This window comes from Methylobacter sp. BBA5.1, from assembly GCF_000746145.1.
Taxonomy (GTDB): Bacteria; Pseudomonadota; Gammaproteobacteria; order Methylococcales; family Methylomonadaceae; genus Methylobacter; species Methylobacter marinus.
This window is the reverse complement of the sequence record NZ_JQKS01000004.1, coordinates 57,672-115,342: the sequence shown is the minus strand read 5'-3', so window position 1 is coordinate 115,342 and position 57,671 is coordinate 57,672. Positions and strand designations below refer to the sequence as shown.

The 57,671-nt window shown below is 53.4% G+C and carries 49 protein-coding genes (2 of these 49 cut by a window edge); 17 read left to right on the top strand and 32 right to left on the bottom strand.

Going from position 1 to position 57,671, the window contains the following annotated elements; genetic code table 11:
* The 7 genes in view from EK22_RS03665 to rluB are tightly spaced (at most 57 nt apart) and all read left to right on the top strand, a layout consistent with a single transcriptional unit that may run on beyond the window.
* Positions 1–1,655, top strand: partial view of an ATP-dependent DNA helicase gene (locus EK22_RS03665; RefSeq protein WP_036248338.1) — the 3' portion only. 265 nt of this gene lie to the left of the window's left edge; only the last 1,655 of its 1,920 coding nucleotides appear in the window; the start codon falls outside the window, past its left edge; it ends in the stop codon at positions 1,653–1,655.
* Positions 1,652–2,335: a tRNA (adenosine(37)-N6)-threonylcarbamoyltransferase complex dimerization subunit type 1 TsaB gene (gene tsaB, locus EK22_RS03660; RefSeq protein ID WP_020157628.1), complete on the top strand. Its 684-nt coding sequence runs from the start codon at positions 1,652–1,654 to the stop codon at positions 2,333–2,335. Before EK22_RS03665 ends, tsaB begins: the two co-directional genes overlap by 4 nt.
* A 44-nt stretch (positions 2,336–2,379) precedes the next feature.
* On the top strand, positions 2,380–3,000 hold the full coding sequence (locus EK22_RS03655) for an L-threonylcarbamoyladenylate synthase (protein ID WP_020157627.1): 621 nt from the start codon (positions 2,380–2,382) through the stop codon (positions 2,998–3,000).
* Positions 3,001–3,016: 16 nt separating this feature from the next.
* Complete coding sequence (locus tag EK22_RS03650) at positions 3,017–3,670, top strand: site-2 protease family protein (protein WP_036248167.1); 654 nt, start codon at positions 3,017–3,019, stop codon at positions 3,668–3,670.
* Between the two features lie 57 nt (positions 3,671–3,727).
* The gene (locus EK22_RS03645) at positions 3,728–4,540 is read left to right on the top strand and encodes a segregation and condensation protein A (RefSeq protein WP_051961650.1); all 813 of its coding nucleotides are present in this window, start codon (positions 3,728–3,730) and stop codon (positions 4,538–4,540) included.
* Positions 4,500–5,360: an SMC-Scp complex subunit ScpB gene (gene scpB / locus EK22_RS03640; protein ID WP_235209209.1), complete on the top strand. Its 861-nt coding sequence runs from the start codon at positions 4,500–4,502 to the stop codon at positions 5,358–5,360. Before EK22_RS03645 ends, scpB begins: the two co-directional genes overlap by 41 nt.
* On the top strand, positions 5,311–6,306 hold the full coding sequence (rluB, locus tag EK22_RS03635; protein ID WP_081917750.1) for a 23S rRNA pseudouridine(2605) synthase RluB: 996 nt from the start codon (positions 5,311–5,313) through the stop codon (positions 6,304–6,306). Before scpB ends, rluB begins: the two co-directional genes overlap by 50 nt.
* Positions 6,307–6,371: 65 nt before the next feature.
* On the opposite strand, the gene EK22_RS03630 is transcribed toward rluB, so the two are convergent.
* The 9 genes from EK22_RS03630 to EK22_RS03590 form a co-directional block, all read right to left on the bottom strand.
* A complete protein-coding gene (locus tag EK22_RS03630; protein ID WP_081917758.1) occupies positions 6,372–7,256 on the bottom strand; it encodes a GGDEF domain-containing protein in 885 nt (294 codons plus the stop codon).
* 206 nt (positions 7,257–7,462) lie between these two features.
* Positions 7,463–7,915 (bottom strand): nucleoside deaminase, encoded by a 453-nt coding sequence (locus tag EK22_RS03625; protein WP_020157621.1) that lies wholly within the window; start codon positions 7,913–7,915, stop codon positions 7,463–7,465.
* Positions 7,916–7,918: 3 nt separating this feature from the next.
* Positions 7,919–10,198 (bottom strand): diguanylate cyclase, encoded by a 2,280-nt coding sequence (locus tag EK22_RS03620; RefSeq protein ID WP_036248165.1) that lies wholly within the window; start codon positions 10,196–10,198, stop codon positions 7,919–7,921.
* 233 nt (positions 10,199–10,431) lie between these two features.
* Positions 10,432–12,192 carry a bacteriohemerythrin gene (locus EK22_RS03615; RefSeq protein ID WP_036248162.1) on the bottom strand — a complete coding sequence of 587 codons (1,761 nt, stop codon included), beginning with the start codon at positions 12,190–12,192 and terminating at the stop codon, positions 10,432–10,434.
* Positions 12,193–12,580: 388 nt separating this feature from the next.
* Positions 12,581–13,129, bottom strand: a complete 549-nt coding sequence (sufT, locus tag EK22_RS03610; protein WP_036248160.1) for a putative Fe-S cluster assembly protein SufT — start codon at positions 13,127–13,129, stop codon at positions 12,581–12,583.
* Between the two features lie 10 nt (positions 13,130–13,139).
* Positions 13,140–13,868 (bottom strand): SDR family NAD(P)-dependent oxidoreductase, encoded by a 729-nt coding sequence (locus EK22_RS03605; RefSeq protein WP_036248158.1) that lies wholly within the window; start codon positions 13,866–13,868, stop codon positions 13,140–13,142.
* Positions 13,859–14,539 carry an HAD family hydrolase gene (locus tag EK22_RS03600; protein WP_036248155.1) on the bottom strand — a complete coding sequence of 227 codons (681 nt, stop codon included), beginning with the start codon at positions 14,537–14,539 and terminating at the stop codon, positions 13,859–13,861. The genes EK22_RS03605 and EK22_RS03600 overlap by 10 nt, the downstream gene beginning before the upstream one ends.
* A 7-nt stretch (positions 14,540–14,546) precedes the next feature.
* A complete protein-coding gene (ubiG, locus tag EK22_RS03595; protein WP_036248152.1) occupies positions 14,547–15,254 on the bottom strand; it encodes a bifunctional 2-polyprenyl-6-hydroxyphenol methylase/3-demethylubiquinol 3-O-methyltransferase UbiG in 708 nt (235 codons plus the stop codon).
* Positions 15,255–15,310: 56 nt separating this feature from the next.
* Positions 15,311–16,678: a TRZ/ATZ family hydrolase gene (locus EK22_RS03590; RefSeq protein WP_036248149.1), complete on the bottom strand. Its 1,368-nt coding sequence runs from the start codon at positions 16,676–16,678 to the stop codon at positions 15,311–15,313.
* A gap of 60 nt (positions 16,679–16,738) precedes the next feature.
* On the opposite strand from EK22_RS03590, the gene mtnA reads away from it, so the two are divergent.
* The 3 genes from mtnA to EK22_RS03575 are packed head-to-tail and all read left to right on the top strand — an operon-like array spanning position 16,739 to position 19,119.
* Positions 16,739–17,785 (top strand): S-methyl-5-thioribose-1-phosphate isomerase, encoded by a 1,047-nt coding sequence (gene mtnA / locus EK22_RS03585; RefSeq protein WP_036248146.1) that lies wholly within the window; start codon positions 16,739–16,741, stop codon positions 17,783–17,785.
* Positions 17,772–18,491 (top strand): sulfate transporter CysZ, encoded by a 720-nt coding sequence (gene cysZ / locus EK22_RS03580; protein WP_036248145.1) that lies wholly within the window; start codon positions 17,772–17,774, stop codon positions 18,489–18,491. The genes mtnA and cysZ overlap by 14 nt, the downstream gene beginning before the upstream one ends.
* A 16-nt stretch (positions 18,492–18,507) precedes the next feature.
* Positions 18,508–19,119 (top strand): inorganic pyrophosphatase, encoded by a 612-nt coding sequence (locus EK22_RS03575; protein ID WP_027147000.1) that lies wholly within the window; start codon positions 18,508–18,510, stop codon positions 19,117–19,119.
* A 132-nt stretch (positions 19,120–19,251) separates the two neighbouring features.
* Here the strand turns inward: EK22_RS03575 and pckA are convergent, their stop codons facing one another.
* The 6 genes from pckA to EK22_RS03545 all read right to left on the bottom strand — a co-directional run bounded on the left by pckA (position 19,252) and on the right by EK22_RS03545 (position 26,869).
* The gene (gene pckA, locus EK22_RS03570) at positions 19,252–20,832 is read right to left on the bottom strand and encodes a phosphoenolpyruvate carboxykinase (ATP) (protein ID WP_036248143.1); all 1,581 of its coding nucleotides are present in this window, start codon (positions 20,830–20,832) and stop codon (positions 19,252–19,254) included.
* Between the two features lie 294 nt (positions 20,833–21,126).
* A complete protein-coding gene (gene mtaB, locus EK22_RS03565) occupies positions 21,127–22,413 on the bottom strand; it encodes a tRNA (N(6)-L-threonylcarbamoyladenosine(37)-C(2))-methylthiotransferase MtaB (RefSeq protein ID WP_036248141.1) in 1,287 nt (428 codons plus the stop codon).
* 4 nt (positions 22,414–22,417) lie between these two features.
* Positions 22,418–23,647 (bottom strand): nucleoside recognition domain-containing protein, encoded by a 1,230-nt coding sequence (locus tag EK22_RS03560; RefSeq protein ID WP_020157607.1) that lies wholly within the window; start codon positions 23,645–23,647, stop codon positions 22,418–22,420.
* Positions 23,648–23,867: 220 nt separating this feature from the next.
* A complete protein-coding gene (gene purB / locus EK22_RS03555) occupies positions 23,868–25,232 on the bottom strand; it encodes an adenylosuccinate lyase (protein WP_020157606.1) in 1,365 nt (454 codons plus the stop codon).
* 91 nt (positions 25,233–25,323) lie between these two features.
* On the bottom strand, positions 25,324–26,415 hold the full coding sequence (gene mnmA, locus EK22_RS03550; protein ID WP_020157605.1) for a tRNA 2-thiouridine(34) synthase MnmA: 1,092 nt from the start codon (positions 26,413–26,415) through the stop codon (positions 25,324–25,326).
* Positions 26,408–26,869 (bottom strand): NUDIX hydrolase, encoded by a 462-nt coding sequence (locus tag EK22_RS03545; RefSeq protein WP_020157604.1) that lies wholly within the window; start codon positions 26,867–26,869, stop codon positions 26,408–26,410. The genes mnmA and EK22_RS03545 overlap by 8 nt, the downstream gene beginning before the upstream one ends.
* Positions 26,870–27,134: 265 nt before the next feature.
* Between EK22_RS03545 and clpS the strand changes: the two genes are divergently transcribed.
* Positions 27,135–27,458, top strand: a complete 324-nt coding sequence (gene clpS, locus EK22_RS03540) for an ATP-dependent Clp protease adapter ClpS (RefSeq protein WP_020157603.1) — start codon at positions 27,135–27,137, stop codon at positions 27,456–27,458.
* A 16-nt stretch (positions 27,459–27,474) separates the two neighbouring features.
* Positions 27,475–29,745: an ATP-dependent Clp protease ATP-binding subunit ClpA gene (clpA, locus tag EK22_RS03535; protein WP_020157602.1), complete on the top strand. Its 2,271-nt coding sequence runs from the start codon at positions 27,475–27,477 to the stop codon at positions 29,743–29,745.
* A gap of 43 nt (positions 29,746–29,788) precedes the next feature.
* Here the strand turns inward: clpA and infA are convergent, their stop codons facing one another.
* From infA to trxB, 4 genes are all read right to left on the bottom strand, one after another.
* Positions 29,789–30,007: a translation initiation factor IF-1 gene (gene infA, locus EK22_RS03530; protein ID WP_020157601.1), complete on the bottom strand. Its 219-nt coding sequence runs from the start codon at positions 30,005–30,007 to the stop codon at positions 29,789–29,791.
* Between the two features lie 90 nt (positions 30,008–30,097).
* Complete coding sequence (locus tag EK22_RS03525) at positions 30,098–30,799, bottom strand: arginyltransferase (protein ID WP_036248325.1); 702 nt, start codon at positions 30,797–30,799, stop codon at positions 30,098–30,100.
* A gap of 2 nt (positions 30,800–30,801) precedes the next feature.
* Complete coding sequence (gene aat / locus EK22_RS03520) at positions 30,802–31,497, bottom strand: leucyl/phenylalanyl-tRNA--protein transferase (protein ID WP_020157599.1); 696 nt, start codon at positions 31,495–31,497, stop codon at positions 30,802–30,804.
* Between the two features lie 72 nt (positions 31,498–31,569).
* The gene (trxB, locus tag EK22_RS03515; RefSeq protein WP_036248135.1) at positions 31,570–32,523 is read right to left on the bottom strand and encodes a thioredoxin-disulfide reductase; all 954 of its coding nucleotides are present in this window, start codon (positions 32,521–32,523) and stop codon (positions 31,570–31,572) included.
* Positions 32,524–32,728: 205 nt separating this feature from the next.
* Between trxB and EK22_RS03510 the strand changes: the two genes are divergently transcribed.
* Positions 32,729–35,038: a DNA translocase FtsK gene (locus EK22_RS03510; RefSeq protein ID WP_081917757.1), complete on the top strand. Its 2,310-nt coding sequence runs from the start codon at positions 32,729–32,731 to the stop codon at positions 35,036–35,038.
* A 2-nt stretch (positions 35,039–35,040) separates the two neighbouring features.
* Positions 35,041–35,241, top strand: a complete 201-nt coding sequence (locus tag EK22_RS03505) for a hypothetical protein (RefSeq protein ID WP_036248128.1) — start codon at positions 35,041–35,043, stop codon at positions 35,239–35,241.
* Positions 35,242–35,395: 154 nt separating this feature from the next.
* Here EK22_RS03505 and ppdK read toward each other — a convergent pair whose 3' ends face one another.
* A complete protein-coding gene (ppdK, locus tag EK22_RS03500; RefSeq protein WP_036248125.1) occupies positions 35,396–38,146 on the bottom strand; it encodes a pyruvate, phosphate dikinase in 2,751 nt (916 codons plus the stop codon).
* A gap of 30 nt (positions 38,147–38,176) precedes the next feature.
* Positions 38,177–39,121: a histone deacetylase family protein gene (locus tag EK22_RS03495; RefSeq protein WP_036248123.1), complete on the bottom strand. Its 945-nt coding sequence runs from the start codon at positions 39,119–39,121 to the stop codon at positions 38,177–38,179.
* A gap of 74 nt (positions 39,122–39,195) precedes the next feature.
* On the opposite strand from EK22_RS03495, the gene acnB reads away from it, so the two are divergent.
* The gene (acnB, locus tag EK22_RS03490; protein WP_036248121.1) at positions 39,196–41,766 is read left to right on the top strand and encodes a bifunctional aconitate hydratase 2/2-methylisocitrate dehydratase; all 2,571 of its coding nucleotides are present in this window, start codon (positions 39,196–39,198) and stop codon (positions 41,764–41,766) included.
* A gap of 155 nt (positions 41,767–41,921) precedes the next feature.
* Here acnB and EK22_RS03485 read toward each other — a convergent pair whose 3' ends face one another.
* From EK22_RS03485 to EK22_RS03465, 5 genes are all read right to left on the bottom strand, one after another.
* Positions 41,922–42,788: a M28 family peptidase gene (locus EK22_RS03485; protein ID WP_036248119.1), complete on the bottom strand. Its 867-nt coding sequence runs from the start codon at positions 42,786–42,788 to the stop codon at positions 41,922–41,924.
* Between the two features lie 60 nt (positions 42,789–42,848).
* On the bottom strand, positions 42,849–43,232 hold the full coding sequence (locus tag EK22_RS03480; RefSeq protein ID WP_020157591.1) for a GFA family protein: 384 nt from the start codon (positions 43,230–43,232) through the stop codon (positions 42,849–42,851).
* A 133-nt stretch (positions 43,233–43,365) separates the two neighbouring features.
* Entirely contained in the window at positions 43,366–46,653 is a 3,288-nt protein-coding gene (locus EK22_RS03475) for an efflux RND transporter permease subunit (protein WP_036248116.1), read from the bottom strand.
* A complete protein-coding gene (locus EK22_RS03470; RefSeq protein ID WP_036248113.1) occupies positions 46,650–47,744 on the bottom strand; it encodes an efflux RND transporter periplasmic adaptor subunit in 1,095 nt (364 codons plus the stop codon). Before EK22_RS03470 ends, EK22_RS03475 begins: the two co-directional genes overlap by 4 nt.
* Positions 47,745–47,754: 10 nt before the next feature.
* The gene (locus EK22_RS03465; protein WP_020157588.1) at positions 47,755–49,104 is read right to left on the bottom strand and encodes a TolC family protein; all 1,350 of its coding nucleotides are present in this window, start codon (positions 49,102–49,104) and stop codon (positions 47,755–47,757) included.
* Positions 49,105–49,242: 138 nt separating this feature from the next.
* Here EK22_RS03465 and EK22_RS03460 point away from each other — a divergent pair, with 138 nt between their 5' ends.
* Positions 49,243–49,800 (top strand): TlpA family protein disulfide reductase, encoded by a 558-nt coding sequence (locus EK22_RS03460; protein ID WP_036248110.1) that lies wholly within the window; start codon positions 49,243–49,245, stop codon positions 49,798–49,800.
* Positions 49,801–49,817: 17 nt separating this feature from the next.
* Here the strand turns inward: EK22_RS03460 and EK22_RS03455 are convergent, their stop codons facing one another.
* The 6 genes from EK22_RS03455 to EK22_RS24855 are packed head-to-tail and all read right to left on the bottom strand — an operon-like array spanning position 49,818 to position 56,597.
* Positions 49,818–51,065, bottom strand: a complete 1,248-nt coding sequence (locus EK22_RS03455; protein WP_051961648.1) for a peptidylprolyl isomerase — start codon at positions 51,063–51,065, stop codon at positions 49,818–49,820.
* A 59-nt stretch (positions 51,066–51,124) separates the two neighbouring features.
* Positions 51,125–53,545, bottom strand: a complete 2,421-nt coding sequence (locus tag EK22_RS03450; RefSeq protein ID WP_036248108.1) for a cytochrome c3 family protein — start codon at positions 53,543–53,545, stop codon at positions 51,125–51,127.
* A 10-nt stretch (positions 53,546–53,555) separates the two neighbouring features.
* The gene (locus EK22_RS03445; RefSeq protein WP_036248106.1) at positions 53,556–54,206 is read right to left on the bottom strand and encodes a c-type cytochrome; all 651 of its coding nucleotides are present in this window, start codon (positions 54,204–54,206) and stop codon (positions 53,556–53,558) included.
* Between the two features lies 1 nt (position 54,207).
* Complete coding sequence (locus EK22_RS03440; RefSeq protein WP_020157583.1) at positions 54,208–55,833, bottom strand: cbb3-type cytochrome c oxidase subunit I; 1,626 nt, start codon at positions 55,831–55,833, stop codon at positions 54,208–54,210.
* The gene (locus EK22_RS03435) at positions 55,826–56,434 is read right to left on the bottom strand and encodes a cupredoxin domain-containing protein (RefSeq protein WP_020157582.1); all 609 of its coding nucleotides are present in this window, start codon (positions 56,432–56,434) and stop codon (positions 55,826–55,828) included. Before EK22_RS03435 ends, EK22_RS03440 begins: the two co-directional genes overlap by 8 nt.
* A 10-nt stretch (positions 56,435–56,444) precedes the next feature.
* Positions 56,445–56,597, bottom strand: coding sequence for a hypothetical protein (locus EK22_RS24855; RefSeq protein ID WP_020157581.1), 153 nt, complete (start codon positions 56,595–56,597; stop codon positions 56,445–56,447).
* Between the two features lie 247 nt (positions 56,598–56,844).
* Between EK22_RS24855 and EK22_RS03425 the strand changes: the two genes are divergently transcribed.
* Positions 56,845–57,671 carry the 5' portion of a glutamate-5-semialdehyde dehydrogenase gene (locus tag EK22_RS03425; RefSeq protein ID WP_020157580.1) on the top strand. 430 nt of this gene lie beyond the right edge of the window, so only the first 827 of its 1,257 coding nucleotides appear in the window; the start codon lies at positions 56,845–56,847; the stop codon falls past the right edge of the window.

The following is a 57,671-nucleotide window of genomic DNA, read 5'->3' as shown; positions in this document are numbered from 1 at the left end:
TTATTCGCGAGGCAATCAAGCAACCTTTCACGGCCGCGCTGCTGAAAGGCCGCGGTAATTATCTGTGCACCTATCGGCTAAAGAACGCCTTTGCATCGACCCTGGGTTTCAGCAAGGAAGACGCAGCGGCGCTGGCCAAGATCCGCTCCTGGGCGCAGCGCACGAAAATCGGCGATGTCTCGGAAATGTCCGAGGTGGCCGAAGCCGATCCGATCTGGTATCAGGCCACTTCGTCGCTGGAAAATTGCCTGGGCCAGGATTGTCCCGATTATGCCGAATGTTTTCTGGTCAAAGCCCGCAAAAAGGCGCAGGAATCGGAGATCCTGGTCGTCAATCATCATCTGCTGTGCGCTGACTGGTCGATACGTGACAGCGGTTTCGGCGAGCTGTTGCCGGATGCCGATGTCGTGATCATCGACGAGGCGCACCAATTGGCCGATACGGCGTCAAACTTTCTGGGCATCAATGTCGGGGCCAAGCAACTAAATGACCTGGCCGGCGACGCCCTGGTGGAATACTTTAAAGACGCGACCGATATCCCGGCTTTGCGCACGGCTTGCGAAGACCTTGAACATGAAGTCAAGGATCTGCGCATGGCTTTCGGGATAGAACTGAAACGCGGCGAATGGCGGGACATTGAAGCTAATCCCAAAATAGCCGCCGGGCTGACTGCCGTTAAGGAGCAGTTGCAGCGCCTGACCGATCAACTGGAACTGGCCTCGGTCAAGACCAAGGGCCTGGAGTCGTGCTTCAAGCGCGCCGACGAGCTGCTTCAGCAATTAAAGATCATTATCGATGATGACAGCGGCAAATGGATACGCTGGTACGAGATTCACAGGAAAACCTTTACCCTGAGCCGGACGCCGCTCGACATCGCGGCCGAATTCCGCTCGTTCATGCAACACCATCAGGCGGTGTGGATTTTCACCTCGGCGACGCTGAGCGTGGCGCAAAAGTTCGATCATTTTTCCAATAATCTGGGCCTGGGCGATGCCGTCAGCGCCAGTTGGGGTAGTCCCTTCGATTATGCCAATCAATCGCTGTTTTATCATCCCAAAGGCTTGCCGCAGCCGAACGATCCCGAATTCATCCCGATTATCATGAATTTCGCCCTGCCGGTCCTGCAGGCCAGCAAGGGGCGGGCGTTTTTTCTGTTTACCAGCCACCGTGCGCTGAAACAGGCCGAAACGCTGCTGAAAGACAAGCTGGACTATCCGTTGCTGGTTCAGGGCAGCCGGCCCAAGGGGCGGCTGCTGGAGCAATTTAAAGCGGCCGGCAATGCGGTCTTGTTGGGCACCTCGAGCTTTTGGGAGGGCGTCGATGTGCGCGGCGAAGCCTTGTCCTGCGTGATCATCGACAAGCTGCCGTTCTCATCACCCGGCGATCCGGTGCTGAAAGCACGCCTGAACGCCATGGAACGGCAGGGGCGCAATCCGTTTTTCGAGCATCAACTGCCGGCCGCCGTGATTGCGCTCAGGCAGGGCATAGGCCGGCTGATTCGCGACGTCACGGACAGGGGCGTGTTGATGGTCTGCGATCCGCGTCTGCTGAAACGCGCCTACGGCCAGGTTTTCCTGGACAGCGTGCCGCCTATGAAGCGAACCCGCGATATTGAAGATGTGCGGGCCTTTTTTCAACAAGAGACTGAGCAATGAAATTATTAGCGGTAGAAACGTCCACCGAAGCCTGCTCGGCAGCGCTGTTGATAGACGGCGCGGTGGCCGAGCGCTTTGAAGTGTCGCCCCAGAAGCATACCCGGCTGATTTTGCCGATGATCGATGCCTTGATGGCCGAAGCCGGGCTGATGCCGCAGCAGCTTGACGCCCTGGCTTTCAGCCGCGGCCCGGGCAGCTTTACCGGCGTGCGCATTGCCACAGGCATCATTCAGGGCATCGCGTTCGGCGCCGATTTGCCGGTTGTGCCGGTGTCCACGCTGGCCGCCATCGCGCAGGATTTTTTCGATCACCATGATGATAATGTATGCTTCACGGCCATGGATGCGCGCATGGGCGAGATTTTCTGGGGCGTTTACCGGCGCGATCAGCACGGTCATGCCGAATTGTTGGGACGGGAAGCGGTGACGCCGGCCGAACAGGTTGAATATCCGCCGTTGCAAGGCGTGGGCGCGGGCTCCGGCTGGGGCGTTTATCGGGACCAGTTAATGACCCGGCTGGCGGGCCTGGTCGATCGGTGCGAGCCCGGTTTATTGCCGCGTGCCGGCGCCATTGCGCGTTTGGGCGCGCGTGGTTTCGAACAAGGGCTGGCCGTCGATGTCGAACAGGCAATGCCGGTTTATTTGCGCGATAAGGTCGCAAAGAAAGAATCAGAGCGATAATACGGTATAATGGCTCCCTGTTTTATAACTTGTCACTTCAGGTAATGGCTCAATATTTCGAAATCCATCCCGAGAACCCGCAGTTGCGTTTGATACACCGTGCCGTGGACATCATCCGAAAAGGCGGCGTTATCGCTTATCCGACGGATTCGTCTTATGCGATTGCCTGCCAAATAGACGATAAACAGGCGCTGGACAAGGTTCGCCGCATCCGGCAACTGGACGATAAACACAATCTTACGCTGGTCTGCACGGACCTGACGCAGGTTTCGAATTTCACGAAAATGGGCAACGATGCCTATCGGTTGATCAAGGCGTTAACGCCGGGCGCGTTTACGTTCATTCTCGATGCCACGCGCGAAGTGCCCCGCAGGCTCCAGCATCCCAGGAAAAAAACCATCGGTATACGCATTCCCGATCACCCCGTGACGCAATTGCTGGTTCAGGAGCTGGGTGAACCCTTGCTGAGCACCACCCTGATATTACCGGGCGATAGCGAAGCGCTCACCGACCCTTATGAAATCAGAAGCCGGCTTGAACATGAGCTGGATCTGGTGATCGATGCCGGTATTATTGCCTCCGAACAGACGACCATGATCGAGTGTTCCGGTAATGGCTGCGAGGTTGTCAGACAGGGCAAAGGACTTGCTCCCATGCTCGATTGATACAGGAAGCGAAGTTATGATGAATGAATTGACGCTGCTGCAGCGTATCGTTGTCTGGGTGTTGCCGGTGATTTTCGCGATTACTGTGCATGAGGTCGCTCACGGTTGGGTCGCGAAAAAATACGGCGACAACACGGCCTTTATGCTGGGCCGGCTGACTCTGAACCCGATCAAGCATATTGATCTGGTCGGCACCATTATCCTGCCTGGCATATTGTTAATGACGGGCACCGGCTTTATTTTCGGCTGGGCCAAGCCGGTACCGGTCGACCCCCGTTATTTCAAGAATTCGCGCCGCGATATGGCGATCGTTGCATTGGCGGGTCCGGTCTCCAATCTGCTGATGGCGATCGCCTGGGCGCTGTGCGTGCGTCTGGGCGTGATCCTGAACATGGAAGCCATATCATTGCCGATGATCTATACGGGTATTGCCGGCATATCCATCAATCTGGTGCTGGCGATGATCAATCTGTTGCCGATTCCGCCGTTGGACGGCAGTCGTATTTTGACCGGCATTCTGCCGTCCCGGCTGGCCTGGAAATATAACCAGCTGGAGCGTTATGGATTCCTTATACTGGTGCTGCTGTTAATGACTGGCGCCCTGGGCGCGATTCTGGCTTATCCGATGTACATCGCCCAGCAGCTGTTTTTTTCAATTGCCGGGTTATAGGGTGTGGTATTGCGCAACGATCTTCCGGTTACCGGCAGGCACTGCTAATTTTTTCAGATGAGTCAAAACACAGCCGAAATCCTGGATGAGCCGCAAGCCATTGCGATGGTCCACGGTGCGCCGTTCAATCAGTTGCCGGAAGACCTCTATATTCCGCCCGATGCGCTGGAAGTGTTTCTGGAGGCCTTTGAGGGACCGCTGGATTTGCTGCTGTATCTGATAAGAAGGCAGAACCTCGATATCGTCAACATACCGATTGCTCAGATTACCCACCAGTATGTCGCCTATATCCAGATGATGGAATTGCTGAATCTGGAACTGGCGGCGGAATATCTGGTGATGGCCGCGCTGCTGGCGGAGATCAAGTCCAGAATGCTGCTGCCCCGGCAGCCGGAAGCGGAAGACGAGGAAGAGGACCCTCGGGCCACGCTGATTCGCCGGTTGCAGGAGTATGAATGTATTAAAAACGCGGCCGAAGAGATAGACTTGATGCCCAGGCTTGAGCGCGATTTGTTTGAGACCGCTGTCGATGTTTCCACGCTCAATGTTGAAAAAATCCTGCCCGATGTGCAGTTAAAGGAAATGCTGCTGGCATTTCAGGATGTGCTGAAACGGGTAGAACAACTCAGTCACCACCAAATCACTAAAGAACCGTTATCAGTCCGTGAACGAATGGCAACCATTTTGGAAAACCTTAAAGGAGCGGATAGTCTCCTTTTCTCGCAATTATTTATCCGAAAAGAAGGGCGACACGGGGTCGTTGTCTCGTTTCTGGCCATCCTCGAACTCAGCAAAGAGCGACTCATCGACATCATCCAGTCAGACGCCCTTGCCGAACTGCGAGTCCGAAGCGCCGTCTCCGCCTCCTAAAGCGAAGAAAGAGCCAAAGCCCAGAAAAACCAAACCGATAACAGACGATGCGATTGACTCGAATGTCCGTATTATTCCCGAGCCCGTCAAGGGGCCGCCTGTCGACTTAGACCGGCTTAAAGCCTACGTCAGGCACAAGAATCGGCGCAGACAGTCTCAATCGGCGCAATTGCCGGTACCACCTCCCGTTATTGAACAGCCAGAACCCAACATGGAAATCAAGCGCATAGTCGAAGCCATTTTGTTTGCAGCCAGCCGGCCGATGACAGCGAAACAGGTGCAACAGGTTTTTCCCGAAATCGAGCAGCCGGAATTGGCGGAAATCCAGTCGGCCATTGATGCCATTGTCGAGGAATACCGGTCCAGGCCTGTCGAGCTGAAAAAAGTGGCGAGCGGCTATCGGTTTCAGGTTAAACAGGAGCTGTCGCGTTGGGTGTCGCGACTTTTTGAGGAAAAACCGCCCAAATATTCGCGTGCCTTGCTGGAAACGCTGGCCATCATCGCCTATCGGCAACCGGTAACGCGCGGCGATATCGAGGATATTCGCGGTGTCAGCGTCAGCAGCAGCATTATGCAGACGCTCATTGAACGCGAGTGGGTGCGGGTGGTGGCGCATAAGGAAGCCCCGGGCCGGCCCGCCATTTACGGCACGACCAAACAATTTCTGGATTATTTCAATATTGCCTCGTTAGATGAACTGCCGACTTTGCAGGAGATTCAAAATCTTGATTTGTCGGTGGATAACGGGCAACAACCCATGCAGGTAAAGAGTGAAAAGCAAGAAACCCGCGAAGAACTCGCAGAAACAGCTGAACAATAACAAGGCAGCGAAAAAAACCGACCGCCAGGCATCGCCGGGCGAGCGCTATAAAAAAACCGCGCCACGCGGCGCTTCGGCAGACGCGCAAAAGAAACCGGTCAGCGCCAGGCCAAAGGTGTCTGAGACGGTCGAGGCGAGTCAGCCGTCAGACGGCGAACGCATCCAGAAAGTGCTGGCACGCGGTGGCGTCGGCTCACGCCGGGAAATCGAGCGCTGGATAGAAGAAGGCCGGGTCAAGCTGAACGGGGCGGAAGTCAGCCCGGGCACCCGGCTAAAGCCTGGCGATCTTTTACAGATCAATGGCCGGGTCGTGCATTGGGAAAAATTCGATCAGCAGCCGACGCGCGTGTTGTTGTACCACAAGCCGACCGGCGAAGTCGTCACGCGCCGCGACCCCGAGGGGCGCCCGGTCATATTCACGCAGTTGCCGAAATTGCCCGTGGGCCGCTGGATAGCGGTAGGGCGTCTCGATATCAACACCTCGGGGCTATTGCTGGTGACCAACAACGGCGAGCTGGCCAATCGGCTGATGCACCCGTCGACGGCCGTGGAGCGTGAGTACGCGGTGCGTATTCTGGGCGAAGTGTCGGAGGCGACCATGGAAAAGCTCAAGCAAGGCGTGGAACTGGAAGACGGCAAAGCCAGGTTTGACGAAATCCATTTTGCCGGCGGCGAGGGCGCCAATAAATGGTATCACGTCATCGTCACCGAAGGCCGCAACAGGCTGGTCAGGCGCTTGTGGGAATCGCAGGAGGTGACCGTCAGCCGCTTGATACGCCTGCGTTATGGGCCCGTGGTGCTGCCGGAGCGCCTGAAAGCGCATGCGTTCTATGAGTTGACCGATAAAGAACTGGATCTGCTGTTTGATTTTGCCGGCATGGCAAGAGAGAAACGGGAAGCGGTAGCCGAAACGGAAATGAAAAGCCACAAGCACAGACGGCATTAAGGTCAGGCGGGTTCGCTGACCCGCCAATCGCAGAGGCGCCCCGCGTTGCCGATTGCCGCCAGCCGTTATCGAGCGGCTATGACCCGGTTCCTGCCGTTCTTTTTGGCTTGGTACATGGCGGCATCGGCGCGTTTAATGAAGGACTCGAACGTGTCGTCGGCGCGTAAGGCATTGACGCCGAGGCTTGCGGTCATCCTGAGGGTGTTCATGTCATAGGTCATGGTGCGCCGTTCGATGGCGGCGCGTATTTTTTCCGCCAGCAATTCGGCGTAGGCCAGATCGGTGTCGCTTAACAGGATGACGAATTCCTCGCCGCCATAACGGAAGATGAGATCGCTGCTACGCAGGCTGTCCTTGATCCATGCCGCGACAGAGGCGAGCATGATATCGCCGCAATCATGGCCGTAATCATCATTAATCGTTTTAAAGTGGTCGATGTCCAGGAAAATAATGGCCAGATTCTTGGCCTGGCGTATGGCCAGCCTGATTTCCCGGTTTATCGTGTCGTTAAAGGACGCTCTGTTATGGGTCTGCGTCAGCGGGTCCATATACGCCATTCTCAGCGCCCGATGAAACAGCGTTGCGTTTTTCAGCGGATAGATCAAATAGCGCAGCAGCGTTTCCAGTAACTCGATTTCAGCCTCGGTAAACTGATGATTGCGCATCAGTTTTAATTCACCCAGTGGTTGTTGCTCGATTTTAAAGGCATGGCTATAGGCATGCTTGGTAAAGACGCCATTTTTAATTTCCAGGCTGAATTCCCGATTGCTATAGACGTAACCGCTATGCGGAATCATCGATTCGATTCTGCTGCAAAAAATGGAGATCAGTTCGTTAAATTCCAGCGTCGTCTGTAGCGCGTTGCTGATATCGTACTGACTCAGGTTTTCCGCTTTGCCAGCTTCAAATGCGGTATTGCTGACCATGGCCAGGTTTACGGATTTTTTCACGGTATTGCCTACTCTCACCTTGGGATTTAATTGACATAACAACTCAAGCGAGGACTGTGCCATTTTGTATAAATATATAAAATTCAATAAATTATGAATTTTACTCAGGATCTGGAGTGTATGATTATGTCAGCAATGTGACAATTCAGGACAACAGGGAATGGCTGGCGAGGCAGCGGCCGATAGTGTTTTATACCGCCGGTTTTTTATTCCACGGCGATATCTTCGTTCCAGAGTTGAGGTTTTTCCTTGATTAACCGGGCCATCAGTGCGATGCAGCGAGGGTCGTCAAGCACGGCGACTTCAACGCCGTGGCTTTCCAGAAATGCAATGTTGCCGGCAAAGTTTTCCTTCTCACCGATAACGACGCGTTTAATGCCGAACTGAACAATGGTGCCTGCACACATCATGCAGGGGCTGAGCGTCGTGTATAGCGTGACGTCCTTGTAACTGCCGCGCCGTCCGGCTCGACGCAGGCAGTCCATTTCACCGTGCGCGATCGGGTCGCCTTCCTGAACGCGCCTGTTATGGCCCACGGCTAAAACCTGGCCGTTTTCAACCATAACCGCGCCGATCGGCAGGCCGCCTTCGTCGTAACTTTTTTGCGCCTGGTCGTAAGCCATGGCCATGAATTTCAGGTCTTGTTCGCTGGTCGTCATTTTTTAAGCCCTCTGTGTGATTACTCTATTTCTGCCTTGATCCTTTGCCTGATAAAGCGCGTCATCGGCTCGCTTGACCAGTTGCTCGATATCCATTCCGTCGCCTATTTGCGCGACGCCGAAACTGGCGGAAATCCGCCGCTCATGCTTGTAGTGGTGCGAGCTGATTTTTACTCTTAATTTTTCCGCCAGAATGGCCGCGCTCTCGGCACTGTTCTGTGGGCAAATAATCATGAATTCCTCGCCGCCCCAGCGCCCGAGTATATCAGTCTGCCGAATATGGCCTTTCAGGATATCGGCGATGCTGGTCAACACGGCATCACCGGTCAGATGGCCATGGGTATCGTTGATGGCTTTGAAATGGTCGATATCCAGCATAATGATACTGAATGGTCTCCGGTAGCGTTGATATAAATCGAATTGCTCCTGCAGAATGTCGTCGAGTTTAGCGCGATTGTATACCTGCGTCAGCTTATCGGTTATGGACAGTTTCAGCAGCAATTCATTCTGTTCGGCAATTTCCTTAAGATATTTGGCCTGCACGAAATTGCGGTAGAGCAGCAGGAAGCCGATAACGGCAATTCCGGCCACCAGCTTCCAGAGCAAACCGTAATCAGTGCCTTTTTCATACTTGACGGAGATCCATTTGTTGATAATGGTCTGGTGCTCTGCTGCGGGAATTGCGTTAACCATCTTTTCAAAGATCGCCAGCAATATGGGATCGTCATTACGCACGCCGATGCCGAGTTCAAACTTGTCATCAAATTTACCGGCAATTTTAAGCTCGCCGATGTAATGATTTTGTAAGGCATACCCGATGGTTGTCAATGAATCCAGAAAACCGAACAGTTCGCCTTGGGCGACCTTGTTCAGGCCTTCATCAAGCGTGTCGAATTCAATCAGATTGATGGTCGGATATTTATTTCGCAACAGCTCGGCAAAGGCATAACCCTTGACGATGCCCAGCTTCTTGTTGAGCACATTTTCGATGTCGGCGACAAACAGTTCATCTGTTCGGGTGGCGATAACCAAAGGCGAGTTCAGGTAAGGGCTGGTGAAATTCCAGTCTTTTTCACGTTCAGGCGTCGCTGCGACCAGCGATAACAGATCGCATTTTCGCTGTCTGGCAAATGCCAGCGATTGAGTCCAATTACTGGTCGGCACCAGTTCAATCGGGGTCGGTATCATTTGGCGCAGCAAATTAAAATAATCGGCGCTTATGCCAATATGCTGGCCTTGTTCAATTTTTTCATAGGGCATCCACTGCGGGTCTACGCATAACGTTATTTTTTCCAGGGATTGTATGTAGTCGAGTTCCTGTTTTGAAAACAGTGGCGTTTTCGATGCCGCGGCGGCTTCGAAGAAAAAGCCGTTGAGGCTGGCGGACGAATCGATCAGGTCTGCCGCTTTCAATACGTCAAAATTGTGCAGGACCAGGTTTGTATTGACAGAGCCTAGCGTTTTTATATCGGGCAAAATCAATTTCTTGATGATGTCGGCTTCATAGAGCAGCGCGTCCAGAGGCTTTTCCCGCGAGTAGTTGTTATAAATGAGTTCGGCCATTTCTTCCGTGTGACTCAGCGCATATTCCCAGCCCTTGTTGCTGGCGTCGATCAGTTTCTGCGTGCGTTGTCTGTAATGCTCGGCAGTTGAATAGGCGGTAAAAAGATTGCCGTGATAGGCGTTGATGCCATAGGCGGACGGATCAATGATATTGTAAGGCGTTTTCGATTGCCTGATCTGGTAGAGCTCATTCGACAGGAAGGCTGACATTGCATCTATATCGCCGCGAATAAAGTCAGCCGCATCGAATGAATGAGGAATCGCCTGAAAGTCATTAGCCGTCATGTTAAAGGCTTTTAACAGCAAGGCCAGGGAGCTGTTGCGCAACTGTTCTTCCGTGATCATGACTTTCTTGCCGATCAGGTCGGAAGGCGTCAGCAGCGTTTGCTTGCTGATGATAACCAGTGCCGGGCGCTTGAAGTAGTTCGCCAACAGCACAACCGGTTTGTTTTGCGCCTTGACCAGGGTTAAATCGGCATCGTTTATACCGTAATCGGCCTGGCCGTTTAAAACCACCTCGACGACGTCCATATCCGCTTCCCGTTCCTTTAACTCAACATCAAGGCCTGCTTCTTTGTAAAAACCTTTCTCTTTTGCCGCAATGAAACCGGCAAATTCGAACTGGTACTTCCAGCCAAGTTGAAGGGTAACTTTTTCTAACGGTGAAGAGGACGTTATAGAAGCAAACAGGGTCAAGAAAATAAAGATGGCTATTTTCAATTTAGATTACAGGCTGGCTGGGTAGGCATAAAGATAAAGTTTATCACTATTATCCTTGATATTGCGCGCGGGCGGTTTTTATCTTTCGCTTGCCGTGCCGGAGAGAAGGGTCGCGGGAAGGAGTCAATTGGCGATGATTGTCAGGCCGGAAGCGAGGCAGGCAGCAATAGAACCGTGTCGGCCAGGGGACCTCGCAGGTCATGGCTTCAAGATGGATCAGCCAGGGGCTGGCGCTAACCGGCCGGCAGATAAATTCTGAACCGGGTGCCCTGGTCTACGGTGGAATCAATGACGAATTCGCCCTGATGGTCCTGGATAATCTTATGGGAAAGGGATAGTCCGAGTCCGAGGACCTTGTCGGCGGGTTTGGTAGTAAAGAAGGGCTCGAAGATTCTGTTTTTTATCGAGTCCGGGATGCCTGTGCCGGTATCTTCAATCTCAAACCATAGCCAGTCGGAATTTTTATAACCGGTTCTGATGGTGATTTTGCCGAAGCCCTCGATAGCCTGGGCGGCATTAATCAATAAATTCATGAATACCTGAATGAGATCAGAGCCTATGCAGCGGACGGGCTTGATTCCGGCGTAGTCCTTGATAATCTCGGCCTTGTATTTGAACTCGTTGTTGAGGATGGTCAGGATGGAGTCGAGGTTTTGTTCAATATCGAAAGGCTCTTTATCGCGCTTATCATTACGTGCAAGGCTGTATAAATCCTGGACCAGTTTTTGGGCCCGGTCGGCATCTGCTATCGCCGCTTTCAACCGGCCATTCAAGTCATCGATTAGCGATGCCGGAGCCAGTTGCTTTTTAAGCGCATTGAAGGCCGCCACTTCGCTATTGTCATGCGGAAGCTGTCCGGCAAGGCGTTTGGTCATATCGGTAAGGCGGTTGATATTGTGTAGAAATTGTTTCAGGGTGTTCAGGTTGGAATAGACGGAATCCAGCGGATTATTAATTTCCTGCGCGATGCCCGAAGCCAGTTTGCCTATCGCGGCCATTTTTCCCGATTGTATCAAGTGCCCTTGGGCTTCAGTCAGCTTTTCTTTTAAAGCTCGCCGCGCCTCCTTTTCCCGGTTAAGCATTTCCCGGGTCTGCTGTAATTCCTCTGTCTGGTTCTTGACCATTTCTTCAAGTTGTTCGACGGACAAAGCCTGTGCCGCTTCAATCTGTTTGTGCCTGGAGATATTGGTCCCCCAGCCTGTGAAACCGGCAAATCCGTCATTTTCAAGTATGCCGGGTGCAGCGGTTTCCAAAATGGACAGGTAATTGCCTTCGTGAGACATCAAGCGATATTCAATCTGTAATGTTGAACGCTCCGCGAAAGCTCTGGCGTATTCCGCTGACAGCCGGTCCCGGTCATTCTGATGAACGAAATTCAGCCATACTGCCGCCGGGCATTCGCGCGCCGTAAATCCGGTGGTTTGCTGCCAGTGTTTATTGCAATACATGGACTGGTTGAGTTCATCCTTGAGCCAGATAAAGGCGGGCACATTGTCGGCAAACTCCCAAAAACGGCTGTCATTTGCCCGGGAGAGGTTACGGCAAGCGTCCTTGATGACATAGCCCGCGCCGGTTTCCTCGACGGATTGTTCGGCGCCGGCTACAGTTAATACTATCTGTTTGTCGACATTGATTATATGGTCGATAAACCAGTTGGTCAGGAAATCAAGCAGCTCAAGCGTGATTCTTTCCGGGGTGGACGTGCACCGAAGCTGTTCCTTGGCGATTTTTTTGATGAATGCCTGGTGTTTTATCTGATGTTCGAGAAAAAACGGCTCGGGATAGCCGTTTTGGCGCATGAAATGCTCTTCGGCATCAAAATGGTAATAGATGTAGGCGACCAGCTTATCCAGCGCCCTGAGGCGGATTTGATGTTCTCCATTTGCGGCAATGATTTCATTCAGGTTATTGATTAGTTTGAATATCTGCTGATGATGAGTATCAATTTCATCAATCCCGGTACTTAATTGGGTATCCCAAATAAATATTGCCATAGATCATAGAATAGAAATTTGAAGGCAATAAGCAAGTTACAGTACCCGATGGCTTTGTTCAATAATGAAAGAATTATAATTATGTCAGCAAATACTGACAGTCTAGCTCAAGCCTGGATTTAAAAAATCGTTTTTAAAAAGCAAATGCGACCGGTCCGGTGAATCCTTGGGAAAAGCAGGGCCATTGAAACAGTTGCCGGGAAGACTGCCGTCATGGCAGTTTTCCCGGCAGGCGCGCTGATTTTTGATGAAGGGACGCCAGTAAAACGGATATAACGGTAAGCATTAAAGGGTCGAAGTCGGGCGTAGACCGCCGTCATACGGAGCTGGCCGCGAATCCGGGAGTGGCGGAAAGGCAAAAAGCGTTAATTCGGGCTCGGGGCGTGCGTTAATACAAGCCCAGTTGCAGTTGGGCGACTTCCGACATCATGTCGCGCGACCAGGGCGGGTCGAGCACGATCTCCACATTGACATTGTCCACGCCGGGCAGTGCGCGTATGCATTTTTCCACGTCGCTCTGGATCACGGGGCCCATGCCGCAACCTGGCGCCGTCAAGGTCATCATGACGTGCACATCATTCAGTCCTTCGCCTGTCGGCGTGACCTTACAGGAGTAAACCAGGCCCAGATCGACGATGTTAACCGGTATTTCCGGGTCATAAACTGTTTTCATGACTTCCCAGCAGTTTTTCTCGACCGCCTCGGGGCTGGTTTCCGATACCAGGGTATGCAATTGATGCATATCCTTGCCCAACGCATCGGCATCAACGCCGGCGATGCGGACCATGTGGCCGTGCTCGGTCACGACGGTGTAGTTGTTGCCGAGAGACTGGTGGATGGTTACTTCGTGGCCTTTGCTCAAAGTTCCGGTGTTGCCGTCGGGTATGGTGACAACGTTGACATCGCGGGTTAAGACAACGGTTTCTCTTTCTGCCATAGTGATTCAGTTATAGGTTAAAAGTGCGGGCGTCGATAATCTGGCCGCTGACACCAAGACTCGCGGCGCTAAATAAATAGACATAAACAGGTGCCAGGGATTCCATGGCGGGCAGCTTGTGTTTGTCTTCCGCCGGATAAGCGCGCTTTCTTAGCGGCGAGTCAACAGGGCCGGGCACCAAGGTATTGACGCGGATTCTGTTGAAGCCTTCAAGTTCTTCGGCCAGAATGTTGGCCAGGCCTTCCAGTGCTATTTTCGACACGCCGTAGGCGCTTGAATAAGCCGGCGCATGTCTGGCGGACGAGTCGGAGGTGAAGACGATCGAGGCGTGCTCGCTTTTGTTCAGCACCGGCAGCAATACGCGGCTTAACAGGAATGGCGCATTCAGGTTGACATTCAGCGTGTGTCCCCAGTCCCTGGTTTTGGTGACTGCGATAGGGGAGAATGCGGTTAATTCGACTGCCGAATGCAGAACGCCTTGCAGGGAACCGTATTTGTCATCGATTCTGTCGGCCAGTTCCTGATAGTCGGCTTCATTAGCGCCGGCCAGATCGAAAGGGTAAATAATCGGTTCCGGTGCGTTGGCGGCCAGGATGGCATCGTAGGTCGCTTCCAGTTTGGCGATGTTCTTATCGAGCAGAATAATATGCGCGCCCTGTTTGGCCAGTGCCAGCGCCGCCGTGCTGCCCAGGCCTCCGCCCGCGCCGGTAATGAGGATGACGTGATGGGTTAGCGGCATGTGAGTGACTCGATCCAGGTTGGAATTTGTTCGGGCGATGCGATCAGCGCATCGGCGCCCCAGGTTTCCGGCGTGTCGCCCGGCTTCAGGTAGCCGTAAAGCGCGGCCAGCGTTTTCATCCGGGCATTTTTTCCTGCCGCAATGTCATGAATGGCATCGCCAATATAAACGCATTCCTGCGGCCGGACGCCGGCCTGCCGGCAAGCTTCCAGCATCGGTTCCGGATGCGGCTTGCTGTTGGCCGTGGTATCGCCGCTGACGATGCAGGCCGCTCTGGCGGTCAGCTTTAACGCCGCCATCAGCGGGTCGGTAAAGCGCTTGCGTTTATTGGTCACGACGCCCCATTTCAATCCCCGCGCCTCGATGATGCGCAGCGTTTCGGCCATGCCCGAGAAAAATACCGTGTATTCGGCAATGTTGCTCTGATAGTGGTCAAGCATGGTTTTCAGAATGGCCGCCTGAAGTTCCGGGTCGGTGTCGGCACCGACGCTCTCTCTGACCATGGCGCCGCCGCCGTAGGAGATAAAGGGGCGGATAGCCTCCGGGGCGACGGCCGTCAGGCCGTGCGCGGTCAATGCCCGGTTCAGGCTGGCGATCAGGTCGGGTGCGGTATCGACCAGGGTGCCGTCCAGGTCGAACAGCACGCAGGAAAGTTTGAAGTCGCTCGGCATCGGCACGTTACTCGGGGCGTCTGAACGCGGCGAGATAGTTGACATCGATATCCCTGCCCAGTCTGAAACGCTTGGTGAACGGATTGTATTCGATGCCCACCATGCCCTGCAGTTCGAGACCCGCATCACGGGCGGACTGGCTCAGTTCAGACGGCTTGATAAAGGTTTTGAAATCGTGCGTGCCTTTGGGCAGCATTCTGAGCACGTGTTCAGCCGCGACAATGGCCAGCAGATAGGCTTTCGGTTGCCGGTTCAGGGTCGAGAAAAACACCATGCCGCCGGGTTTGACGAGCCGGGCGCACGCGGAAATGATGGAGCCAGGGTCGGGCACGTGCTCGAGCATTTCCATGCAGGTGACATGGTCGAAACTTTCGGGCTGTTGCTCGGCCAGCGCTTCGGCGCTGATTTTCTGATAGTGCGTGTTGACGCCGGCTTCCAGTCCATGCAGATCGGCGATATCGATCAATTCCTCGCTGAGATCAATGCCCAGTGCATCGGCGCCCTGTTTGGCGAGGCCTTCGGTTAATATGCCGCCTCCGCAGCCGACGTCAACGATGCGCTTGCCGGCAATTTCAGCATACTGCTGGATGAACTGGATGCGCAGCGGATTGATGTCGTGCAGGGTCTTGAACTCGCCCTGCGGGTCCCACCAGCGTTCGGCCATTGAGCCGAATTTGTTGATTTCGTGCGGATGTACGTTCTCTGTTGCTGTCATCGTATGAACCGTGTGTTGGATGGCTATAGTGTACTATATTAGTAGGTTATTCGTCATTACTGGCCTAAGCGTTGCCGCCATTCGCCGATTTTCCGTTTTAAATCCGTTATATCGATCGTGGTCAGGTGGCGTTGCTTTAACAAGTGTTTGCCCGCTACCCAGACATCAGTGACCTGCTGGCGGCTGGCGGCATAGACGATCTGCGAGATCGGGCAATACAACGGCTGGGTTTCCAGTCGATCCAGATCGATGGCGATCACATCGGCGGATTTGCCGATGCTCAGCGAGCCGATTTCATGATCCAGGCCCAGAGCCTTGGCGCCATTGATGGTCGCCATGCGTAAGGCGGTCATGGCCGGGATGGCGCTGGCGTCATTGGCGACGGCCTTGCCGAGCAGCGCGGCCATGCGCATCTCCCCGAGCATGTCCAGATCATTGTTGCTGGCCGCGCCGTCGGTGCCCAGGGCGACATTGATGCCCGCCGCAAGACATTTGGCAATCGGGCTGAAGCCGCTGGCCAGTTTCAGATTGGATTCGGGGCAATGGACAATATGCGCGCCGGTTTCCGCGACCAACTGGATTTCGTCATCCGTCAGCTGGGTCATGTGCACAGCCATGAATGACGGGCTGAGCAGGCCCAGTTCATGCAGCCGCCGTAGCGGGCGCTGGCCGGTTTTTTGCTGCTCCTGTTCGACTTCGTGCAGGGTCTCGTGCACATGCATATGCACGGGCAGTTCCAGTTCGTCGGCAAATGTTCTGATCTTGCTCAACGGTTCATCCGAAACTGTATAGGGCGCATGCGGGGCAAACGGCGTTGAAATCAATGGATGGTGGCGGAGCTGGTCGTGCAGGGCCAGGCCTTTTTCGATATAGGCCTCGCTGTTTTCGGCCCAGACCGACGGAAAATCAATCACGATCAGGCCGACACTGGCGCGTATGCCATGATGCATGGTCTGCTGCGCCGTGATTTCAGGAAAGAAATACATGTCATTGAAGCAGGTCGTGCCGCCCAGGATCATTTCGGCAATGGCCAGGTCAGTGCCATCGCGCACGAACGCTTCGCTCATCCATTTCTGTTCCAGGGGCCAGATATGGTTTTGCAGCCAGTCCATCAGGTGCAGGTCATCGGCGATGCCGCGCAGTAAGGTCATGGCCGCATGCGTATGGCTGTTGATGAAACCGGGCAGCAGTGCGTGACTTTCCAGGTTTTCCGTTGTCGTACCTTGGTACTTCTGTCTGGCCATCGCTGTCGGCAACAGATCGATAATTCGGCCGTCGTCGATAACCAGTGTATGGTATTCGTATAGGGCGTCAGGCGCGCTCTCACGAACAGTCGCGCCATTGTCGGGAGCAATGCGCGAGGTTACGGATTCCGGCTCAACGGGTATAATCCAGCGCGCATGGATTACTGTGTCAACTATCATAGGTATTCCTGTTATTTAGATGCGGAATTATAACTTTTTTAACTTAATTTTTGATAAATAATGACAAGACAGACTAAATTGACTGTACAAGCCCTGCATTGGACGGGCGATGCTTTAAAAGTGCTGGATCAGCGCCAACTTCCCGAAAAAATCGTTTACGACGAATACCGCGATGCTGTCGGCGTAACGGAAGCCATTGCTTCCATGCGCGTGCGAGGCGCCCCGGCGATCGGCATTGCGGCGGCTTATGGGGTCGTGCTGTCGGTCATGCGGCATTATGCGGCCGGAGCCGACCTATGGCGGCAACACGTGGCGGCCGACTTCGACCGGTTGGCCCATTCCAGACCGACGGCCGTCAATCTGTTCTGGGCATTGGACCGGATGAAAGCGGCGCTGAATCAAGCGCAGGATGATCCTTTGGCGGCGGCGCTGGACTGCGCCGAAAAAATCCACGCCGACGATATCGCCGCCAATCATGCCATGGGCGAACTGGGCGCCGATATCCTGGCCGGCGCCAAGGGCATTATGACGCATTGCAATGCCGGAGCCCTGGCAACGGGCGGTTACGGCACGGCGCTGGGCGTTATTCGCAGCGTCTATCGGCGGAAGCCGGTCGCTGTCTACGCCGGCGAAACCCGGCCCTGGCTGCAGGGCGCGCGCCTGACCGTCTGGGAACTGGCGCAGGACGGCATACCGGCGACTTTGATCGCCGATTCGGCGGCGGCCTGGCTCATGAAATCGGGCGCAATCGACTGGATCGTTGTCGGCGCCGACCGTATTGCCGCGAATGGCGACGCAGCCAATAAAATCGGTACTTATTCACTGGCGGTGCTGGCCAGACAGCATGGCGTCAAGTTAATGGTGGCGGCGCCGACTTCGACGATAGACTGGAGCATAGAGGACGGCAGCCAGATCGAGATCGAGCAGCGCAATCCGAATGAATTGCTGGCGCCTTGCTACATCCGGGAGGATTCACTGGTCAGCGCCTGGAATCCGGTATTCGATGTGACGCCGGCCGAATTGATTTCAGCGATTGTGACCGAGAAAGGCGTGGTATTGAATCCATCTGAACACGGAATCAGGAGTTTAACGTATGCAACTAAGTAAAAAAGGTAATAATCCGGTATTGGCGGTCGGTTATTTCTTCAGAGGACTAAGATTATTGACCAACCCTCAACTGCGCGCATTCCTGATCATTCCGGTCCTGATCAATCTGGTGCTGTACAGTGTTGTGTTGGCGCTGGGGTATTTTTACGTCAGCGACTTGATTGATCAGTTTATTCCCGACTGGCTGCAGTGGCTGAACTGGATATTGTGGCCGTTGTTTTTTATCAGCTTTTTTATCGCCGGTTTTTTCAGCTTTACGGTACTGGCGAATCTGATAGCGGCGCCTTTTTATGGCAAGCTGGCGGCGAAAACACTGAGCATCATTACGGGGGAAGCCGGTGCCGGCGAAGAACAGCCTTTGGCTAAAGTCATGGTTGCAGAACTCAAGCGCATCGGGTATCTCGTCGTGCGCGCCTTGCCGTTGCTGCTGTTGTTCATTATTCCCGGCATCAACGTGATCGCGCCTTTTCTGTGGGCCTTGTTCGGCGCCTGGGGCATGGCGCTCGAGTACATGGCTTACCCGCTTGAAAACGAAGGCATGCTGTTCACGGAACAGAAGCAATTGGCCAAAAGTATACGCCTGGGCGCATTGGGCTTTGGCGGCATCACGATGGCGGGATTAACGTTACCCTTGTTAAATATTGTTGTGGCACCGGCTGCTGTTATCGGCGCGACTATTTATCTTCATGAAGTTAAACAAGACTAAAGACACGAGGTTGATCATGAATAGAGAATATAAAGCGCATCCCTGGCATGGAATCAGTCCCGGCGATAGCGCTCCGTCCGTTGTTACGGCATTTATCGAAATCGTCCCGACCGATACGGTTAAGTATGAAATCGACAAAGTCAGCGGTTATCTTAAAATCGACCGGCCGCAGAAGTTTTCCAATACGGTGCCGGCGCTGTACGGCTTTATTCCGCGAACTTATTGCGCTGAGCAAGTTGCCGAGTTTGCGGCCGTAAGGTCCGGCAGGACGGTTATCAAGGGTGACGGAGATCCGCTGGATATTTGCGTGTTAAGCGAGCGCACAATCACGCATGGCGATCTTATTTTGCCGGCTATTCCTATCGGCGGGTTTCGTTTGCTCGATAAAGGCGAGGCCGACGATAAGATTATCGCGGTTATGAAGGACGATGAGTTTTATAGGCAATGGCGTGATGTATCAGACTGCCCCGTGTCTTATATCAACCGCCTGAAACATTATTTTCTAACCTATAAAAGTCTTCCCGAAGAAAACAATTCCTGCGAAATAACCAATATTTACGGGCGGGAAGAGGCACATGAGGTGATTAGCAAGTCCATGGCGGACTATGAAAATCATTTTGCCCGATAAGCGGTTTTTGCGTTTCAAGGCCGGATTTAATGGCGTTTTTCCATTAAATCCGGTTTTTTATTGCTTGCGTCCCGGCCTTTTCTGTTCGGGAGGCGGCATTCAATGGGGTGATTGACTCAACCCGGCCTTGAACTACAGGTGCGGTCCGGCTTTGGTGAAATCAAAATCATCGCCGGCGTTGGTATATTTCTTGAAGTTCTCGATGAACATGCCGGCGAGCTTTTTCGACGTCGCATCAAACGCCTCTTTATCTGCCCAGGCATCGCGCGGGTTGAGTCGGGCATCATCGACGCCTGCCAGCTCTTTGGGAATGAACAGGCCGAAGTAAGGTATTTTGTTAAATTCAGCCTTGTTGATGCTGCCGTCCAGGATCGCATTGATGCAGGCGCGCGTCGCTTTGATGCTCATGCGCTTGCCGACCCCGTAACCGCCGCCGCTCCAGCCGGTATTGACCAGATAGGCGTTAACGCCGTGTTTTTCCATTTTTTCGCCGAGCAGCTTGGCGTAAACGGTTGGATGCAGCGGCAGAAACGCTTCGCCGAAGCAGGCGGAAAAAGTAGCCTGGGGTTCGATGATGCCGCGTTCTGTGCCGGCAACCTTGGCGGTATAGCCGGACAGAAAGTAGTACATGGCCTGGTCCTTGGTCAGCCGGGAGACCGGCGGCAGAACGCCGAAGGCATCGCAACTCAGGAAAATAATATTTTTCGGCAGGCCGGCCTTGAGTGTCGGCTCATGGTTTTCGATGTGCTCGATAGGGTACGAGACGCGGGTGTTTTCAGTTTTGGAGCTGTCGAAGAAATCGACCACGCCGTCTTCGTCATACACCACGTTTTCCAGCAAGGCATGACGTTTGATGGCGCCATAAATCTCGGGTTCATTCTCCGGAGACAGGCCGATACACTTGGCATAACAGCCGCCTTCGAAGTTGAAGATGCCTTCATCGCTCCAGCCGTGTTCATCGTCGCCAATCAGTTTGCGCGCGGCATCGGTCGATAAAGTGGTTTTGCCGGTACCTGACAGGCCAAAGAACAAAGCGACATCACCCTCCTTGCCGACATTGGCACTGCAATGCATGGACAGGATGCCATCCAGCGGCAGCCAATAGTTCATCATGGTGAAGATGCCTTTTTTCATCTCGCCGCCGTACCAGGTGCCGCCGATGATGGCGATGTTCTTTTCGACGTTGAAGATGCAGAACACTTCCGAATTGAGACCGTGCTTTTGCCATTTCTCATTGATCATGTTGCTGGCATTATAGACCCGAAAATCGGGGGCGAAATGATTGAGTTCCTCGTCCTCAGGACGGATAAACATGTTTTTGACAAAATGCGACTGCCAGGCAAATTCGGTAATAAAACGCACGGACTTGCGCGAGTGCGGGTTGGCGCCGCTGTAACCGTCGGTTACATAAATATCCTTGCCGGAAAGATAATCGATGACGTCCGCGTAGAGCTCGTCAAATATCTCGGCCGACACGGGCTGGTTGATTTTGCCCCAGGCGATATTATCGCTGGAGGGAAGTTGCTGGACAAAATACTTGTCCTTAGGCGAGCGCCCGGTAAATTTGCCGGTGTCGACCATCATTGTGCCGTTGCTTGAAACCTTGCCTTCATTATTGCTGGTTTCATGGGTGAACAGCTCATCATAGCTGAGATTACGATAAACAGTGCCCACGCTCTTCAATCCCAAATCATCTGGGCTCAATCCTCTCATTAAAACCTCCTGTGGATGGCTTTTTACCATCACTAATTATGTTAACGGTCTAAGCCGGTCTTGTTAGTCAGCTACAACGGATGAGTTGTATACGGCTCAAAATCTTCTTTGCTAAAGGGTTGAGACGCGGTTGAAAAATCTCCCTTCATTATTGTCTCAATGTGCTAAAAATAATGGCGCGGATTCGGTGCCGCCGCCATGCTGAGCTATGAATAAATCATATATCATTTTAACTTAAAGCTAAACTCCCGGAATGATTTAGACACTGCTCCGCCGTGCCGCGAGCAGGCTTGATTACGCCAGTTCCGCAACCAGGTGATTTTCGGCATTCGCCGTTAATCTGGCAGTAATAATTTGATTCTCAAGCGATTCATCCTGATTGATCACGCAGCCTACGCGCAGATAATTGGGCGTATAGCCGAACACTCGCTTTTTGCCGGCATCGAGCTCTTCGCTGTAGCCCTCCCATAACACAGGGAACGCATTGCCGACATTGTCCGCGAAAAACCGCTGCTTCATTGTCTCGGCCAGTTCATGCAGCTGCTGGCTGCGCTGCTTTTTGATCTCATTGGATAACTGATCGGGCAGCGTGGCGGCCTTAGTGCCTTCTCGCGGCGAGTAAGTGAAGATATGGATATGGCCGAAACCGGTCTGCTTGATGAAACCGAAGCTGTCCTGCCATTCCTGTTCGGTTTCGCCGGGAAAGCCGACGATGATATCGGTCGTGATGTTGAAGTACGGTATTTGCGCGCGCAGCCGATCCACGATGGCGGCAAACTCGTCGGTTTTGCAGCGCCGCGCCATGCGCCTTAGCACCGCATCCGAACCGCTCTGCAAGGGCAGGTGCAAGTGCGGCATCAAGCGAGGGTTATCGAACAGCGCAAAAAAATCATCGGACAATTCCCACGGTTCCAAAGACCCCAGTCTCAGTCTTGGTATGTCTGTTTTGGCCAGAATGGACTTAATAAGATCCGATAAATTATTGCCCAGATCGCTGCCGTAGCCGCCCAGATGCACGCCGGTCAGGATGACTTCATCGATGTTCTGGCTGTGCAGCGCGTTGATTTCATCGATGACGTCCGCGACAGACCGGCTGCGCTCGACGCCGCGCGCAACGGTCACGATGCAGAACGTGCAGCGGTAGCGGCAGCCGTCCTGCACCTTGACAAAGGCGCGCTGCCGGCCGCGCGTGAACAGGGAGATCTCGCCCGGTTCCGTCGACATGGCCGGCATGCTGTCCATATTGAGCGTGGTCAGGGTTTTTTCGACCAGTTGGTCCTTGTCCTTGTTGCTGACGACCAGGTCGACGCCCATTAGCTGCGCCGCTTCATCTTCGTTCAAGGTCGCATAGCAACCGCTGACGACCAGTTTGGCTGACGGGTTGTCCCGATGGATGCGCCGAATCAGCTGGCGCGATTTTCTGGCGGCGTCCTGGGTCACGGCGCAGGAGTTGATGACGACCAGATTGGCGGCTTCTGCTTGTCGCGTTATTTGATGGCCGGCTTTTTGAAAAGCCTGGGCCCAGGTTTCCAGTTCCGCTTCGTTAAGGCGGCAGCCGAGCGTTTTGAGGTGGATATTCATAACATCATCCGAAGAACCAGTAGGCAACAAAAATGGCGGCCATGATGCCCGCAAAATCGGCTATTATCCCACAAGCGGCGGCATAACGGATATTTTTGATGCCGACCGCGCCGAAGTAGATGGCCAATACATAAAAAGTGGTTTCCGTGCTGCCCTGCACGATCGAAGACAGGCGTCCGGCAAACGAGTCGGCGCCCATCGTCTTCATTGTATCGATCATCATGGCCCGGGCGCCGCTGCCGCTGAATGGTTTCATCAGCGCCGAGGGCAGGGCATCAATAAAGCGATCGTCCAGCATCAATAGATGAGCCGTGTAACGGGCCAGGTCCGCCAGCAGGTCCAAGGCGCCGCTGGCCCTGAATACGCCGATGGCGACCAGCATGGCAACCAGGTAAGGAATGATGGTAATGGCGGTCTGAAAGCCTTCCCTGGCGCCATCGATAAAGGCTTCATAGGCATTGATGCCTTTATATAGGGCGCCGGAAATAAATGCGATGACCAAAGTGTACAGGATGACATTGCTGATCAGTGCGGATTGTTCAAGCATTTGCTGCTGGGGCAAACTTGAAAAATAATTGATAACGCCGCCGACAAACAGGGAAAATCCGCCCAGATAAGCCAGAATGACTTTGTCGAACAGGTTGATTTTTTGCACGAAGGCAATGGCCAGCAAACCGGCCAGCGTTGACGTATAAGTCGCTAATAGGATTGGAATAAACACATCGGTCGGGTCAGTCGCGCCCAGTTGCGCGCGGTATGTGAAAATCGTTACCGGAAAAAGCGTGACCCCTGAGGTGTTGATGACCAGAAACAGTATTTGTGCATTGCTGGCGGTTTCAGGGTGCGGGTTCAGCGTTTGCAGTTCCTTCATGGCTTTAATACCCAGTGGCGTGGCGGCATTGTCCAGTCCCAGCGCATTGGCCGAGATATTCATGACCATGGCGCCCAGGGCGGGGTGGTCTTTGGGGATATCGGGCATCAAGCGGCTGAATAGCGGCGCGAGGCCTTGCGTCAATAACTGGATAAATCCGCTGCGTTCACCGATGCGCATAATGCCCAGCCATAGTGCCAGGATGCCGGTCAGGCCCAGGGCTATTTCGAATGCCGATTTCGACAGGCTGAACATCGCGGACATGATTTGCGCGAAAACCTGTTGATCGCCCAGAAAGAGCAGTTTAAACAGCGCGGTGAGAAAAGCGGCGATGAAAAAGAAAATCCAGATGATATTGAGCACAATAGGCCAGTGAGTAAAAACTGTGCGCTATTTTAAAGCCTGAAAGCGGTGATTGTCTTGCCGGAAATAAAAAAGGCTGTGCCAGGAGCGGCGACACAGCCATAAGGACAGATTGCCGAGTTAGCTTAACAAGGGAGAAAGTTAACCTGGATGGCAATCGTGGTCGGATTGTTACAGAAGCCGGTAATTTTTAATGTGATTCGTCTCACAAAAGGAATCATTAAACGTTCTTGGCCAGGTTTTCCGCATAGCCGGTGTAATTGCGAGGCGTTAACGCCAGCAACGCCGTTTTGGCTTCGGCCGGTATGTCCAGCGTATCAATAAAAGCCTGTAGCTGCTCCGGCGTGATGCGCTGGCCGCGGGTCAGTTCTTTCAATTTCTCATAGGGTTTCTCAATGCCGTAGCGACGCATGACGGTTTGAATTGGCTCGGCCAGCACCTCCCAGTTGGCATTCAGATCGGCTTCGATGGTTTCGGCATTAATCTGCAATTTGGAAATGCCTTTCAGGCTGGCCTGTATCGCGATGCTGGTATGAGCGATGCCGACGCCGATATTTCTGAGCACGGTTGAATCGGTCAAATCGCGTTGCCAGCGAGATACCGGCAGTTTCTCGGCTAAAAACGAGAACAGGGCGTTGGCTATGCCCAGATTGCCTTCCGAGTTTTCGAAATCGATCGGGTTGACTTTGTGCGGCATCGTCGATGAACCGATTTCGCCGGCAATGGTTCTTTGGCGAAAATAACCCAGCGAAATATAACCCCAGATATCACGGTCGAAATCCAGCAGAATCGTGTTGAAGCGAGACAATGCATGAAAAAACTCGGCAATATAATCGTGCGGTTCGATCTGGATGGTATAAGGATTCCATTGCAGGCCTAAGGATTCGACAAAATTTCTGGAAAATTCCGCCCAGTCCACATCAGGATAAGCGACAGCGTGGGCGTTGTAATTGCCGACAGCGCCATTGATCTTGCCTAACAAGGCGACATTTTCCAGTTGTTCCTTCTGGCGCAGCATGCGCGCGGCCACATTGGCGAATTCCTTGCCGGTAGTGGTCGGGCTGGCCGATTGGCCGTGAGTGCGCGACAGCATGGGCTGGCCGGCCGTTTCCACGGCAATGGCCTTGATCGCATTGATGCAGTCGGCGATTTGCGCGGCAATGACCGCACGGCCTTCTTTCAGCATTAAGGCGTAGGACAGGTTGTTGATGTCTTCCGAGGTGCAGGCGAAATGAATGAATTCGCTGACTTTTTCTAGTTCGGCATGGCCGGTTATTTTTTCCTTGAGCAAATATTCAACGGCTTTGACATCGTGATTGGTGGTTTTCTCGATGTCTTTAACGCGCTGGGCATCGGCTTCCGAAAAGTGATCGACGATGCTGTTCAATAATTGGTTGGCGGAATCGCTCAGCGGACTGACTTCCGCAATCCGCGGATGAGCCGCCAGCGCCTGCAGCCAGCGCACTTCAACCTGTACGCGAAAGCGAATCAGGCCGTATTCGCTGAAAATAGGCCTTAATTCCTTCACTTTGTCGGCATAGCGGCCATCAATGGGGGAAATAGCGGTAAGGGCAAAATTTGTCATGGTTATTCCGAATGTTTTAAAGAGTTTATTACGACGAAGCCATGCCGGTGCGGAGTAACAGGGTTCAGCTTCGCACAAAAAACGTTAGATGTTATTCATTAGTCTTGGATTCAATAATGCCGCCGCCCAAGCAGATTTCGCCGTCATAAAAAACGACGGACTGGCCCGGCGTAATGGCTCTTTGCGGTTGATCAAAAACAGCCTTGCAGCGATCGCTGCCGATGGGTTCCAGCCGACAAGGCTGGTCCGCCTGCCGGTAACGCGTTTTGGCGCTGCAGCGTATTGTTTGAGTTAACGGCCTATTGCTGCACCAGTCCAATTGGCTGGCTTCCAGTACATTGTGCAGCATCAACGGATGATCGTGACCCTGGCCAACGATAAGAATATTGTTTTCGAGGTCTTTTTCGAGGACATACCACGGCTCGTCCGGTGCATCTTTAACGCCGCCTATGCCTAAGCCCTGACGTTGACCCAGGGTGTAATACATCAAGCCCTGATGCGGACCGATGTACTGGCCTTCCGGTGTGCGCATTTCGCCGGGCTGGGTTGGCAGATACCTCTGCAGGAATTCCTTGAATTTACGCTCGCCGATAAAGCAGATGCCGGTGCTGTCTTTTTTCCTGTAATTGGCGAAACCGGCTTTTTCGGCCATGGCCCGGATTTCGGTTTTATACAGGTGGCCGATTGGAAACAGGGTGCGCGCCAGCTGTTTTTGCCCCAGCGTGTAAAGAAAATAACTTTGCTCTTTGCCGGGATCTAGCCCTTTCAATAAAAAGTATTCGCCGTTTTTCTCGCTGACGCGAGCATAGTGCCCCGTGGCAATGTATTCCGCACCGAGGTCTTCAATCGCATAGTTCAGGAAGGCTTTGAACTTGACGTGCTTGTTGCAGAGAATGTCCGGGTTGGGTGTGCGGCCGGCCTGGAATTCGGACAGGAACACTTCAAATACTTCATCCCAGTATTCGGCGGCGAAATTGACGGTTTTTAATTCAATGCCCAGCTTGTCGCAGACCTGTTGCGCATCGGCGAGGTCTTCCATGGCTGTGCAGTACTCGGTACCGTCATCCTCTTCCCAGTTTTTCATGAATAAACCGGTGACCTGGTGGCCTTGTTCCAGAAGTTGTAATGCTGTTACTGAGGAGTCGACACCGCCGGACATGCCGACGATTATGTTTTTACGCATGGTCAAGATCGAGAAATGATTTTAGTAATGATAAAGGGTGACGCTGTCCGCTCAGGTATTCGTCCACGGCAATAAGCACCAAAGGGCTGCGTAAACGATGTTCCCTGGCGGCTATTTCGTCACGGCTCAGCCAGTGGGTGGCAATAATACCCTCATCCAGTCGCTGGTTGGGGTTGTATGAATGGCACCGCCCGGAAAAACAGATTCTGACGAAACTGGGGAATTCAGGATTTTTTCGCCAAAGTTGAATGGAGAGGACATGCTCGGGCTCAAAATGCCAGGCGGTTTCTTCGTAGACTTCACGTTTGACGGCTGCAATCAGGTCCTCGCTCTTTTCAAGATGGCCTGCTGGTTGGTTGAACTGAAGGCCGTTGGAAGTTTCTTCTTCAACGAGCAAAAAACGATTGTTCTGTTCAATAACGGCGGCAACTGTAACATGCGGTTTCCAAACCATTAACAAATTCCGGCTGCAAAAAACTGATATTTTACTTGATTTGGTTATATTATGTTCGTAAAGATTTTTGAACTCTGCCTATAAAACAAGTCAAAGTTGGTGTCGTAAATGTTGTCTAAGAATGCGGGATGACTGATCAAGCTAATGCCGATCAATGATTTTTCGATATTTACGAAGAATGACTGTATTTTGTTAGGATAGGGTTGAAATTTACTGATGTTGGCACTATGGTAAGCTCTTAAAGTACTTTTATTATTTGGTTGATATGTCCGGTTTTGATCCATCTAAAGATAATGACGACGGCTTGGTTGTTCAAGAGGCCAAGCCTAAACTGAAACGGCCACCTTTATACAAGGTCATCTTGTTGAATGACGATTTTACACCGATGGACTTTGTAATTGAGATTTTAATGGATTTTTTTGCTATGACTGAAGAAAAGGCGACACAAGTGATGTTGCAGGTGCATACGCAAGGAGTTGGTGTATGTGGCACCTATTCCAAGGATGTTGCTGAAACCAAGGTATATATAGTTAATGAATATTCGCGAGAGCATCATCATCCATTATTGTGTTCAATGGAAGAAGCATAGGTTGGAGAGATAGATTATGTTAAGTAAAGAACTTGAAATTACATTGAATCATGCTTTTAAAAATGCGCATGATAAGCGACATGAATTTATCACGGTTGAGCATTTACTGCTGGTGCTGCTCGATAATGCTTCCGCGGAGCCGATTCTGAGAGCATGTGGATGTGATATTAAGTTGTTACGTGCACAGTTGACTCAATTTATTGATGAGACAATGTCATTGATTCCGGAAGGTGTGCAGCGTGAAACTCAGCCTACTTTGGGTTTTCAGCGAGTGCTTCAGCGTGCTGTTTTTCATGTGCAGGCCTCGGACAAGAAAGAGGTTTCCGGCGCCAACTTATTTGTGGCCTTGTTTAGTGAGCAGGATTCTCACGCGGTTTATCTGTTGAACAAGCAGGACATATCACGTTTGGATGTCGTCAATTATCTTGCGCATGGCATTTCAAAAGTGGAACAGGAACGAGAGTCTTCCGATGAGCGGGCATCTGAAATTGGGGCTTCGGATCCTGATGCTTCAGGCAGTCCATTGGATAAATACGCCGTCAATCTCAATGAGGAGGCTTTACAGGGTCGGATTGATCCGTTAATTGGGCGTGAGCTTGAGGTTGAAAGAACCATTCAGATACTCTGCCGTCGCCGTAAGAATAATCCTCTATTGGTGGGCGAGGCCGGTGTAGGCAAAACGGCAATCGCGGAAGGCCTGGCGAAAAGAATCGTCGAGGAGAGCGTGCCTGAAATCCTGCTGAACAGCACCATCTATGCCCTGGATTTAGGTGCGCTGGTGGCCGGGACCAAATACCGCGGTGATTTTGAAAAACGCCTGAAGGCCCTGGTCAGCCAATTGAAGAAAGAGCCTGAATCGATTTTGTTCATTGATGAGATTCATACCATTATCGGCGCGGGATCAGCCTCGGGCGGCGTCATGGACGCATCCAATCTGATTAAGCCGGTGCTGGCTTCCGGCCAGTTGCGCTGTATCGGTTCTACGACTTATCAGGAATACCGCGGTATTTTTGAAAAAGATCATGCGCTGGCACGCAGATTCCAGAAAGTTGATGTCGTCGAGCCCTCCGTTGAGGACACCATCCTCATTCTAAAAGGTCTTAAATCGCGCTTCGAGGAACATCACGATGTGAAATATTCCGTCGAAGCTTTGCGGCTGGCGGCGGAATTATCTGACCGCTATATCACGGATCGGCATTTGCCCGATAAAGCCATTGATGTTATTGATGAAGCGGGCGCAAAACAGCGCATGATGCCTGATGCTGAGCGTAAGGATGTTATCGATGCCGCTGAAATTGAAGAGATTGTTTCAAAGATAGCCAGGGTACCGGCAAAATCCGTATCTTCAAACGATATAGATAAGCTGGCGAATCTGGAGAAAAACCTGAAAATGCTGGTCTTCGGTCAGGATGAGGCGATTTCGGCTCTGGCGTCAGCGATAAAGTTATCGCGTGCGGGCCTGAGGGAATCGCAAAAAACCATCGGTTCATTCCTCTTCGCGGGACCTACAGGTGTAGGTAAAACAGAAGTGACGCGTCAATTAGCCAAAGTATTGGGTGTTGAACTCATTCGTTTTGATATGTCCGAATACATGGAGCGGCATACGGTTTCCAGGTTGATTGGTGCGCCTCCCGGATATGTAGGCTTCGATCAGGGCGGGTTGCTGACCGAACAAGTGACCAAGCATCCTCATGCCGTGTTGCTGCTTGATGAATTGGAAAAAGCCCATCCTGATGTGTTTAATCTGTTGCTGCAGGTCATGGATCACGGTTCGTTGACCGATAACAACGGACGTAAGGCCGATTTCCGGAATATTATTCTGGTCATGACCACAAATGCCGGGGCGGAAGAGGGTAGCCGTGCTTCAATTGGCTTTACTCAGCAGGATCATGCCAGCGATAGCATGAAAGTGATCGAAAAAGGGTTCTCGCCGGAATTCCGCAACCGCCTGGACGCTATTATTCAGTTTAAACCTCTGGATATTTCAATTGTCGGGCACGTGGTTGATAAGTTCATCTTTGAACTGGAAGCTTTACTGGCAGAGAAGCATGTTACGCTGACGCTGGAACCCGATGCCCGATTGTGGCTGGCTGAAAATGGCTGTGATCCGAAAATGGGAGCTAGGCCAATGGCGCGATTAATTCAGGAAAAAATCAAGAAACCTCTTGCTAATGATTTGCTATTTGGCAAGTTGGCTCATGGAGGTGATGTGCGGATTTATGTGGAAGACAATGCGCTTGCCTTTGCGATCGAAAGCAATGAGTTAAGTGTTCCTGAAGGCAGTTAATCGTTCTGGATGCATGCGCGATGTCCAATAAATTGAGGATGGATTAGCGCATGCGGAACGTGATACGGCCTTTAGTCAAATCGTAAGGCGTCATTTCAACTTTAACTTTGTCTCCGGTGAGGATGCGGATGTAATGTTTACGCATTTTTCCGGAGATATGTGCTGTCACAATGTGACCGTTTTCAAGTTCAACACGAAACATAGTATTCGGAAGTGTGTCAATCACTTTGCCTTCCATTTCAATTTGATCTTCTTTAGCCATTTGTTTTAATCCAAGTAATATAAAGCCGCCAATGATAACATAAGCTTGTTTTTAACAACAAACACGTATATCGAAAAGGGGATTTTTTGTTTAAAGAGACAATTCAGCCCAGCAATTATCGATAAATAATTGCAAGGGTTGATATTTACTTTTATAAGACATTTTTTTACAGTTTTTTATCCAGAACCCCAGGTATAAAAATTCCCGTTGTTGCAGTTTTGCCTGTTCAATTTGCCATAAGATGGCATAAACGCCTAGGCTGTGACTGGAAAATTCAGGTTCAAAAAACGTATAAACAGCCGACAAGGCATTGTCCAGGTAATCTATTACGGCTATTCCTGCCAATTTACTGCCAATGGAAAACTCCACGAAGCGTGTGTCGCACCATGTGCTGCTCAGAAAATTGAGATATTCATCGGGACTGGACTCCGCCATGGAGCCATCGCCGTGTCTCATTTTCTGATACCGCATATACATATCGTAATGTTGTTGTTCAAAGACAGGCGGCTTGACGATGGCCCTGGTTTGACTGTTCTTTTTCAGGCAGCGCTTCTGGTTTCTGTTGATCTTGAATTCATTCACCGCCAGCCTTGCCGGAAGACAGGCTGAGCATTGGGGACACTTGGGAATATAGACTTGATCGCCACTGCGACGAAAGCCTTGTTCGATCAGTTGCGAATAGAGAGAGGGAGTCAGTTGAAATGTTGGATGCACGAACGCGGACTGGGCCTGCTCTCCAGTCAGATAGCTGCAGTCGTATTCCTGGGTCAAAAATAACGGGATGGAAATCATCGTCATTGAAGTTGCCAAGCGTGTTTATTGGCGGGGATGTCGCAATATCGATCAAGTAACTCTACAAAATAGGCTCGGTCAATTTCTTGAGCGCCCAAACTTTCCAGGTGGCGCGTATGTACTTGGCAGTCTATTAGCTGGTAGTCCCATTGTTTAAGTTGCTCGACCAGTCTGACGAAGGCTACCTTGGAGGCGTCGGTCATACTATGAAACATGGATTCGCCAAAAAAAACCTGGCCCAGGGCCACGCCGTAGAGTCCGCCGACCAGTGCGCCGTTGTGCCAGGTTTCCACCGAGTGAGCGAAGCCGAGTCGGTAAAGTTCGTTATAGGCCTCGGTTATTTCATCTGTGATCCAGGTTCCGGTACTGTTTTTTCGAAGCTCTCCACAAGCATTGATAACTTGCTTGAAAGCCTGATCGAAAGTCACTGAAAAGATATTTTTGCGCAAAGTCTTGCGCAGACTGCGGGATACATTCAGTTTGTCCGGGAATAAGACTAATCTGGGGTCGGGCGACCACCAAAGAATAGGATCCTCAGGGTTATACCAAGGAAAAATTCCGTTTCTATAAGCTTTAAGCAATCGCGTTTTTGACAGGCAGCCGCCCACGGCAAGCAAACCGTCAGGTTCTCGCAACGCTTTACTTAACGGAGGAAAATCCTCATCCGGGTTGTTGAGGTCTAGGATTGTCAGTTGCATAATGCCAGAAGAAAGGCGCAAGGATAGAAAAAGTATCTATTTGCCTTGAGCTTTTCATCTTGTATGTATCTCCTATACAGACTCATCCAGGAATTTTTCCGCATCGAGAGCGGCCATGCAGCCCGCTCCAGCTGAAGTGATCGCCTGTTTATATACGGCGTCCATCACGTCGCCGGCAGCGAATACGCCTTCCACGCTCGTTGCCGTGGCATTGCCATGAAGACCGCTTTTGACCTTGATATAACCATGTTCCATATCAAGCTGACCTTCAAAAATGCTCGTGTTGGGCGTGTGGCCGATGGCAATAAAAACGCCGTGCAAATCCATTTCCTTGGTTGAGCCGTCATGGGTGTTTTTGATTCTGATGCCGGTAACCCCCATATCATCCCCCAGTACTTCATCCAGCGTATGATTCCATTCAATGGCTACATTACCGTTTTCCGCTTTTTCAAGCAACTTGCTGGACAGGATTTTTTCGGAACGGAATTTGTCGCGACGATGAATGACGGTGACTTTAGAGGCGATATTCGCTAAATACAATGCCTCTTCAACAGCGGTATTGCCGCCGCCAATAACTGCCACCGGTTTGTTTCTGTAGAAGAACCCGTCGCAGGTCGCACAGGCTGAAACGCCTCTGCCTTTAAAGGCTTCTTCCGATTCCAGGCCTAAATAGCGTGCCGAGGCGCCGGTGGCAATAATCAGGGCGTCACAAGTATAACTGCCCGCATCGCCTGTTAATTTGAAGGGACGGGTGGATAAATCGGCCGTATGGATATGGTCGAAAACAATCTCGGTATCGAATCGTTCGGCGTGTTTACGCATTCTTTCCATCAGATCAGGTCCCTGCAAACCTTCAACATCGCCGGGCCAGTTATCGACTTCTGTGGTTGTGGTTAGTTGACCACCTTGTTGCATGCCAGTAATGATAACCGGATTCAGGTTCGCGCGCGCGGCATAGACGGCGGCCGTGTATCCGGCAGGGCCGGAACCAAGAATCAAAAGACGGCAGTGTTTGACGTCGCTCATCAAAAATCCTCCAAAGGGTAACAGATAGACAAAACTTCAGGAATTATGAAGGCGAAATATTATTTCGTAAACTTTTTATCTAACGTTTGTCTGCAGGAAGGCGGGGAGCTGTTGTGGACATTACTAATGTAAAATGTGTGATTATTCATCTATAATGATGTTTTATTGGTAATATTGTCAGACGAGTTGTTACATGGCTGCTGTGATGGAAGAAAAAACTTACCGGGGGTTGCGCGAAGTTGCTTTATTAGGTTTTTCCGCTTGTGCATTATTTTTTTTAATTTCACTGGTCACTTTCAGTAACGAAGATGCCGGCTGGTCACATAGCGGCGCAATACAGGAAGTTACCAATGCATGTGGCGTCGTCGGTGCATGGTTGTCTGATTTTACCCTCAGTATTTTTGGTTTAATTGCGTACTTGTTTCCGGGCATGATTACCTGGTTCGGCTATCTGATATACAAACAAGGCTGGCGAACCGGCAGCCTCATGCTGATGGCATTGCGCTGGACTGGCTTTATTGCCACCATTATTTCAGGAGCGGCGTTATTTTCCCTGCATTTGCTGAGAACGGGAGTTGAACTGCCGGGTACTACAGGGGGGATTCTGGGCCAGGAAACCGGTGATGCCTTGCAGATTGTGTTCGGCAATTCAGGGACGACACTGTTTTTATTGGTTGTCTTATTGGCCGGGGTCACCTTGTTTACGGGACTGTCCTGGATAACCTTGCTAGATATGATCGGTAAATCCACGGTTATTCTCTGCCGCTTTATAGGGATTAAACTCATGACGCTCTGGCAGATGAGTCCAATCCATCGTATTCAGATATCAGTCAAGCCCTCTCGAGTTCAGGCACCCGAGTTTGTCGCCGCGAAACCCGAGGTCAAGAAAAAGCCCAAAATGAAAATGTTGCCCGCCATCGAAGCGGTGCCCATTATCGAAAAGGCTGAAAAAGTCATCATCAGCAAAGTTGAAAAAATAAGCAAGGCAAAAAAACAGTCGCCCTCGGGTGAAGGCGTCTTACCGCCCTTAACGATGCTGGATGAACGTGATACGCGCGTCAAGGGCTATTCCGAGAGCGATCTGGAGGAAATGTCGCGGCTGGTAGAGAGCATTCTTGAGGATTTCAATGTTATCGTAGAAGTCGTTGGCGTGCTTCCGGGGCCCGTGATCACGCGTTTTGAATTGCAGCCGGCTGCCGGCGTTAAAGTCAGTCGTATCAGCGGCTTGTCCAAGGATCTGGCGCGGGCTTTATCGGTAACGAGTGTGCGTATCGTCGAAGTGATTCCGGGCAAATCGGTCATCGGTCTTGAAATTCCGAATCGCGAACGCGAAATGGTCACGTTGCGGGAGTTGTTGGCATCAAAGAATTTTGAAAAATCCAAATCCTTGTTGACCCTGGCGATGGGCAAGGATATTTCCGGTGCACCGGTCGTCGCCGATCTCGGTAAAATGCCCCATGCCCTGGTGGCCGGTACGACAGGCTCGGGAAAATCGGTCGCCATCAACACCATGATCCTCAGCATGCTCTACAAGGCGACGCCGGAACAGGTACGCATGATCATGATCGATCCCAAAATGCTGGAATTGTCGGTTTATGAAGGCATTCCTCATTTGCTGACGCCGGTCGTGACCGACATGAAAGAGGCTAGCAACGCCTTGCGCTGGGCTGTCGCCGAAATGGAGCGGCGCTACAAGCTGATGTCCAAAATGGGCGTCAGAAACCTGGCTGGCTTCAATCAGTTGATTACAGACGCCGAGGCCAGGGGGGAAACCATCAGGGACCCGATGTTCCAACTGGTCAGAGAGCTTGAAGAAGGTGAAGAGTTTCCGGTATTGACGACCTTGCCGAGCATCGTCATCGTCATCGACGAATTGGCCGATATGATGATGATCGTCGGCAAGAAGGTCGAGGAGCTGATCGCGCGTCTGGCCCAGAAAGCCAGGGCCGCCGGCATCCATTTGATCCTGGCGACCCAGCGCCCGTCCGTTGACGTATTGACCGGCCTGATCAAGGCCAACGTGCCGACGCGGATTTCATTCCAGGTTTCGTCAAGGATCGATTCGCGCACGATTCTCGATCAGGGCGGTGCGGAAGCCTTGCTCGGCAACGGCGATATGCTGTTCTTGCCGTCCGGCACCAGTATTCCGATCCGCGCTCATGGCGCCTTTGTCGATGACCATGAAGTTCATCGGGTCGTCGAGTTTCTGAAGAAAACGGCTCCCGCCAATTACCTCGATGAGATTACGCGCGAATCATCCGATTCCAGCGATAGCTTCGGCATGGGCGGTGGCAGCGGCAATGGCGGCGGCGAGAGCGATCCGCTGTATGATGAGGCTGTGCAGTTTGTCACTGAATCGCGAAAGGCTTCAATCTCCAGTGTGCAGCGGCGCTTCAAGGTTGGCTATAACCGCGCCGCCACTATGATTGAAGAAATGGAAGCGGCCGGTGTCGTCAGTCCCGCCGAGTCAAATGGCTCAAGAGTCGTTTTGGCTCCACCGCCGGTCAAGGATTGACCATGAATATTGCCATTATAGGTGTCGTCATGGTGATTGTTGCCGCCCTTGGTGGCATCCTTTTCGTCCGGCGGCATACCGAACAGTCGCAGACACAAGTCAAAATGGTGCTTTTCGGTCTCTATTTCTGGGGGCTCATTTTTGCGCAGATAATTGTTTTGGCACTGGCCTATGCCCTGAACCAGAAATTTCACTTTTTCTGATGAATGTGGGGGGCGACTTCAGTCGACTTTAGCCAACAGGTTTAAGTTAGAAACCACGAAGATCCCGGGGAACACGAAGTTTTTACCTGTTTTTCTCCGTGTTCTTCGTGGTTAAAAATATTTCAAAAATGACAATTGCCGATCAATCACAGGTTTATTCATTCTCCCTATAGTCATTTTCCAGCAGTTTGGCATGCGAGGCGGCAAGCCTGGCAATCGGTATGCGCGGCGCCGAGCAGGAGACATAGTCCAGTTTGATACGGTGGCAAAAACGGATGGACTGGGGGTGACCGGCCTGTTCGCCGCAGATGCCGATTTTGATATCGGGCCGGATTTTGCGGCCCAGCTCCGCCGTCATCTTCATTAGCTGACCGACGCCTTTGACATCCAGCACTTCAAACGGGTTGTCCTCAAGCAGCCCCACTTCATTGTAGAGCGGCAGAAACTTGTTCTCGGCGTCCTCGCGCGAGAAGGAGAAGGTCGCCTGCGTCAGGTCATTGGTGCCGAATGAAAAGAACTCGGCGAATTTCGCCAGCTGCCCGGCGCGGGTGCAGGCGCGCACCGTCTCAATCATGGAGCCGAACTTGAAATTCAGTTTGAGGCTGTAGCGGTCTTCAACGTCCTGCTGTATGTCATGGACATACTCTCTCACCCGTTTCAGTTCCTGTGCAGTAATGACTTGCGGGACCATGATCTCCGGCGAAATCCGGAGTCCCTGCTGTGTACAGATGGCGGCGGCCTCGAGGATGGAGCGGATCTGCATCCGGTAAATTTCCGGATACGACATGCCCAGACGCACGCCGCGATGGCCTAGCATCGGGTTGACTTCATACAGTTCACGAACTTTTTTCAGCATTAATTGCTTCTTGGCGATGGCTTTGCGAATGACATCCTTGCCGAGCCGATTGAACGGTGCCGGCAGTTCGTCATGTTCGCCCAGTGTCTCCAGTGTGACGCGCTGGCCTTTGGCAATAATTTCATACTGCTTGAGCGCCTGTATTTCGTCCTTTAACTGCTGCTCATTAGGCAGAAATTCATGCATGGGCGGATCGAGCAGGCGCACCGTGACCGGAAGAGGCGACATCACGGTAAACAACTGGACAAAGTCCTCCCGTTGTATCGGGAACAGTTTTTTCAATGCGGCTTCGCGGCTTTTCTGGTTGTCGGCCAGTATCATATCAATGACCAGCGGCAGGCGGTCCCTGGCGTTGAACATGCGTTCCGTGCGGCACAAGCCGATGCCGGCGGCACCGTAATCGATGGCCAGCCGGGCGCCGGCCGGCGTATCGACATTGGCGTACACCTTCAGCTCGGCATAGTGATCAGCCCAGGACAATAAGGTTTGGAGTTCTCCGGAAACAGACGGCGTGACCGTCGGAATTTCGTCCAGATAGATCAAGCCGGAGCCGCCGTCGATGGTGATGACGTCGCCCTCCTGTATATGGACATGGCCGACGGTGGCCTGGCGCGACCTGACATCGATTCTGATATCCTCGGCGCCGGCCACGCAGGCTTTGCCCATGCCGCGCGCGACCACCGCGGCATGGGAGGTTTTGCCGCCGCGGCTGGTCAGTATGCCCTGGGCGGCAAAAAATCCGTGGATGTCCTCAGGCTTGGTTTCCTCGCGCAGCAGGATGACTTTTTCGCCGGCGCGGCCCATGATTTCGGCGGTATTGGCATCAAATACGCATTTGCCGCAGGCAGCGCCCGGCGATGCCGGCAGGCCTTGCGTCAGCGCGGAGATCTTGTTGTTCGGGTCAAGCTGCGGGTGCAGCAATTGCTCCAGCAGCTCCGGATCAATGCGCAGCAACGCCCGTTCCTTATCGATCATGCCCTCATTGGCCATTTCGACAGAGGTTCTGACCATGGCCGTGGCATTCATTTTGCCGTTGCGGGTTTGCAGGCAGTAGAGCACGCCGCGTTCTATCGTGTACTCATAGTCCTGAACTTCGTGGTAATGGCTTTCGAGCTTATGGCGCAGTTCAACCAGTTGCCGGTACATCTCCGGCATTTCCACGGCCAGTTCCTGAACCGGCTTGGGCGTGCGGATGCCCGCCACGACGTCCTCGCCCTGGGCATTGACCAGGTATTCGCCGTACATTTCATTGGCGCCGGTGCCCGGATTGCGGGTAAAGCCGACACCGGTCGCGCAATCGTCGCCCATGTTGCCGAACACCATCGCCACGACATTAACGGCCGTACCATTGGCCATTTCCGGCGTGATGCGGAATTCGCGCCGGTAATCGACGGCGCGCTTGCCCATCCAGGAATTGAACACGGCTTTGATGGCCAGTTCCAGTTGCTCGTACACGTTATCAGGAAAAGGCCGGCCGGTTTCGTCGCGCACCACCTGCAGGAACAGTTCGCAGATCTGTTTCAGGTGGTCGGCGCTCAGATCCGTATCGGCCTCGACGTCTGCCTGTCGCTTGACGTTGTCGAAATGCACGTCGAATTTTTCGTCGTCTATGCCCAGCGCAACTTTGCCGAATAGTTGAATAAAGCGCCGATAGGCATCAAAGCTGAAGCGCGGGTCCTGCGTTTGTTCTATCAACGCTTCCAGGGTGGCTTGATTCAAGCCCAGATTCAGGATCGTATCCATCATGCCCGGCATCGAAATCGCCGAGCCGGAGCGTACCGAGACCAGCAGCGGTCTGACCGGCGCGCCGAATTCCTTGCCTGTCGCCTGCTCGACTATCCGCATCTGCAGCTTGACTTCATCCATGAGACCGGCGGGCAATTGTTGATTTTTCAGATAGTCGAGGCAGGCTTCCGTGGTAATGACAAAGCCGGGCGGCACATTCAGGCCGATCTGGGTCATCTCGCAAAGATTGGCGCCTTTGCCGCCTAACAACACCTTATTTTTACCGTCACCTTCGTGAAAAGAATAAATGTATCGAGTTGTCATGCCTGTTCCCTGAAAATAGTGAAGAACTGTTTATTTGCCGGCTTGTACCTCGTATGCCAACAGTGTTTTGACGTGAACGGCAGCACTGGCAGCCAGGGCTTTAAGGTTATAGCCACCTTCCAGTATTGAAATTATTCTGCCTCCGCAATAGATGCCGGCAATCTCCATCAGTTCCTGAGTAACCCATCGATAATCGTCTTCAACGAGTCCGATCGATGCCAAGGGGTCGTCCCGGTGCGCGTCAAAGCCGGCCGAAACCAGCAGCAGTTCCGGCTTGAAAGCTCTCAGCGCCGGCAGGATGATCCGGCTGTATTTATGCCTGAATTCCGCCCCTGAGTCGCCGGCCGCCAGCGGCACGTTGACGATATTGCCGACGCCGGTTTCACTTGGATAGCCCGTGCCGGGGTAATGCGGAATTTCATGGCTGGAGGCATAAAGCACGGCCGGCTGCTCATAAAATGCCGCTTGCGTGCCGTTGCCGTGATGGACGTCAAAGTCCACGATGGCGATGCGCTGAAGATGATGGTGCGTGCGGGCGTATTCGGCCGCAATGGCGATATTGTTGAACAGGCAAAAACCCATGGCCCGTCCGGATTCGGCGTGATGGCCGGGCGGGCGCACCGCGCAGAAGGCGTTGTCGGCTTCGCCGCCAAGCACTTTATCGACGGCATCGCAGACAGCGCCCACAGCCCGCAAGGCGGCCTTTCCCGAGCCGGGCGAAAGCACCGTATCGGAATCCAGATAATGCAGTCCATGCCGGGGGACGGCATTCAGCACGGTATCGATATGAGCTTGTGTATGGACAAGCCTGATTTGCCGCTCCGTGCCGAGCGGCGGCTGCGCCCTGATTAAACCGGAGAATTCGGGCGTGTCCAGGGCATCGGCTATGCTTCTGAGCCGGTCGGCGCTTTCCGGATGGCCTATGCCCGTGTCATGAAGCAGGAAATCGGCATGGCTGTAGTAAAGTGTCTTCACGACGCCTCGCTTTCAAGAATCTGTTAAAATAGCCTCCTTTCTACCGATTATTTGATTTATTTACAAGGAGCCTCATGCTAGATCAATACCGCAAACATGTTGAAGAACGCGCAGCTGAAGGAATAGTTCCGAAACCGTTGAATGCAGAGCAGGTTGCCGGTTTGGTTGAGCTGATCAAACAGCCGCCGGCAGGCGAAGAGGCGTTTCTGCTCGATTTGCTGGCCAATCGCGTGCCGCCTGGTGTTGATGAAGCCGCTTACGTCAAGGCCGGTTTTCTGGCCGCCATCGCCAAGGGTGAAGTGGCTTCACCCATACTCGATGCCGCTAAAGCCACCGAACTGCTGGGCACGATGCTGGGCGGCTACAATATCGCGCCGCTGATCGAACTGCTCGACAACCAGGAACTGGCGCCGATTGCCGCCAAGGCGCTTTCGCACACCTTGCTGATATTCGACGCCTTCCACGACGTGCAGGAAAAAGCCGAGGCCGGCAATGAATTTGCACAACAGGTGCTCAAATCATGGGCCGAGGCCGAATGGTTCACCAGCAAGCCCGAAGTGCCTGAAAAACTGACCGTGACCGTATTCAAAGTCACCGGCGAAACCAATACCGACGACCTGTCGCCGGCGCCCGATGCCTGGTCGCGGCCCGATATCCCGCTGCACGCCAAAGCCATGCTGAAAATGCCCCGGGAGGGCATCACCCATGCCGAGCAGCAGATTGAAGAACTCAAACAGAAAGGCTTCCCGGTCGCTTATGTCGGCGACGTGGTCGGCACCGGCTCATCGCGCAAATCGGCCACCAACTCAGTATTATGGTTTACCGGCAACGACATTCCCTATGTGCCGAACAAGCGCGCCGGCGGCGTCTGCATAGGCGGCAAGATCGCGCCGATCTTCTTCAACACGATGGAAGATTCAGGCGCGCTGCCGTTTGAGTGCGACGTATCGAACATGCACATGGGCGATGTGATCGACATCTATCCTTACCAGGGTGCCGTCAAGCGCCATGACAGCGATGAAATCATCGCCGAATTCTCGCTCAAGACCGACGTGCTGCTCGATGAAGTGCGCGCCGGCGGCCGCATTCCGCTGATTATCGGCCGCGGCCTGACTGACAAGGCGCGCAAAGCGCTGGACCTGCCGGCATCGACCGTCTTCCGCCGTCCGGGCAGTCCTGCCGACACCGGCAAGGGCTTTACTCTGGCGCAGAAAATCGTCGGCAAAGCCTGCGGCGTGGCCGGCGTGCGGCCCAACACCTATTGCGAGCCGCACATGACCACGGTCGGTTCCCAGGACACGACCGGCCCGATGACGCGCGATGAGCTGAAAGACCTGGCCTGCCTCGGCTTCTCGGCCGATCTGGTGATGCAGTCGTTCTGCCATACCGCCGCCTATCCGAAACCGGTCGATGTGGAAATGCAGCATACCTTGCCCGATTTCATCATGAACCGCGGCGGCGTATCCTTGCGCCCCGGCGACGGTATCATCCATTCCTGGCTGAACCGCATGCTGCTGCCCGATACGGTCGGCACCGGCGGTGATTCGCATACGCGTTTTCCGATAGGCATCTCGTTCCCGGCCGGCTCCGGCCTGGTCGCTTTCGCGGCGGCTACCGGCGTCATGCCGCTGGATATGCCCGAATCCGTGCTGGTGCGCTTCAAAGGCGAAATGCAGCCCGGCATCACCCTGCGCGATCTGGTCAACGCCATTCCATATGCGGCGATTCAGCGAGGCCTGCTGACGGTCGAGAAGAAAGGCAAGAAGAACGTGTTCTCGGGCCGTATCCTGGAAATCGAAGGATTGCCGGATCTGAAAGTCGAACAGGCGTTTGAATTGTCCGATGCCTCGGCCGAGCGTTCGGCCGGCGGCTGTACGATTCGCCTGAATGAAGCGCCGATCCGCGAATACATCAATTCCAACATTACACTGTTGAAATGGATGTTGTCCGAAGGCTACGGCGATGCGCGCACGATCGAGCGCCGCATCAAGGCCATGCAGGAATGGCTGGCTAATCCGGTATTGCTGGAGCCCGATGCCGATGCCGAATACTATGAAGTCATCGAAATCGACCTGAATGAAATCAAGGAACCGCTGCTGGCCTGCCCGAACGATCCTGACGACGTCAGACCGCTGTCGGAAGTCGCCGGCACCAAGATCGACGAAGTCTTTTTAGGTTCGTGCATGACCAACATCGGCCATTTCCGCGCCGCCGGCAAACTGCTCGACAAGCATGCAGGCCGCCTGCCGACCCAGTTGTGGGTATCGCCGCCGACCAAGATGGACCAGTCGCAATTGACAGAGGAAGGCTATTACAGCATTTTCGGCAAGTCCGGCGCGCGCATGGAAATGCCGGGCTGCTCGCTGTGCATGGGCAACCAAGCCCGGGTCGCGGATGGCGCGACCGTGGTCTCGACCTCCACGCGCAACTTCCCGAACCGTTTGGGCAATAATGCGAACGTCTATTTGGCCTCGGCGGAACTGGCGGCCGTCTGCTCGATACTGGGCAGAATCCCGACGGTTGAGGAATACATGCAGTTCGCGCATCAGATCGACGAAACGGCGGCAGACACCTACCGCTATCTGAACTTTGACCGGATCAAGGCTTATCGGGAGAAGGCCGAAGCCGTAGAGACAGATAAATAGCAGACCTTGCGTAGGGTATGCACCGCGTACCTTTTCAAAGTTATCAACTTTTGAAAAAGGTATGCGGTGCATACCCTACAGGGTTTAACAGCAGCGAGGCGTCCCGGGTCGAATACCCTATAGGGCACAAGTGAATTCGACCCTACAGTTTGTTCTTAACCCGTCAGCGAAGCCAACATCAAAAACAACCCCTGAGTCATTCTGGCAAACGGCTCGTAATCGAGCTGATCAGGCGTATCTTCAGGCGCATGATAATAGGGGTACCGATAGAGTGCCGTATCGGTCACCATAAATGCCTTATAACCATGCCGCCAGAACGATGAATGATCGCTCCAGGAAACGCCCGGCACTATGTCCGGCGCCGCAATCATTTGCAGCGGAAAATCGGTTGACGCGGAAAACGCTCGAGCGCTTTCCAGCATGACGCCTCGGGATCTCAGGTTGGCAACAAAGGCGATAAAATTGCCGGTATCGGGATAGAAGTATTTAAGCATGGGAGGATAGGCCTGGCTGCCCGGGTCATTCCTATAGCAGGCGATGGTTTCCAGCGCAATCATGAAGCGTATCGGTTCGCGGCGCTGTTTCGCGGCTTTGGCGTAGATCATGCTGCCCATTTCTTCGCTGTAGAAAAAAGGCGGCTCTTCATTGACAAAAGCCACGAAGCGAAGGCTGACATTGGGCTTTAAGCCGCTGAACAGGCGGGACAGTTCCAGTAATGCCGCGATACCGCTGCCATTGTCATTGGCGCCGGGGCTGCCGATGACCGAATCGTAGTGGGCGCCCACCAGAATGTATTCGCGATTGCGGTTTTTGCCTTCACAGGTAATTTCAAGATTGGCGCGCTCGACCCCTCGGTCCTTGTAAACATGCGACCGGACTTCATAGCCTTGCTTGTGCCATTCCTCAGTGATGTAGTGTGCGGCGGCATCCAGCGCCTGCGGATGAAATATATTCCGTTGCCCAATCTCGCCGGCAAGTTTGTACACATGCGTTTTCAGTCGTTCTACGGATATCTCGGCCATGTTTTTATGGACAGCAACGGTTGAGTTGGGTTAACTATTTTTTCATGTCATTCGCATTTGTCAGACTTCCCGGCTTTTGTGAGCCAGCTTGTGCGCATGATTCTCCCAGTTTTGACCGTCGAATTGTTCTATGGTTATCGAACGGGGCTTTGTATCCAGGCAGCGGACATTGATATCGTAACCGTCCGGGTTCGAGCGCGGAATATAAAACGGCTTGATGCCGCATGTCCTGCAGAACATATGTTTGGCTACTCCGGTGTTAAAAGTATAGGTGCTGATATTCTCTTCCGGGCTCAATAACCGGAATTTCGATTTCGGCACGATCAAATGCAGGAAGCCCGATTTCGCGCAAATGGAACAATTGCATTCTTCCACTTGTAAATCCTCCGGTGCTTCCACTTCAAACTGAATGCCGCCGCAGTGGCAACTTCCTTGATATTTCATAGTTGGCCTTTTAGCTTGAAAATTTAGCTGATGTTGTGAGGCCAAAAAATACCACAGAATACACGAAGTTTTTTACTTAATCTTCGTGCCTCTGTGGTAAGAAAATAGCTACTGCTAAGGCTAGAATTTGATTTTACAATTCCGTCTCTATATTCAGCTCTTTGGGCTCGTTCCGTTTGATCAGGAAATAAACCACCGGAATCACCACCAGCGAAAACAGCGTAGACGCCACGATGCCGAATATGAAGCTCCAGGCCAGCCCTGAGAATATCGGGTCCAGCACGATGATCGCGGAGCCGAATACGGCGGCCGCTGCGGTCAGGAAGATCGGCGTCAGACGTATGGCGCCGGCTTCTATCAGCGCTTCGGCCAGCGTCGTTTCGAGGTCACGGTTGTAAGTGCGTTCGATGAAGTCGATCAGGATGATCGAATTCCTGACCACGATGCCGGCCAGAGCAATCATGCCGATCATGGCCGTGGCCGTGAAATAGATCGGCGTCGGATAACCCGCCACCGGCTCCGTGAACAGGTTCAGCAGCCAGAAGCCGGGCATGATGCCGATGATGGTCAGCGGGATCGCGATCATCATCACCAGCGGAATGCCCAGCGATCCGGTCTGTCCCACCAGCAACACGTAGATCATGACCATGGCCGCGCCAAAGGCCAGGCCTAAGTCGCGGAAGACGTCGACGGTGATTTTCCATTCGCCTTCGCCGGCCATGTCAGCCGTGTAACCGTCGGGCAAAGGGTTCTCGTCGAAGTAGTCGAACATGTCCAGTATCGCTTCTACCGGACTGCGGCCGGCCATTTCAGCTGTTACATAAGACAGTCTTTGCAGATTTTTATGGTGAATGGTCGTGTCGCCCGATTCGACGGACATCGTGCCGATTTCACCTAGCGGCACCAGATGACCCTGGTCCGATTTAACGCGCAGCGACAACAGATCGGGCAGGGTGGAACGGATGGCCCGGGGCAGCTGCAGATAGATTTCCAGCGGCTTGCGTTCGGTCATGATATGCATGGAACCTGCCGCCGAGCCTTGCACGGCCAGCTGCAGGGTTTGCGCAACCTGAGCGGCGGTAATGCCGTTCAGGGCCGCCTTTTCGCGGTTCAGGCGGAAGTGTATTTTTTCATGCTCGGCATCGACCATGTCGTCGACGTCGACCACGCCCTCGGTTTCGGCCAAAGCGGCCTTGACGCGGTTGGAGACGTTGATGATGTCCTGATAGCTCGCTTCGGGCGGACCGTAGACTTCGGCGACCACGGTCGACAGCACGGGCGGGCCGGGCGGCAGCTCGACTATTTTGAGCTTGGCGCCGTACTCTCTGCCGATGCGTTCGACTTCAGGCCGTATGCGCAGGGCGATGTCATGCGATTGATGCTCGCGGTGTTCCTTGTCGATCAGGTTGATGCGCACTTCGCCGACATAACTGCCCTGGCGCAGATAATAATGACGCACCATGCCGTTGAAATCCATCGGCGAGGCCAGGCCGATGTAGGATTCATAATCGGTCACTTCATTGACGGTGGACAGATAGCGGCCTAAAGCCCGGGCGACTTCGTCGGTCTGCTCCAGCGTCGAGCCTCGGGGCATGTCGATGACCAGCTGCAGCTCGTTTTTGTTGTCGAACGGCAAAAGTTTCAGCGGCACGGCCCGGGTCACGGCCAGCAGGGCGGAGGCGATGAAGGCGATGATGATCACGCCGATAAACAGCCAGGCGCGCCGCGGCGAAACCAGCAACGGCGCCAGTATCCTGTTATAGATGCGGTAACCGGCGCTTTGCTTCAGTTCGAACGGCTCGCCGTGATCCTTGCCGTAATCGCCTTTCAGCATCCGGTAACTGGCCCACGGCGTCACGGTAAAGGCGATGATCAAGGACATCAGCATCGCGATCGGCACGTTAAACGCCATCGGCGCCATGTAGGGGCCCATCATGCCGGTGATGTAAAACATCGGCACGAAGGACAGGATGACGGCAAAGGTCGCCAGGATGGTCGGCGGCCGGACCTCGTCGACGGCGGTCAGCAAGGCGCGAAGCGGCGGCTCCTTGCGCAGCTTGTAGTGACGGTGGATGTTCTCGACGTCGACGATCGGATCGTCGACCAGCAGGCCCAGCGACAGGATCAGCGCGAACAGCGTGACGCGGTTGATGGTATAGCCGAAAATCAGGTCCAGCAGCAGCGTGACGGCGAAGGTCATCGGCACGGCGATGGAAACGATGAACGATTCTTTCAGGCCCAGGCTCAGCGCCAGCAGCACGATGATGGTCAGGATCGCGATGCCTAAGTGCTTGACCAGCTCGTTGACCTTGTGGTCGGCCGTCTCGCCGTAGTTGCGCGTAACGCTCACGAGGAGGTCGTCCGGAATCAGGGTGCCGCGCAATTCTTCAGTGGCTTTGATGACGTCCTCGGCGACGCTGACGGCATTGCTGCCTTTGCGCTTGGCGATGGCGAGCGTCACCATCTGCCGTTCTTCACCGGCCTGAGGCAGGTCGCCTACGGCCTGGCCGACCGTATGCATGTGTTCGGCGGCAGGGCCGAAACCGATACGGGTGTAGTGCTGCACATCGGCAGGTCCGTCCTCGACGCGCGCGACATCTCGAAGATAGACAATGCGGCCATCGATGCTTTTAATGACCGTCGCGGCCACTTCTTCCGGCGTTCGGTAGAAAGGGCCGGCTTCCAGCAGGATTTCGCGGTTGTTGTGCTCGAATGCGCCGGCCTGCACGTTGATGTTGGCCTGAATCAGCGCCTGCCTGATTTCCAGCAAAGTGGTATTGCGCGAGGCCAGTTTGCCCGGATCGGGATAGACGGAAATGCGCCGCGGCGCCGCACCGACGACCCAGCTTTTGCCGACGTTTTCCACCGTGCGCAATCGCTCGATCAGTTCGTCGGCAATGCGCCGCAGGCTCATGGAATCATATAGGCCGTTTTGCGGCGACAGGGTCAGCAGCACGACCGGCACGTCGTCGATTTCCACGGGCTTGACCACCCAGTTGGTCACGCCGGCCGGTATGATGTCCAGGTTGGCCAGCAGTTTGTCGCGGGTCTTGATCAGGCTGTTTTCGCGGTCTTCGCCGACAAAATAACGGACCGTGATCACGGCCTCGCCGGGTCTGGACATCGAATACACGTATTCCACGCCGTCGATCTGGCGCAGCAGGACTTCCACCGGCGTCGTGACCAGTTTTTCCACTTCCTCGCTGCTGGCGCCCGGGTACTGCACGAACACGTCCATGACCGGCACGATGATCTGCGGATCTTCTTCGCGCGGCGTCAGCACCAGTGCCGCCGCGCCGGCCAGCAGGGAAATGATCAGAAACAGCAGCGACAGTTGCGAGGTCGTGAACAGTCTGACGATGCTGACCGTGAAGCTGTCTTTTTTTACCGGCTCGGCGGTATTGGGTTGATGCTCGCTCATTCGGGTGAACCGCTGTTGATCAGTATGGTTTCGCCATCGCGCAGGCCGGACAGCACTTCGATTTGATCGCCGTATTGCTTGCCGGTGCGGATATGGCGGGTATAGATGTGATTGTCTTTAACGATGGCGACTGCTTCGAGCTGGCCGTAGTGCCGCACGGCGGATACCGGTATCAGGATAGCATGGTGTTCCTCGGTGCAGTTCATCAGCAGCCAGGCCAGGAGGCCCGGTTGCAGCCCCTCGGCTTTCGGCAGCGCGGCCTTGACCAGCTGGGTGCGCGTTTCTATATCGATTTGAGGGGTGATCTCATCGATTTTGGCTTTTAAAATGTTATCCAGGGCATCAATGCGCACATCGACTTCCATGCCGGTACGGATGCGGCTGGCGCAGAAGTTTGGAATCGCAACCTCCAGACGCAAATCCTCGGGTTTTTGCAGAATAACGACAGGCTCGCCAATGAGTCCCATGTCGCCGGGATCTTTCAACCGTTTGGAAATGATGCCGTTGAAAGGCGCGTGCAGAGTATTTTCACCTAACGAGACGCGCAGTTGCTCGAGGGCGCTGGCGGCCTGCCTGACATTGGCCTGGGCGGCTCTGGAGCGGGCGATGGCGGCATCGTAAGTTTCGCGCGTGGCGGCTTGTTTTTCATAGAGGAATCGGGTTCTTTTCTCATCGGCAACGGCCTGGGCGGCCTGTGCCCTGGCTGCGGCCAGGCGCGCCTTGGCTTCATTCAGGCTCGCCGTCGCTTCGCGCTCGTCCAGCCTGGCCAGTACCTGGCCTTTTTTGACGCTGTCGCCGGCATTGACTTCGATGCTGGTGATGCGCGCCGTGTATTTGGGTGAAATATTGGCGACGATGCGCGAACGGACTGTACCGGGCCAGAACTGGACATCATCGGTTTTGCTTTGGCCGACCACGAGCGTCTGTGCATTGGCCGGCACAGGCTTTGCCGCAATTTCCTGAGTGCCCGGCTCTACTTTATCGCCGGCACCGATAAGGCCCAGCGCGTAAAGAATGACCAGGAAAAGCCCAAGGATGGCGGCGGCCGGGATGAGCCATTTGTTTTTCATGGCCGGGTTGTGATCTGTCATAAAGATTCCTTTATTTCCAATTACCTAACGCTTTATTGAGTTCGGCTTCCGCCTGCAGGGCATCGTAACGGGCGGCGATGACGCGCGAGTTGGCCTTGTCGCGCGCGACCTCGCTTTCGATATAGCGCGTGATGGTGACGACATCGGCCTGGCGCTGTTCGCTGACAAGCCGGAAAGCTTCCTCCGCGGACGTGACCGAAACGGTTGTCACTTTGACCCGTTCCAATGCCTCCTGAAGTTTCAAATAGGCGGTTTTAACGTCATTTTCGATGTCGAGCTGTATTTTCCGGGCGATTTTCTTCGCTTCGGCAAGCTGCCTTTCGGCTTTTTTCACATTTTCGCTGGTTCGAAAACCTGAGAAGACGTCCAGTTCGACCTGGACGCCGGCGGTGACATTGTCGCGGTTGGTCGAGTAATCGAGGTTCTTGCTGTCGGAGCCGTAGCTGAGATAAGCATCGGCTCGGGGCAGATGAGCGCCTTTGGCGGCGCTAAGCTTGCGCTCGGCAATTTCAATCTGTTTCTGGGCGGCTTCCGATTCGGGGCGCTGTGCGATTGCTTGAGTCAGCAGCGTTTCAAAAGATTTATCGAGTTGCGGCAGTTGCCAGACCGAACTTTCGGCGATACCGAATTCTCCACTGGCATCGATTCCCATAAGGGTCCTGAGTCCGCTTTGAGCCAGTTCTATGGCATTGGCGGCCTGGATTTCGGCATCCTGGGCCTCGGCCAGTTGCACTTCCAGCGATAACACGTCGGATTTGAGTACGGTTCCGGCTTCATAGCGGGTACGGCTTTGCTCCAGCTCGCTTTTTACCGCATCAATGGAGCGCTGAGCCACTTTATGCGCTTCCTTGGCGGCCAGCACGCTGTAAAATGCGGAGGTGACTGCCTGAATCAGCTGGTTGCGCGTCGCCGATTCCTCAAGTGTGGCCGCGTCCACGCCCAGTTCGGCGGCTATTTTGTTTTGATAGTCCTGGCCACCGTTAAAGAGCGAGTAAGTGGCGATCACTTCCGGGCGATAATTGTCGACACCGCCGGGATGGTTGAAGTCAGTACCGCCTAAGTCCAGCCGCCGCTGCGAGATAACCATGCTGAACGCGCGGGCAGGATTGTCGGAATGCTCGTAGGAAAGCCGCGTTTTGACTTGCGGATAAAAGCTGGCCAGCGCCTCGCCGACCTGGGCTTCGGCCTGGGCAATGCGTTCATGCATGACCTGCAGGCTCGGATTATTGTCCAGCGCATAATTGACGGCTTGTTCGAGTGTGTAGTTGTTGCTTTCGGCGACGGCCGGGGCGGAAAAGCCTATGCAGCCCAGTAATAAAGCCGTAGCGGCGGAGGTAGCGTATTTTGATAGGTCAAACATGGTGTATGCCGTTTTTTTTGTTATTTGCAGTCGGAAAATCAGCCTGGATATACTTTTAGTATATTAGGAATTATTAATATAGTCTATCGACTCTGTTTCGGTTTATCTCAATCTCTTAAGTCATTGGCGTATAACATTATGATTAAATTGGTTAAAAAAGAAAAAGCGTTCCCGATATGGTATATCGGCATGGCCGCAATATTGGCAGGCGCTAGAGGATTTTTTGCGCCCGCCATGGCTGCGCAGACCGAACATATCAGGCCGGTAAACAAGGTCAGGGCTCTACCTGCTTTGATCCTGAACGACCTCGATGGAAAAGAGCATAATCTGTCTGAGTGGCGCGGCAAAGTCATCATGCTGAACTTTTGGGCGACCTGGTGCGGTCCTTGTCAGATTGAAATTCCGTATTTTATGCAATATCAGCAGGCCTATGCAGGGCAGGGACTGCAGATTATCGGCATCGGTCTCGATGAGACAAAAAAATTACGCAACTATGCCCGCACCCTGGGAATCAATTATCCAATCCTACGCGCCGACCCCGCCCAGCAATATGAGTTATTGAATCAGTGGGGCGACCCGGCCGGCGTTCTGCCTTTTACCGTTATCATCGATCGCGAAGGCCGTGCGGTCTTCATGCAAACCGGTATCTTTAATGATGAGGTATTCGACACGATCGTCAAACCGTTGCTTGAGTGACCGGCCGGGCTCAAGTATCAAATACGGTCTTTTATCTGCCAATCCAGCGGATGCCTGGCCATGACCTGTTCCAGATAAGCCGTCATTTTCTCGGCAATCAAGGTCTGTTTTACCCTATCTTTTATCCCTGCAAATTCTTTACGCTCGGCAGGCTTTCGGTTCACGATCATGACCAGGTGCCAGCCCCTGGGGGTCTGGATAATATCGCTGACCTGATTGTTTGGCAGTATTTTCAGGACCTGTTCGACCGCGTCGAAACCGCTGCCTTCCTGCAGCCAGCCCATATCGCCGGCATGCTCGCGGCCATACGGATCGATGCTGTATTCGGCCGCCAGTTTAAACAGGCTTTCACCGGCCTGTATGCGTCGGCGCAGGGCTTCGGCCTGTTCCCTGGTGGCCGCGACAAGCTGGCCGATTTGCCTGCGTTCGGGGATGTAGCCGATCTCCGGATGTTTATGGAAATAATCGAGCAGCGTTTTATCGTCGGGTATCCATTGCCGTTCCTGTGCCGCCAGCAGCATTTTGGCGCCCAGATAGTGCCCGTAATCGGCCACTTGCGTTTCAACGTCAATGCCCTCGGCTACTGCCGCACGTGCCAGAAGCATTAGTTCAAGCCACTCGTTGACCTTGTCTTTAATAGGTTGAGGATCTGTGCTAACAGCGCCTTGAGGCGGCATCAGATCGGCGTATTTAATGGTATAGCCGGTCGCTTCCGCCAGTACGGTATCGGCTTTTGTATTTTTATCCAGACGTTCGAAATAAGTTTTGATGCGGGCTTGTTGTTTAAGCTCGGCTATGCGGCTTTCCTTCAAATTCTTGAATTGCCGCGCAATATAGGCGGCGCGGGCCGCCATAAGCGCGTCGCCGTTGCCTTTCAAGTCGTCTTTCAGTCGGCTTTCCAAGGCTGCCGGGATGCTGATCTGATCGCGCAGATGCGTCAGATAACGTTGCGCCAGCAGGGACGTGCGGAAATTGCTCATTTCCTGCCTGTAGGTCTGGGTTTCGGTCATGCCCGAGGCGACGGCTTCCTGATAGAGCGCTTCCGATCGGGCCAGACGCATCAGCATGTCGCCGCGCAGGTAGGCCTGGTCTTTTTCATCCATCGCCGGAAACTGACTGGCGAAAGGCGCCGCACTCATGGCTTTTTCCAGTTGCTGTTCGGTAACCTGGCCGTTGCCGACTTTGACCAGCACCGTGTCGGCGACGGCAGCGCCGCTAATGGTGCAGGCAAGCCAGAATAATAAACCGATCTTCTTTATAGGCATAAAAACTGTCTCATCGTTGCATCCATGCCGACGGGGCAATGCCCATCGGCGTTTTGCGGTTATTTAGGATTTTTGCCGCCCAAATCCGGCGCGTTGGCATGTATCCAGCTGATTGCCGCATCCAGATCATCCTTGATTTTCTTGCCGTTCCAGGTCAACGCTTCCGCGACAACCGGCACGCCGAATTGGTTGGTCTGATGACAGGATGCGCATAACAGCGGACCGTGGCTGCCGTCCGGATTGTATTGCGGGGCCTGTTTGTAAGTCGTGGTGTCGACTGCCGTCGTTACGGGGTACAAGCCGTGGATGGACTCGTGACAAGCCTGACAGGCAAGGCCGGCATGGCCTTTCGAATAGCGCATCAGACTGTACTTGCCGGGCTGATTGATCGGGAAGGCTACGCCGCCCTGGCCTTCGACGTAGGGCGGAGCGTGACAGTCGGCGCAATGCGGCTCGCCGGGCGCCAGCCAGTAGTCCCGACCGTGTGAGGCCGCGTCATAGGAGACCGCCGTGACGCCGTTGGCGTCTTCCGGCACTGTCAACGCGGACATTTTTACCGAAGGATTGGCCGATAATATCGAGACATTAATATCACCGTCTTCATCCTTGGTCACCAGCGGTTTGCCGTCTTTGGTGGCAATGACGGCAATATCAGGCACCATGTGGTCCTTGGCCCAGGTTTTCAGAATGCCGGATTTGCCGGGGGTATCATGGCCGTTTTCATCCGGTACCACTTTAGGATCAAGATACTGTTCTTCCAGCGTTCTGCGGTCGACGCCTATCGCCTTGGCGATGTCATCCAGCGACTGGTCGCGGATGGTTTTGCCGGTTTGCTTGAAGGCATTTTCCAAATCATCTCGCTGATACAGTTCCCTGGAGAGCTGGGTATGGCAGTTGGTGCACCAGACGCCGTTGCCGCCTTCGCCGGTGCCGATTTTAGAGACATTGGCCTGTATCCATTTGCCGATTTCATTCAGATGCTCGGGGGTACCGACGCCGTCTTTATCCTTGTCGGGGTTGGAATGGACGTCGCGGCTGGCAAAACAGCCGCCTTTGGAGTCGCGGTTGTCGGATGAGGCGTAAAAATTCCTGCCGTCCGCCGTGATGGCATAGCCGTCCATGGAGCCGTCCTGCCTGTGCGAAGGATGGCAGCCGGCGCAGGTGCCGGTGCGGCCGTACGAGTCGGGCATGGGGCGTATGGTCTGATGAACCCGGTGCAAGGCTTGCGACAGGGGCGGAATCGGATTGTCGCCTTCAATTTTCTGGCCGCCGGAAATGACTTCGACGACACCCTTCGATTGCAGCACGCCGATGACGTTATCGGCATGGCATTGCTGGCATAAAACCGGATCGGCGCCCAAGCGGTTTTGGGTGGCTCGGCTCGATGGATCGTATTTGGCCGTAAACTGTGTGCCGTGGCGGGCGTCGTGGATCTGTAAAATGGAAATGGATGTGGCCTTTAAATCGGCCATGTAATCGCTGGCGCCCAGACCTTTCCAGAACGCTTTTTCCTGTTTGTACAAAGTGAAGGTGTCGCCATTGGCGTTCTCATTGGAATGGCAGTTGGAGCAGTTGGGCACATCGATCGGATTGGTGCCGATGAATTTCACGGGGTTGCCGGAATGGCTATCGATAATGGGCTGATTGGTTTTGGCGTCGACCAGTCCCACCCAGGCTTCCTGATAAGGCCGGATGTCACTTTCCACGATTTCCAGCGGGCTTTTTCGCATCATGTCGTCATAGAAGGGCGTCAACGGCAGACCCAGCGCATCCCAGATGCCCGGGTTGGTCAGCACGATAGGCACGTTGTCCAGTACCGGCGATTTGGTATAAACAACGGTGCCCTTATCGCCCGTGTAATGCAGATGGCCGCCTTTCACGGGGCTCGGCGCCGCCGCGCCGGCCGGGCCCATATCGCGCGGGATGGGGATTTCGATGCCGATCCGCTGCTTTTCGCTGTCCTTGCTGGTGTTGTTGGGATTGTCACCTTTCAACCCCTTGTAGACATACAGGTGGGTGAAATAAGCGTTGGCGACATTCTCATTATTGCCGTATTTGCCATCGTGGTTTACGTCGTACGGTATGTTCCAGTAAGCCAGTTTCGTGCCTTCTGAAAAGGTGTTGCCGACGTGACCGTATTCAAGCTTCATGCGCTTGTCGCCGTCGACTAAAACGGTCGGATCGTTCGGGTCGGCGGCCAGCAACCGCGGAAATTCATAGGTAGAGCCGGCCGTCTTAATGACCTGGCTCTGGATGGAATTGTAGGGCGGCAAGACGCAACAGTAAGAAAAGTCAAAGCCGGTGCAGTGCATCCCCAGTTCATAATTGATGGTGATGTTGTAATCGTTCTTCGGCTTCTGTTCATTCGCCTTAAAAATCTTACTGCTGCCCGTCCCGGGCGTTTCCTGGGCGAAAACCGGCAGGACTGACAGGCTGCCTGCCAACATCGTGGTTAACAGGCCTATAGGCAGGATGTTCATAGTCTCACCATCACTGCAGTTGCTGGTAATATTGCGCAAGCTCTTGTATTTCCGTATCGCTCAGCTGCTGGCTGAGTATGCGCATGCGACTGTAGATGTCGTTGTGGCGCTCGCCATTTCTATAGGCCGTGAGTGTGGCTGCGAAATATTCGGCCTGCTGCCCTGCCAGGGCCGGTATATCCATTTTCTCGCCTTGCCCTTCGGGGCCATGACAGGTGTAACACGGAGGCAGGGTGCGCCTGCCGTCGCCTTCGAATACCAGTCGCTCGGCAATTTCCAGCTCTTTATTGCCGGCTTTGTTCCTGGGCGGCGGCAGTGAACTGTACCAGGCGGCCATATCGGCCATATCCTGGTCGCTTAATCCCGCCGCTATCGAGGTCATGAGCGGGTGAGTACGCTGGCCGTTTTTGTAATCCTGCAACTGTTTGTAGATATAGGTTGCCAACTGGCCCGCCAGCGAGGGAAACTCAGGCGTCGGACTGATGCCTTTTTCGCCGTGACAGCCAATGCACTGGGCGGTCAATTCCTTGCCGTTTTTGCTGTTGCCTTTTTTTACGAAGTTCAGCTGGTCGGACGTCCAGGCAACTTGAGAGGAGGGTTCGGCATGTGCAAGGCTTGTGGCCAAAAGACCCAGCAATGCCGTTTGGATTATTTTATTCATGTTAGTACCCCCATCCGCTTGATTCGAACGTGTCCATGAAAAAGAACTGAAGAATAGGATAGCCGAAACTGATAAGCATGGCGGCTGCTATGACCCAGTTCCAGATTTTGAAGTCATTCAGAAATTCAGGCAAACGAGCGACCGGATAGATCGGTTCGGCGTATTCGACTTCGCCTTTATAGGTTTCAGTTGTTGAATTTAATTGAGTCTTCGCCAGATTGTAGACAAATAAACAAGCTGACCCCAGCATTATCAGGCCGCCGACAATCATGGCCAGTTCAAATGTATCCCATGCCAGGGTAAGGGGGCTGTTGTACTGAACGCTGGAAATGCGCCGGGGCTGGCCTAATAATCCCAGAATGTGCCAGGGAGTGCTCAGGACGACCATGCCGATAAACCAGGTCCATAACTGCAGTAAGGCCATGTTCTGCGAGAACAGCGGCTTGCCCGTCAATATTGGCCAGAGATAATAAGCAATGGCAAAGTACATGATGACGGTCGTGCCGGCAAAGATCAGGTGAAAATGGCCGGGAACCCAGGCGGTATTGTGAATCATGGCGTTCATGGCATAGCTGGCATTGACGATGCCGCCGAAACCGCCCAGCATCAGCATCATCAGGCCCAGAATCATGGCCAGCACCATCGGGTTGCGCCAAGGCAGGGCGCCAATCCAGCCGAAAAGGCCTTTGCCGCCGCGCAGTTTGCCGGCTATTTCCAGCGAGGCAATCACGGCAAAGCCGGTCAGCAGTGTCGGCAGGGTGACGATAAATGTACCGATGCCGTGCAATAGCTTCCAGCCTTTGGCCTGCTCCGGATCCATATATAAATGATGGAAGCCGATTGGCAGGCTGAAGACGACCAGCACAATAAAGGAGACTCTGGCCAGTTCATCGCTCAGTATATAGCTGCCCGCCTGCTTTGGCACGAATACATAAAAGGCCGTGTAGGCGGGGATCAGCCAGAAGTAAACAATGGGGTGCAAGGTCCAGGCAAACAAGGTGCGCGCCAGTCCGGGATCGACCGTATCCATCCAGCCGAAAGCCAGAGGGATCAGTTGAAACAATACTTCCAGGGCAACACCGACGCTGGTCCATAGCCATAACACGGCATTGGACACGGTTGCGAACATAGCCAGAGGCACAGGCTGTCCGGGGTTGGCCTGCTTCCATTGCCCCATCATGACAATCATGATCCAGCACCAGACCCAGGAGCCGGCAAGCAATAAGGTGGCACCGACGTAAAACAAGGAGTGCGCCTGTATGGGCGGATAAAAGGTATAGAGTACGGAAGCGGAACCTGTCAGCAAGGGGATGGCTGCCAGGACCGTACCCAACAGGGACACGCCGAAGCCGGCCCAGGCCAGTTTTATGTTCCATACCGGCTGCTTCAGGCTGGTCGTGGCCGTGTAATAACCAAAACCGGGTATAAAAAAAACCGTTAAAACATAAGCCATCAATACGCCATGGCTGCTGACCGAAGCGAAATAAACCCGGCTTGACTCAATAATCGGCAGGAAGCCGCTGCGTTCCAGAACCTGATAGGCGCCCATGAATGAGGCGATAAGGAATGCCCCGAAAGCGATCCACATATGGCTTAGCGCCAGTTTTTTTTCTTCAGCATCATTCATGACTGCTGTCTCCTTTGGAAGCTGTTTTTACCGGTGCGGTCCAGTGTTCTTTCGCGACGACTGTGATACTGCCCCACATGTGATCGTGTCCCATGCCGCAATATTCATTGCATAGCAAAGGGTAGTTGCCGGGTTTTGGAAAATCGGTCTTCAGCTCTGCGACATAGCCCGGCAGTATCATCGTATTCATGTTGGTCATGGGCAAGTGAATGCCGTGCAAGACATCCATGCTGGCCCAGCGGAATGTTAAAGTCGTGCCGGAAGGGACGGTAACCTGTTTGGGGTAAAATCCGTAACGACCGGCTACTATCCGGACCGTGATATTGCCGCTTTCATCAACCTGAACGCCCAGGTTGTCCTCGGCGAATTCCTCGCTCAGATGCAGGCGGGCTGAATCGATGGTTTCAACATGGCTGGGAGGATTAATGCCGTGAAACAGCGCATCTATGATAATGATGCCGACAAGCAGGCCGGCCATGCCCAGTATCACGTATACCCATTTTTTTTCCAACGGATCAATATGAACAGGGTCGCCTTTAAACTGCTCGGCTAAGGACTGGATTGCACTGGACCATTTCTTTTTCAATGGGTCGGTATTCATAAGGTCCCCTTTAGTCTATAGCACCACGCGGCAGAAATACGCCGTAATAGAGAAACAGCCAGGCGGCAACCATGCCGGCGCCAACCATTAGCATCAGAGCCCAGGTGCCAACAGGCGGGCTCTTGATGATTTTTTCGCGTTCTTCTTCGCTTAATTGAGTCATAGCTTCTCCTCGATTTTTTTATTGTTATTGCTTCTAGAGCGATGCCGGAGGTTCGGCCGATCCGGCGGATGGAGCGGATGCTTGTCGAGACTGACAATTCCGAATGTAATGATGAAACGGATGAAAAGTCAATTTTTAATTTATCTGTTTGAAAAATAAGAAATAACTAAGTAGAAATGCTTACTGTCAATGGGCATGGAATCGATTTATAATAGAAAGTTAATTTAGATCCGTTTGAGAGAGAATCATGGAAATCAAACAATATATGAGCAGTCTGGGCCTTAACGCCAGGGCAGCGGGGAGAGAAATCAGTCGAACCGAATCGTACAAGAAAGATCAGGCTTTACTGAAAATAGCGGAAATCATCGAAGCCGATCGAGACATGCTGATTGCGGAAAACGCCAAGGATCTGGAGGCCGGCAGGCAAAACGGTCTGGATGCGGCATCGCTGGACAGGCTGGCCTTAACACCGGCGCGCATCCAGGCGATGATCGAAGGTCTGAAACAGGTGGCCGCCTTGCCTGATCCGGTCGGTGAAATCAGTGATTTAAGCTACCGGCCCAGCGGCATACAGGTCGGGCAAATGCGCGTGCCGTTGGGCGTGATCGGCATTATTTACGAGTCTCGTCCCAATGTGACGGTTGATGCCGCGGCCTTGTGCCTTAAATCGGGCAATGCCTGTATTCTACGAGGCGGCTCGGAAGCGCTGCATTCCAATCAGGCGATCGCAGCCTGTATCACCAAAGGTCTGGCGGAGACCGGCTTACCGGTGGAGGCGGTGCAATGTGTGGCGACTGCGGATCGCGCGGCCGTCGGCGAATTGATCACGATGGACCGGTACGTGGATGTGATCGTGCCGCGTGGAGGCAAAAGCCTGATCGAGCGTATTTCCAAGGAGGCCACGATCCCTGTGATCAAGCACCTGGATGGCATTTGCCATGTCTATATCGACGATAAAGCCGATATGGATAAGGCCATTAACATAGCCGTTAATGCCAAAACCCATCGTTACGGGGTTTGTAATGCCATGGAAACATTGCTGGTGGCCGAAGGCATTGCCGCGAAAGTATTGCC

Coding starts and splice junctions, on each gene's coding strand:
- EK22_RS03625 (WP_020157621.1), bottom strand. CDS start 7,915: ATGACGACCAGCGAACAAGACCTGAAATTCATGGCCATGGCTTACGAC.
- EK22_RS03590 (WP_036248149.1), bottom strand. CDS start 16,678: ATGATAGTTGACACAGTAATCCATGCGCGCTGGATTATACCCGTTGAG.
- mtnA (WP_036248146.1), top strand. CDS start 16,739: ATGACAAGACAGACTAAATTGACTGTACAAGCCCTGCATTGGACGGGC.
- clpA (WP_020157602.1), top strand. CDS start 27,475: ATGTTAAGTAAAGAACTTGAAATTACATTGAATCATGCTTTTAAAAAT.
- trxB (WP_036248135.1), bottom strand. CDS start 32,523: ATGAGCGACGTCAAACACTGCCGTCTTTTGATTCTTGGTTCCGGCCCT.
- aat (WP_020157599.1), bottom strand. CDS start 31,497: ATGCAACTGACAATCCTAGACCTCAACAACCCGGATGAGGATTTTCCT.
- EK22_RS03615 (WP_036248162.1), bottom strand. CDS start 12,192: ATGGCAATATTTATTTGGGATACCCAATTAAGTACCGGGATTGATGAA.
- EK22_RS03655 (WP_020157627.1), top strand. CDS start 2,380: ATGGCTCAATATTTCGAAATCCATCCCGAGAACCCGCAGTTGCGTTTG.
- EK22_RS03600 (WP_036248155.1), bottom strand. CDS start 14,539: ATGCCGAGCGACTTCAAACTTTCCTGCGTGCTGTTCGACCTGGACGGC.
- sufT (WP_036248160.1), bottom strand. CDS start 13,129: ATGGCAGAAAGAGAAACCGTTGTCTTAACCCGCGATGTCAACGTTGTC.
- acnB (WP_036248121.1), top strand. CDS start 39,196: ATGCTAGATCAATACCGCAAACATGTTGAAGAACGCGCAGCTGAAGGA.
- EK22_RS03545 (WP_020157604.1), bottom strand. CDS start 26,869: ATGGTTTGGAAACCGCATGTTACAGTTGCCGCCGTTATTGAACAGAAC.
- mtaB (WP_036248141.1), bottom strand. CDS start 22,413: ATGAATATCCACCTCAAAACGCTCGGCTGCCGCCTTAACGAAGCGGAA.
- EK22_RS24855 (WP_020157581.1), bottom strand. CDS start 56,597: ATGACTCAATTAAGCGAAGAAGAACGCGAAAAAATCATCAAGAGCCCG.
- EK22_RS03475 (WP_036248116.1), bottom strand. CDS start 46,653: ATGAGCGAGCATCAACCCAATACCGCCGAGCCGGTAAAAAAAGACAGC.
- mnmA (WP_020157605.1), bottom strand. CDS start 26,415: ATGCGTAAAAACATAATCGTCGGCATGTCCGGCGGTGTCGACTCCTCA.
- tsaB (WP_020157628.1), top strand. CDS start 1,652: ATGAAATTATTAGCGGTAGAAACGTCCACCGAAGCCTGCTCGGCAGCG.
- EK22_RS03460 (WP_036248110.1), top strand. CDS start 49,243: ATGATTAAATTGGTTAAAAAAGAAAAAGCGTTCCCGATATGGTATATC.
- EK22_RS03525 (WP_036248325.1), bottom strand. CDS start 30,799: ATGATTTCCATCCCGTTATTTTTGACCCAGGAATACGACTGCAGCTAT.
- EK22_RS03435 (WP_020157582.1), bottom strand. CDS start 56,434: ATGAATACCGACCCATTGAAAAAGAAATGGTCCAGTGCAATCCAGTCC.
- ppdK (WP_036248125.1), bottom strand. CDS start 38,146: ATGACAACTCGATACATTTATTCTTTTCACGAAGGTGACGGTAAAAAT.
- EK22_RS03480 (WP_020157591.1), bottom strand. CDS start 43,232: ATGAAATATCAAGGAAGTTGCCACTGCGGCGGCATTCAGTTTGAAGTG.
- EK22_RS03485 (WP_036248119.1), bottom strand. CDS start 42,788: ATGGCCGAGATATCCGTAGAACGACTGAAAACGCATGTGTACAAACTT.
- EK22_RS03650 (WP_036248167.1), top strand. CDS start 3,017: ATGATGAATGAATTGACGCTGCTGCAGCGTATCGTTGTCTGGGTGTTG.
- EK22_RS03645 (WP_051961650.1), top strand. CDS start 3,728: ATGAGTCAAAACACAGCCGAAATCCTGGATGAGCCGCAAGCCATTGCG.
- EK22_RS03440 (WP_020157583.1), bottom strand. CDS start 55,833: ATGAATGATGCTGAAGAAAAAAAACTGGCGCTAAGCCATATGTGGATC.
- ubiG (WP_036248152.1), bottom strand. CDS start 15,254: ATGACAGCAACAGAGAACGTACATCCGCACGAAATCAACAAATTCGGC.
- EK22_RS03465 (WP_020157588.1), bottom strand. CDS start 49,104: ATGTTTGACCTATCAAAATACGCTACCTCCGCCGCTACGGCTTTATTA.
- EK22_RS03470 (WP_036248113.1), bottom strand. CDS start 47,744: ATGACAGATCACAACCCGGCCATGAAAAACAAATGGCTCATCCCGGCC.
- EK22_RS03455 (WP_051961648.1), bottom strand. CDS start 51,065: ATGCCTATAAAGAAGATCGGTTTATTATTCTGGCTTGCCTGCACCATT.
- purB (WP_020157606.1), bottom strand. CDS start 25,232: ATGACAAATTTTGCCCTTACCGCTATTTCCCCCATTGATGGCCGCTAT.
- clpS (WP_020157603.1), top strand. CDS start 27,135: ATGTCCGGTTTTGATCCATCTAAAGATAATGACGACGGCTTGGTTGTT.
- pckA (WP_036248143.1), bottom strand. CDS start 20,832: ATGAGAGGATTGAGCCCAGATGATTTGGGATTGAAGAGCGTGGGCACT.
- EK22_RS03450 (WP_036248108.1), bottom strand. CDS start 53,545: ATGAACATCCTGCCTATAGGCCTGTTAACCACGATGTTGGCAGGCAGC.
- EK22_RS03605 (WP_036248158.1), bottom strand. CDS start 13,868: ATGCCGCTAACCCATCACGTCATCCTCATTACCGGCGCGGGCGGAGGC.
- EK22_RS03510 (WP_081917757.1), top strand. CDS start 32,729: ATGGAAGAAAAAACTTACCGGGGGTTGCGCGAAGTTGCTTTATTAGGT.
- EK22_RS03505 (WP_036248128.1), top strand. CDS start 35,041: ATGAATATTGCCATTATAGGTGTCGTCATGGTGATTGTTGCCGCCCTT.
- EK22_RS03445 (WP_036248106.1), bottom strand. CDS start 54,206: ATGAATAAAATAATCCAAACGGCATTGCTGGGTCTTTTGGCCACAAGC.
- infA (WP_020157601.1), bottom strand. CDS start 30,007: ATGGCTAAAGAAGATCAAATTGAAATGGAAGGCAAAGTGATTGACACA.
- EK22_RS03575 (WP_027147000.1), top strand. CDS start 18,508: ATGAATAGAGAATATAAAGCGCATCCCTGGCATGGAATCAGTCCCGGC.
- cysZ (WP_036248145.1), top strand. CDS start 17,772: ATGCAACTAAGTAAAAAAGGTAATAATCCGGTATTGGCGGTCGGTTAT.